The sequence below is a fragment of the Pseudomonas sp. R11F genome, from assembly GCF_050312575.1.
Classification (GTDB): domain Bacteria; phylum Pseudomonadota; class Gammaproteobacteria; order Pseudomonadales; family Pseudomonadaceae; genus Aquipseudomonas; species Aquipseudomonas palleroniana.
On sequence record NZ_JBNPJU010000078.1, the window covers coordinates 1 to 56228 of the forward strand.

A 56228-nucleotide genomic window follows, 5' to 3' on the forward strand; every position below is an offset into this window, starting at 1 on the left:
CATGTGAGAGTAGGTCATCGTCAAGATTAAATTCCGAAACCCCATTTGCGAAAGCAGATGGGGTTTTGTTTTGGGCGATCGAAAATGCGTAGGGGCCGATGAAGGCTAGAGTTCGGCCATTTCTATGCAATGGCTTTGCGCATGGCTATCATGCGTGCCTCATCGTGAGGCGATATGTGCATGTTGACGTTGTTAGAACTTCTAAAAGATGGCCGATTTCATTCTGGTGAGGCTCTGGGGGCCGCTCTGGGCGTAAGCCGCAGCGCTGTTTGGAAACAGCTTCAGCATCTTGAGGCTGAGTTGAATCTGCCCATCCATAAAGTCCGGGGCAGGGGCTATCAACTCGCGTCTCCGCTGGCGTTCCTGAATGCCGAAGAAATTGCGGCGAATTCAGGCTCCAGGGTATGGCCTGTCTATATTTCCGACTCTGTTGATTCCACTAATGCTGAAGCTTTGCGTCTTGTTGACGCCGGCTGCGCTGCGCCGTTCCTGGTGCTGGCCGAGCAGCAAACCGCAGGGCGCGGTAGGCGTGGTCGTAAATGGGTCAGTCCATACGCGCAGAATCTGTATTACAGCCTCGTGTTGCGCATTGAGGGCGGGCTGCGGCAGTTGGAGGGCCTCAGTCTGGTTGTGGGGTTGGCGGTCATGCAGGCCCTGCGTGAGGCGGGTGTGCAGCGTGCGGCCTTGAAATGGCCAAACGATGTTTTGGTTGAAGACAAAAAGATTGCCGGTATTTTGCTTGAGTTGGTGGGGGATCCTGCTGACATTTGTCACGTTGTGCTCGGTATCGGTATTAATGTGAATATGCAGAAGGCAGCTGATGTTGATCAGCAATGGACGTCGGTTCAGTTGGAGACTGGGTCTTCAGTCGATCGCAACCATTTGGTTGCAAGGCTGGGTTTGCATTTGAAGGGCTATCTGGACCGACATAAAAGCCTTGGCTTCTCTACTCTCCAGGAGGAATGGGAGCAAAATCATTTGTGGCAGGGTAGGGCTGTGTCTCTCATAGCGGGCGTCAACCAAATTGATGGGGTGGTGCTAGGTATCGATCGCCAGGGTGCATTGCGCCTGAGTGTTGATGGTGTCGAGAAAACATACAGCGGTGGTGAGTTAAGCCTGAGGTTGCGTGATGATTCTTGAGCTCGACTGTGGGAATAGCTTCATCAAGTGGCGTGTACTGGGGCCGGATAAAGCGGGAGTCTTGGCTGAGGGTGTGGTTGGCTCGGACGCTTCATTGGTTGAAAGTCTTCTCTCACTTCCAGGTCTGTCGCTAACGCGGTGCCGACTAGTGAGCGTTCGAGCTGTCGAGGAGACCGATAAGCTGGTGGAGGTGTTGGAGCGGGTGTTTGGCGTCAGCGTGTCGTGTGCGGCTTCTGCGCGGGAAATGGCAGGGGTGCGTAACGGCTATGAAGAATTTGAACGACTGGGGCTTGATCGTTGGCTGGCAATGCTTGGGGCATTCAAGTTGGGCTCAAGTGCTTGCCTGGTACTTGATTTCGGAACCGCAGCGACTGCGGACTTTATTGCGGCTGATGGTGAGCACCTGGGGGGCTTCATCTGCCCGGGCATGCCCCTTATGCGCAGTCAATTGCGCACGCATACGCGAAAGATTCGATACGACGATACCGCTGCTGAGCAGGCGCTGGAGCGGCTCTCTCCCGGCCGTACTACCGTGGAAGCGGTTGAGCGAGGCTGTACGCTGATGTTAAGGGGGTTTGTGCTGACTCAGCTTGAGCTTGCCCGAAGTTATTGGGGGGATGAGTTCTCGGTGTTCCTCACAGGGGGGGATGCGGACTTGGTTGCGGAAGTCGTTCCGCAGGGGCGGCTCGTTCCTGATCTGGTTTTCGTCGGCCTGGCTATGGCGTGCCCTTTGTCCTGAGGTGTTTATGCGTTGGCTGTTTTTGCTTTTGCTTGTGCTCAATGTCTTCTACTACGTCTGGCATCAGCAAGAGGCTCCGTTGCGTGCGAAAGATGTCACTCCATTGAGTCTTTATAAGGGGTCTCAGCAAGACATTCGTCTGCTGAGTGAGTCTTCCGATGGCGTTGCCCGCCGTGATCGAGCCAAGGCTCCAGAAGCTCAGAATACCTGCTTATACGTGGGTGGGTTCTCAGATATGCGGCAGGCGCAGTTGCTTGAGCAGCGCCTCATGAGCTTGGATATAAAGGCCAAGATCCAAACCTTGAACGTTCCTGATGCTTTCGGTTACTGGCTTCGCGTGTCTCCGGAAAGCAGGCGTCTGGCTGATGATCTGCCGTTTGAAAACCTTGCTAAGGAATTCAATGAGTTAAAACATAAAATAATGTTGTGCGAAGGCGTTGCAAGTCTCGAATAGTTTGCATAGAATGGCGCCCGCTTCGCAGTGAAGACCTTTACGGTCTACAGTGTGAAGCGAAGGTCAACGCAGCTAACCTCATATTTTTAAATGAGAAAATGCTTGACAGAAGGTCGGCGTAATGTAAAATGCCGGCTCGCTTAGGAGGGGTTCCCGAGCGGCCAAAGGGATCAGACTGTAAATCTGACGTCTACGACTTCGAAGGTTCGAATCCTTCCCCCTCCACCATTTTTAGCGTGAGCTGCAAGCTCCGCGGGTATAGTTTAGTGGTAGAACCTCAGCCTTCCAAGCTGATGATGCGGGTTCGATTCCCGCTACCCGCTCCAAGTTTGCAGGTTGTGCAAGGTGTTTCGCTCTTGTAGCTCAGTTGGTAGAGCACACCCTTGGTAAGGGTGAGGTCAGCGGTTCAAATCCGCTCAAGAGCTCCATATAACAAGGCAGATATGAAAATATCTGCCTTTGTTTTAACAGCTTATCTCGGCTTGATTGCGTTGTTTCTGGCTTGGTTGTCAGGGTGTTTTCAAGTCTCTTGGGGTTGGTTGTTGTAAAGTCTTTTTCAGGTCTGCATAATGGTCGGCCTGATTTTGTTTTAGGTCAGTAGCTCAATTGGCAGAGCGACGGTCTCCAAAACCGTAGGTTGGGGGTTCGATTCCCTCCTGACCTGCCAGATTCACGTGGTGTGTCTGGCTTTCTTTTCACAGGATCTTCATAGATGACTCCTAAGGCTGAAGCTCAAAGCTCTCGTTTCGATCTGGTCAAGTGGCTCGCTGTAGTCGCTTTGGTGGTCGTAGGCGTTGTTGGCAATCAGTACTATTCTGCTTCGCCGATCCTGTACCGCGTACTTGCTTTGCTTGCTCTTGCTGCTGTAGCTGCCTTTGTAGGCCTGCAGACTGCCAAAGGCAAGTCTTTCGCAGTCCTGGTAAAGGAAGCGCGCACCGAAATTCGTAAAGTCGTTTGGCCGACTCGCCAAGAAACCACGCAGACCACGTTGATCGTTGTGGCTGTTGTTCTGGTTATGGCGTTGCTGTTGTGGGGGCTTGATTCCCTGCTCGGCTGGCTTGTTTCCTTGATTGTTGGCTAAGGGTGTCCCGTGGCTAAGCGTTGGTACGTTGTGCATGCTTACTCGGGTTACGAGAAGCATGTTATGCGCTCTTTGCTGGAGCGCGTAAAGCTTGCAGGCATGGAAGATGGCTTCGGCGAAATTCTGGTTCCCACTGAAGAAGTGGTTGAAATGCGGAATGGCCAGAAGCGTAAGAGCGAACGCAAGTTCTTCCCTGGCTATGTGTTGGTTCAGATGGACATGAATGAAGGTACTTGGCACTTGGTCAAGGATACTCCTCGTGTCATGGGCTTCATTGGCGGTACTGCTGATAAGCCTGCTCCTATCACTGACAAAGAGGCGGAAGCGATTCTGCGTCGTGTTGCTGATGGTAGTGACAAGCCTAAGCCGAAGACTCTCTTCGAGCCGGGTGAGGTTGTTCGTGTCACAGACGGTCCGTTTGCTGATTTCAACGGTACGGTCGAAGAAGTTAACTACGAGAAGAGCCGGATCCAAGTGGCAGTGCTCATTTTCGGTCGCTCTACTCCGGTAGAGCTGGAGTTCAGCCAGGTCGAGAAGGTCTAGCTGAGCAAGCATCCCAACCCCGCAGCCTTAGGCTGTGGGGTTTTGTCGTCACTGGGATAAACGCGCAAGTAACCGGGGAGCCTTTCGAGGCGTTTGAACCCGTAATTGGAGTGCCTCATGGCCAAGAAGATTACCGCTTACATCAAGCTGCAAGTGAAGGCCGCTCAGGCCAACCCTAGCCCACCCGTCGGTCCAGCTCTGGGTCAACACGGCGTGAACATCATGGAATTCTGCAAGGCCTTCAACGCCCGTACTCAGGGTCTTGAGCCAGGTCTGCCGACTCCAGTGATCATCACTGTATACAGCGACCGTAGCTTCACTTTCGAAACCAAGTCGACCCCGGCTTCGGTTCTGTTGAAGAAAGCTGCTGGTCTGACTAGCGGTTCCGCTCGTCCTAACACCGTTAAAGTCGGCACTGTTACTCGTGCTCAGCTGGAAGAAATCGCGAAAACCAAAAACGCGGATCTGACTGCAGCTGATATGGATGCAGCCGTGCGTACCATCGCCGGTTCTGCTCGTAGCATGGGCCTTAACGTGGAGGGTGTGTAATGGCTAAGCTGACCAAGCGCCAAAAGGCTATCGCCGGCAAAATCGAAGCAGGCAAGGCCTACAGCTTTGTAGACGCCGCTGCCCTGCTGACCGAGCTGTCGACTGTCAAGTTCAGCGAGTCTGTTGACGTTGCTGTAAACCTGGGTGTTGACCCGCGTAAATCCGACCAGGTCGTTCGTAGCGCAACTGTGCTGCCACACGGTACTGGCAAGACTGTACGTGTTGCTGTGTTCACCCAGGGTCCGGCAGCTGAAGCTGCTCTGGCCGCTGGCGCTGATCGCGTTGGCATGGACGACCTGGCTGCCGAAATGAAAGGCGGCGACCTGAACTATGACGTAGTTATTGCTTCCCCGGATGCAATGCGCGTTGTAGGTCAGTTGGGTCAGATCCTCGGTCCACGCGGCCTGATGCCTAACCCTAAGGTTGGTACCGTAACTCCAGACGTAGCCACCGCGGTTAAAAACGCCAAGGCTGGTCAGGTTCGTTATCGCACCGACAAAAACGGCATCATTCACACCTCCGTTGGCAAAGTCGGCTTTGATGCCGTCAAGCTGAAGGAAAACGTTGAAGCCCTGATCGCTGATCTGAAGCGTATCAAGCCGGCTTCCTCGAAAGGTATCTACGTTAAGCGCGTAACCCTGAGCACCACTATGGGCCCAGGTCTGGTCATCGACCAAGGCTCGCTGGACGTATAAGACACAGATTGGCGCAGGAGACTGCGTCAATTGAAAAAATTGGGGTCCCTGCCTGGCGGGGGCTATCCAAGACCGTAGGCGGCGCAAGTCTTAAACCACAAGCCTACGCAGATGGTGCTCCCGGTTCCTTACCGAATCAGACACCAAAACGACATCCGGCTTCGGCCAGATGAAACGGTAACAAGCAGGAGTTAAACCCGTGGCAATTAATCTCGAAGACAAGAAGGCCATCGTCGCTGAAGTCAACGAGGCTGCCAAAGCTGCTCTGTCCGCTGTCGTGGCTGATGCCCGTGGTGTGACAGTAGGCGCTATGACCGGACTCCGTAAAGAGGCTCGTGAAGCTGGCGTATACGTACGTGTTGTACGTAACACCCTGCTCAAGCGCGCTGTTGCTGACACTGAATATAGTGTTCTCAACGACGTGTTCACCGGCCCGACTCTGATCGCTTTCTCCAAAGAGCATCCAGGCGCTGCTGCCCGTTTGTTCAAAGAGTTTGCCAAGAGTCAGGATAAGTTCGAGATCAAGGCAGCTGCGTTCGAGGGCAAGTTCCTCGCAGCTAACCAAATCGACGTACTGGCAACACTGCCGACCCGCGACGAAGCCATTTCGCAGCTGATGAGCGTGATTCAAGGCGCTACCAGCAAGCTGGCTCGTACTCTGGCTGCAGTTCGCGAGCAAAAAGAAGCTGCCGCAGCCTAAGGCTGAGCGACTTCTCTCGCGTATTTTTGTTTATTTCGATGGCCGCGTAGGCCGTCCCCCAATTCAGGAAATACAGTAATGTCTATCTCCCAAGAAGATATCCTCAACGCCGTAGCTGAAATGTCGGTTCTGCAGGTTGTTGAGCTGATCAAAGCTTTCGAAGAAAAATTCGGCGTTTCCGCTGCTGCTGCTTCCGCCGGCCCAGCCGCTGTTGCTGCTGTTGCTGAAGAGCAAACCGAATTCAACGTCATGCTGACCGAAGCTGGCGAGAAGAAAGTAAACGTGATCAAGGCAGTACGTGAACTGACCGGTCTGGGCCTGAAAGAAGCCAAGGCTGTAGTTGACGGCGCTCCTGCCATGGTTCTGGAAGCTGTTGCCAAAGACGCAGCTGACAAAGCCAAAGCAGTACTGGAAGAAGCAGGCGCTAAAGTCGAGCTGAAGTAAGCATCGACCTTGCGTCTCCAGCCCAAGCGTTAAGCTGAAGGCTGATGGCTGGTGGCTCTTGCCACCGGCCTTTTTCCGTTCTTGGCTGTCGACTCGGTCGCCGCCATTAACGCGCTGTAGCCACCCGATGCGGTGGTGCAAACCATGGGGTTTGCAAGATTTTCTGGCTGCTCCCGTCGGAGGGGCCAAACAAGCAGGTGACCAAGCTGGGGAACGCTGATGGCTTACTCATATACTGAGAAAAAACGTATCCGCAAGGACTTTAGCAAGTTGCCGGACGTCATGGATGTCCCGTACCTTCTGGCTATCCAGCTGGATTCGTATCGTGAATTCTTGCAGGCGGGAGCGACCAAAGATCAGTTCCGCGACGTGGGCCTGCATGCGGCCTTCAAATCCGTTTTCCCGATCATCAGCTACTCCGGCAATGCTGCGCTGGAGTACGTCGGTTATCGCCTGGGCGAACCGGCATTTGATGTCAAAGAATGCGTGTTGCGCGGTGTTACGTACGCCGTACCGTTGCGGGTAAAAGTCCGCCTGATCATTTTCGATAAAGAATCGTCGAACAAAGCGATCAAGGACATCAAAGAGCAAGAAGTCTACATGGGCGAAATCCCATTGATGACTGAAAACGGTACCTTCGTAATCAACGGTACCGAGCGTGTAATCGTTTCCCAGCTGCACCGTTCCCCGGGCGTGTTCTTTGACCACGACCGCGGCAAGACGCACAGCTCCGGTAAGCTCCTGTACTCCGCGCGGATCATTCCGTACCGCGGTTCGTGGTTGGACTTCGAGTTCGACCCGAAAGACTGCGTGTTCGTGCGTATCGACCGTCGTCGCAAGCTGCCGGCCTCGGTACTGCTGCGCGCACTCGGTTATACCACTGAGCAAGTGCTGGATGCCTTCTACACCACCAACGTATTCAGCCTGAAGGGTGAAACCCTCAGCCTGGAATTGGTGCCTTCGCGCCTGCGTGGTGAAATTGCCGTTCTGGATATCCAGGACGAGAAGGGCAAGGTTATTGTTGAGGCTGGTCGCCGTATCACTGCGCGCCACATCAACCAGATCGAAAAAGCCGGTATCAAAGAGCTGGAAGTGCCTCTGGACTACGTTCTGGGTCGCACCACCGCCAAGGTCATCGTTCACCCGGCTACAGGCGAAATCCTGGCTGAGTGCAACACCGAGCTGAACACCGAGATCCTGGCCAAGATCGCCAAGGCTCAGGTTGTTCGCATCGAGACTCTGTACACCAACGATATCGACTGCGGTCCGTTCATCTCCGATACTCTGAAGATCGACTCCACCAGCAACCAATTGGAAGCGCTGGTCGAGATCTATCGCATGATGCGTCCTGGTGAGCCACCGACCAAAGACGCTGCCGAAACCCTGTTCAACAACCTGTTCTTCAGCCCTGAGCGCTATGACCTGTCTGCGGTCGGCCGGATGAAGTTCAACCGTCGTATCGGTCGCACCGAGATCGAAGGTTCGGGCGTACTGTGCAAGGAAGACATTGTTGCGGTCCTGAAGACCCTGGTCGACATCCGTAACGGCAAAGGCATCGTCGACGACATCGACCACTTGGGTAACCGTCGCGTTCGCTGCGTAGGCGAAATGGCCGAGAACCAGTTCCGCGTTGGCCTGGTGCGTGTTGAGCGTGCGGTCAAAGAGCGTCTGTCGATGGCTGAAAGCGAAGGCCTGATGCCGCAAGACCTGATCAACGCCAAGCCAGTGGCTGCGGCGGTGAAAGAGTTCTTCGGTTCCAGCCAGCTCTCGCAGTTCATGGACCAGAACAACCCGCTCTCCGAGATCACCCACAAGCGCCGTGTATCCGCACTGGGCCCGGGTGGTCTGACCCGTGAGCGTGCAGGCTTTGAGGTTCGTGACGTACACCCGACGCACTACGGTCGTGTTTGCCCGATCGAAACGCCGGAAGGTCCGAACATCGGTCTGATCAACTCCTTGGCTGCGTACGCGCGCACCAACCAGTACGGCTTCCTCGAGAGCCCGTACCGTGTGGTTAAGGACGCTCTGGTCACCGACGAAATCGTTTTCCTGTCCGCCATTGAAGAAGCTGATCACGTGATCGCTCAGGCCTCGGCCACGATGAGTGACAAGAAAGTCCTGATCGATGAGCTGGTAGCTGTTCGTCACTTGAATGAGTTCACCGTCAAGGCGCCGGAAGACGTCACCTTGATGGACGTTTCGCCGAAGCAGGTAGTTTCGGTTGCAGCGTCGTTGATCCCGTTCCTGGAGCACGACGACGCCAACCGTGCGTTGATGGGTTCCAACATGCAGCGTCAAGCTGTACCCACCCTGCGTGCTGACAAGCCGCTGGTAGGTACCGGCATGGAGCGTAACGTAGCGCGTGACTCCGGCGTTTGCGTCGTGGCGCGTCGTGGTGGCGTGATCGACTCCGTTGATGCCAGCCGTATCGTGGTTCGTGTTGCTGATGACGAAGTTGAAACCGGCGAAGCTGGTGTCGACATCTACAACCTGACCAAGTACACCCGCTCGAACCAGAACACCTGCATCAACCAGCGTCCGCTGGTGAGCAAAGGTGATCGCGTTCAGCGTAGCGACATCATGGCTGACGGCCCGTCCACCGACATGGGTGAGCTGGCTCTGGGTCAGAACATGCGTATCGCGTTCATGGCGTGGAACGGCTTCAACTTCGAAGACTCCATCTGCCTGTCCGAGCGTGTTGTTCAAGAAGACCGCTTCACCACGATCCACATTCAGGAACTGACCTGTGTGGCTCGTGACACCAAGCTTGGGCCAGAAGAGATCACTGCGGACATCCCGAACGTGGGTGAAGCTGCACTGAACAAGCTGGACGAAGCCGGTATCGTTTACGTAGGTGCTGAAGTTGGCGCAGGCGACATCCTGGTTGGTAAGGTCACTCCGAAAGGCGAGACTCAGCTGACTCCGGAAGAGAAGCTGCTGCGTGCCATCTTCGGTGAAAAAGCCAGCGACGTTAAAGACACCTCCCTGCGTGTGCCTACCGGCACCAAAGGTACTGTCATCGACGTACAAGTCTTCACCCGTGACGGTGTTGAGCGTGATGCTCGTGCACTGTCCATCGAGAAGACTCAACTCGACGAGATCCGTAAGGACCTGAACGAAGAGTTCCGCATCGTTGAAGGCGCGACCTTCGAACGTCTGCGTTCCGCTCTGGTAGGCCACAAGGCCGAAGGTGGCGCAGGTCTGAAGAAAGGTCAGGACATCACCGATGAAGTTCTCGACGGTCTTGAGCACGGCCAGTGGTTCAAACTGCGCATGGCTGAAGATGCTCTGAACGAGCAGCTCGAGAAGGCTCAGGCCTACATCGTTGATCGTCGCCGTCTGCTGGACGACAAGTTCGAAGACAAGAAGCGCAAACTGCAGCAGGGCGATGACCTGGCTCCAGGCGTGCTGAAAATCGTCAAGGTTTACCTGGCAATCCGTCGTCGCATCCAGCCGGGCGACAAGATGGCCGGTCGTCACGGTAACAAGGGTGTGGTCTCTGTGATCATGCCGGTTGAAGACATGCCGCACGATGCCAATGGCACCCCGGTCGACGTCGTCCTCAACCCGTTGGGCGTACCTTCGCGTATGAACGTTGGTCAGATCCTCGAAACCCACCTGGGCCTCGCGGCCAAAGGTCTGGGCGAGAAGATCAATCGTATGATCGAAGAGCAACGCAAGGTCGCTGACCTGCGTAAGTTCCTGCACGAGATCTACAACGAGATCGGCGGTCGCAACGAAGAGCTGGACACCTTCTCCGACCAGGAAATCCTGGATCTGGCGAAGAATCTGCGCGGCGGCGTTCCAATGGCTACCCCGGTGTTCGACGGTGCCAAGGAAAGCGAAATCAAGGCCATGCTGAAACTGGCAGACCTGCCAGAAAGCGGCCAGATGCAGCTGTTCGACGGTCGTACCGGCAACAAGTTCGAGCGCCCGGTTACTGTTGGCTACATGTACATGCTGAAGCTGAACCACTTGGTAGACGACAAGATGCACGCTCGTTCTACCGGTTCCTACAGCCTGGTTACCCAGCAGCCGCTGGGTGGTAAGGCTCAGTTCGGTGGTCAGCGTTTCGGGGAGATGGAGGTCTGGGCACTGGAAGCATACGGTGCTGCTTACACTCTGCAAGAAATGCTCACAGTGAAGTCGGATGATGTGAACGGTCGGACCAAGATGTACAAAAACATCGTGGACGGCGATCACCGTATGGAGCCGGGCATGCCCGAGTCCTTCAACGTGTTGATCAAAGAAATTCGTTCCCTCGGCATCGATATCGATCTGGAAACCGAATAACACGTGACGCGAATCGAGAGCGGGGCTGTTTAGCCCGCTCTCTGCTCCGCCAGGAGGAAAGGCCTTGAAAGACCTACTGAATTTGCTGAAAAACCAGGGTCAAGTCGAAGAGTTCGACGCCATCCGTATTGGGTTGGCATCGCCTGAGATGATCCGTTCGTGGTCGTTCGGTGAAGTTAAAAAACCGGAAACCATCAACTACCGTACGTTCAAACCTGAGCGTGACGGCCTGTTCTGCGCCAAGATCTTTGGCCCGGTAAAGGATTACGAGTGCCTGTGCGGTAAGTACAAGCGCTTGAAGCACCGTGGTGTGATCTGCGAGAAGTGCGGCGTTGAAGTTGCGCTGGCCAAAGTTCGTCGTGAGCGCATGGCGCACATCGAACTGGCTTCGCCGGTTGCCCACATCTGGTTCCTGAAATCGCTGCCGTCCCGTATCGGCTTGCTGATGGACATGACCCTGCGTGATATCGAGCGCGTTCTCTACTTCGAGAGCTATGTCGTTATCGATCCAGGCATGACCACCCTTGAAAAAGGTCAGCTGCTGAACGACGAGCAGTACTTCGAAGCGCTGGAAGAGTTCGGCGACGATTTCGATGCCCGCATGGGTGCCGAAGCTGTCCGCGAACTGCTGCACGCTATCGACCTGGAACACGAGATTGGTCGCCTGCGTGAAGAAATTCCGCAAACCAACTCTGAAACCAAGATCAAGAAGCTGTCCAAGCGTCTGAAGTTGATGGAAGCCTTCCAAGGCTCCGGTAACTTGCCAGAGTGGATGGTGCTGACCGTTCTGCCGGTTCTGCCGCCAGACCTGCGTCCGCTGGTACCGTTGGATGGTGGCCGTTTCGCAACGTCCGACCTCAACGACCTGTACCGCCGCGTGATCAACCGTAACAACCGCTTGAAGCGCCTGCTTGATCTGTCCGCTCCGGACATCATCGTGCGCAACGAAAAGCGTATGTTGCAGGAAGCTGTCGATGCCCTGCTCGACAACGGTCGTCGTGGCCGCGCTATCACCGGTTCCAACAAGCGTCCTCTGAAATCCTTGGCTGACATGATCAAGGGTAAGCAAGGTCGTTTCCGTCAGAACTTGCTCGGTAAGCGTGTTGACTACTCCGGTCGTTCGGTAATTACCGTAGGCCCGACCCTGCGCCTGCACCAGTGCGGTCTGCCTAAGAAGATGGCTCTCGAGCTGTTCAAGCCGTTCATCTTCGGCAAGCTGGAAATGCGCGGTCTCGCGACCACCATCAAAGCGGCCAAGAAAATGGTCGAGCGCGAACTGCCAGAGGTTTGGGACGTTCTCGCTGAAGTGATTCGCGAACACCCGGTTCTCCTCAACCGTGCACCGACCCTTCACCGTCTGGGTATCCAGGCGTTTGAACCGGTACTGATCGAAGGCAAGGCTATCCAGCTGCACCCTCTGGTCTGTGCTGCGTACAACGCCGACTTCGACGGCGACCAAATGGCCGTGCACGTACCGCTGACACTGGAAGCCCAGTTGGAAGCGCGTGCGTTGATGATGTCGACCAACAACATTCTGTCGCCAGCCAACGGTGAGCCAATCATCGTTCCGTCGCAGGACGTTGTATTGGGTCTGTACTACATGACTCGTGAAGCGATCAACGCCAAGGGCGAAGGTCGTGTGTTCGCTGACCTGCAAGAAGTTGACCGTGTGTTCCGTGCCGGCGAAGCCGCGCTGCATGCCAAGGTCAAAGTGCGGATCAACGAAACCGTCAACGACCGTGACGGCGGCAGCGTGACCAACACCCGTATCGTCGACACCACTGTCGGCCGTGCGCTGTTGTATCAAGTTGTGCCAAAAGGTCTGTCTTACGACGTCGTCAACCTGCCGATGAAGAAAAAGGCGATCTCCAAGCTGATCAACCAGTGCTACCGCGTGGTTGGTTTGAAAGAGACCGTTATCTTCGCCGACCAGTTGATGTACACCGGTTTTGCTTATTCGACCATTTCCGGCGTTTCCATCGGTGTTAACGACTTCGTTATCCCGGATGAAAAAGCCCGCATCATCGGTGCCGCCACCGACGAAGTGAAAGAAATCGAGAGCCAGTATGCGTCCGGCCTGGTAACCCAGGGCGAGAAGTACAACAAGGTGATCGACCTTTGGTCCAAGGCGAACGACGAAGTTTCCAAGGCGATGATGGCCAACCTCTCGAAAGAGAAAGTCATCGACCGTCACGGCGACGAAGTTGAGCAAGAGTCCTTCAACTCGATGTACATGATGGCCGACTCGGGTGCACGGGGTTCTGCTGCGCAGATCCGTCAGCTCGCCGGTATGCGTGGCCTGATGGCCAAGCCGGACGGTTCCATCATTGAAACGCCGATTACTGCGAACTTCCGTGAAGGTTTGAGCGTACTTCAGTACTTCATCTCCACTCACGGTGCTCGTAAAGGTCTGGCGGATACCGCGTTGAAAACGGCTAACTCCGGTTACCTGACTCGTCGTCTGGTAGACGTTGCACAAGATCTGGTTGTAACCGAGATCGATTGCGGCACCGAGCATGGCCTGCTGATGACTCCGCACATTGAAGGCGGTGACGTTGTAGAGCCGCTGGGTGAGCGCGTATTGGGTCGTGTTATTGCCCGTGACGTATTCAAGCCGGGTACCGAGGAAGTTATCGTTCCTGCCGGCACTCTGGTTGATGAGAAGTGGGTCGAGTTCATCGAACTCAACAGCATCGACGAAGTGATCGTTCGTTCGCCGATCAGCTGCGAAACCCGCTACGGCATTTGCGCCAAGTGCTACGGCCGCGACCTGGCTCGTGGTCACCAGGTGAACATCGGTGAGTCGGTTGGCGTAATCGCTGCCCAGTCCATCGGTGAGCCGGGTACCCAGTTGACGATGCGTACGTTCCACATCGGTGGTGCGGCAAGCCGGACCTCCGCAGCTGACAGCGTTCAGGTGAAAAATGGCGGTACCGTCCGTCTGCACAACCTGAAACACGTTGAGCGAGTGGATGGCCACCTGGTTGCCGTTTCCCGTTCCGGTGAGCTGGCAATCGCTGATGACTTCGGTCGTGAGCGTGAGCGCTACAAGCTGCCGTACGGTGCTGTGATTTCGGTTAAAGAAGGTGACAAGGTCGACGCTGGCGCAATCGTGGCCAAGTGGGACCCGCACACTCACCCGATCGTTACCGAAATGAAAGGTACCGTGACCTACGTGGGCATGGAAGAAGGCATCACGATCAAGCGTCAGACTGACGAATTGACCGGTATGACCAACATTGAAGTTCTCGATCCGAAAGATCGTCCAGCTGCCGGTAAAGACATCCGTCCTGCCGTGAAGATGGTTGATGACAACGGCAAGGATCTGTTGCTGCCAGGCACTGACGTAATCGCTCAGTACTTCCTGCCAGCCAACGCCCTGGTCGGTGTAGCGGATGGTGCGAAGATCGCGATCGGTGATGTTATCGCGCGTATCCCGCAAGAAACTTCGAAGACCCGTGACATCACCGGTGGTCTGCCGCGTGTTGCCGACTTGTTCGAAGCTCGTCGTCCGAAGGAAGCGTCGATTCTGGCTGAAGTCAGCGGCACCATCGCGTTCGGTAAAGAGACCAAGGGCAAGCGCCGTCTGGTCATTACCCCGAACGACGGTAGCGATCCGTATGAAGAGCTGATTCCGAAGTGGCGTCACCTGAACGTGTTCGAAGGCGAGCAGGTAAACCGCGGCGAAGTTATCTCCGACGGTCCGAGCGATCCACACGACATCCTGCGTCTGCTGGGTGTGAGTGCGCTCGCCAAGTACATCGTCAACGAGATCCAGGACGTTTACCGCCTGCAAGGCGTGAAGATCAACGATAAGCACATCGAGACCATCCTGCGTCAGATGCTGCGTAAAGTTGAGATCTCCGAGTCCGGCGATTCCAGCTTCATCAAGGGCGACCAGATGGAACTGACTCACGTACTGGTAGAGAACGAGAAGCTGGCAACCGAAGACAAGTTCGTCGCCAAGTTCACTCGCGTGTTGCTGGGTATCACCAAGGCGTCGTTGTCCACTGAGTCGTTCATCTCGGCGGCCTCCTTCCAGGAGACCACTCGCGTACTGACCGAAGCAGCGGTAACCGGCAAGCGCGATTACCTGCGCGGCCTGAAAGAAAACGTGGTCGTGGGTCGTCTGATCCCGGCGGGTACCGGTTTGGCATACCACAGCGAGCGTAAGCGTCGCCGTGATGCTGACAAGCCGCTGCGCGTTAGCGCCAGTGAAGTGGAAGCTGCACTGACCGAAGCGCTGAACTCTAGCGGTAACTGAGTTCTGCGATAAATAAGTCTGGGCCCTGGCAGCCCCCATTCGTCGGATCGAGGCATTTTTGCCCCGGTTCGATGGAAGGGGAGGTCGGGGCCTTGCCTTGACTGGGGGCAAGATCCTCTTTAGACTCTTGTACCCCTAAATTTGGCGGGAATGCGTTCCTGCCATTTTGCTTTTCTTGCAAGACAATAGCGTCGCAAGACAACAGTGGAGCTAGTAGATGGCAACTATCAACCAGCTGGTACGTCAGCCGCGTAAGCGTATCGTCGAGAAATCCGACGTACCTGCGCTGCAGAACTGCCCGCAACGTCGTGGCGTATGCACCCGTGTGTATACCACCACGCCGAAAAAACCTAACTCGGCACTGCGTAAAGTATGCCGTGTGCGTCTGACCAACGGTTTCGAGGTTTCCTCGTACATCGGTGGTGAAGGCCACAACCTGCAAGAGCACAGCGTGGTACTGATCCGCGGCGGTCGTGTAAAAGACTTGCCAGGTGTTCGTTACCACACCGTACGCGGCTCCTTGGATACTTCCGGCGTTAAAGGTCGTAACCAGGGTCGTTCGAAGTACGGTACCAAGAAGCCTAAGTAGTAGCGGCTTTTTGTAAAACTGAATCATCTTATTTTCTGAGTCGATAAGAGTAAGGTCGGAGGCGTCCCGAAAGGGCACCGATTCCGAGCGAACCTGAAGACCGTTTGAGGGCTTATCCATGCCAAGAAGACGCGTAGCAGCCAAGCGCGAAGTGCTTGACGATCCAAAATACGGAAGCCAAATTCTGGCCAAGTTCATGAACCACGTGATGGAAAGCGGCAAGAAAGCCGTTGCCGAGCGTATCGTTTATGGCGCGCTGGAAAAGGTTAAAGAACGCAAGAACAGCGACCCCCTGGAAATCTTCGAGAAAGCTCTCGACGCCATCGCTCCGCTGGTCGAAGTGAAGTCGCGCCGTGTAGGCGGTGCTACTTACCAGGTTCCGGTTGAAGTTCGTCCGTCCCGTCGTAACGCTCTGGCAATGCGCTGGTTGGTAGACTTCGCCCGTAAGCGCGGCGAGAAGTCTATGGCTCTGCGTTTGGCTGGCGAACTGTTGGACGCTGCCGAAGGTAAAGGTGCTGCTGTTAAGAAGCGTGAAGACGTGCACCGTATGGCTGAAGCTAACAAAGCTTTCTCGCACTACCGCTTCTAATTTTAGCTTCACTAATTTTGCGAGGGCTTTATGGCTCGTACTACTCCGATTAGCCGCTACCGTAACATCGGTATCGTCGCTCACGTGGATGCTGGTAAAACCACCACCACCGAGCGCGTACTGTTTTACACCGGCAAAAGTCACAAAATGGGCGAGGTGCATGATGGCGCCGCGACCACAGACTGGATGGTTCAGGAGCAGGAGCGTGGTATTACCATTACTTCTGCTGCCATTACCGCCTTCTGGAAAGGTTCCGAGAAGCAGTACAAAGACGAGCACCGCTTCAACGTAATCGATACCCCAGGCCACGTAGACTTCACTATTGAAGTTGAACGTTCCCTGCGCGTACTCGACGGCGCTGTCGTTGTGTTCTGCGGTACCTCGGGTGTTGAGCCTCAGTCGGAAACCGTATGGCGTCAGGCCAACAAATACGGCGTTCCACGTCTTGTTTACGTAAACAAGATGGACCGTGCTGGCGCCAACTTCCTGCGCGTGATCGGTCAGATCAAGCAGCGTCTGGGTCACACTCCGGTGCCAATCCAATTGGCTATCGGTTCCGAAGACAACTTCCAGGGTCAGATCGATCTGATCAACATGGAAGCTGTTTACTGGAATGACGCTGACAAAGGCATGGTTCCTGTTCGCAAGCCTATCCCTGCCGAGCTTCAAGAGCTGGCTGACGAGTGGCGCAACAACATGGTTGAGGCTGCTGCCGAAGCCAGCGAAGAGCTGATGAATAAGTACCTCGAAGGTGAAGAGCTCACCAACGCGGAAATCAAGGCCGCTCTGCGTCAGCGTACTATCGCTGGCGAAATCGTCCTGGCTGTTTGCGGTTCTTCCTTCAAGAACAAGGGTGTTCCCCTGGTTCTCGACGCCGTTATCGACTTCCTGCCTGCTCCAACCGACATTCCTGCTATCAAGGGTTCCAACCCTGATAACGAGGAAGAAGAGATGGAGCGTCATGCTGACGACAGCGAGCCGTTCTCGGCTCTGGCGTTCAAGATCGCTACCGACCCATTCGTGGGTACCTTGACCTTCGTCCGCGTTTACTCGGGCGTGTTGGCATCCGGCGACGGCGTGATCAACTCGGTTAAAGGCAAGAAAGAGCGCGTGGGTCGTATGGTGCAGATGCACGCAAACGCCCGTGAAGAGATCAAGGAAGTTCGCGCTGGTGACATCGCGGCCCTGATCGGCATGAAGGACGTCACCACTGGTGAGACTTTGTGCGACGCTGCCAAGCCAATCATCCTGGTTCGCATGGACTTCCCGGAGCCGGTTATTTCGGTTGCCGTAGAGCCTAAGACCAAGGATGACCAGGAAAAAATGGGTATCGCTCTGGGCAAGCTTGCTCAGGAAGATCCATCTTTCCGTGTCAAGACTGATGAAGAGACTGGTCAAACGATCATCTCCGGCATGGGCGAGCTGCACCTGGACATCCTGGTTGACCGGATGCGCCGTGAGTTCAACGTCGAAGCCAACATCGGTAAGCCTCAGGTTTCCTATCGTGAGCGCATCACGAAGAACTGTGAAATCGAAGGCAAGTTCGTTCGTCAGTCCGGCGGTCGTGGTCAGTTCGGTCACTGCTGGATCCGTTTTGCTCCTGCTGACGAAGGTCAGGAAGGTCTGCAATTCTTGAACGAAGTAGTGGGTGGTGTTGTTCCTAAGGAATACATCCCTGCTATCCAGAAGGGTATCGAAGAGCAGATGAAGAACGGTGTTGTTGCCGGCTATCCGCTGATCGGCCTGAAAGCAACCGTTTTTGACGGTTCTTACCACGACGTCGACTCCAACGAGATGGCGTTTAAGGTGGCTGCTTCCATGGCAACCAAGCAACTGGCCCAGAAGGGCGGTGGTGAGTTGCTTGAGCCAATCATGGCGGTAGAAGTTGTTACACCTGAAGACTATATGGGTGATGTCATGGGCGATCTTAACCGTCGTCGCGGCATGATCTTGGGTATGGAAGACACGGTTTCCGGCAAAGTGATTCGCGCCGAGGTTCCGCTGGGTGAGATGTTCGGTTATGCGACCGACGTTCGCTCCATGTCCCAGGGTCGCGCAAGCTACTCTATGGAATTCAAAAAATACAACACAGCTCCGGCGCACATCGCTGAAACTGTATCCAAAAAACAAGGCTGATTCAGTCCTTTAGGCAAGGAGTTAATTGTCGTGGCTAAAGAAAAATTTGATCGTTCCCTACCGCACGTAAACGTTGGCACCATCGGCCACGTTGACCACGGTAAAACCACTCTGACCGCTGCTCTGACTCGCGTCTGCTCCGAAGTTTTCGGTTCGGCCGTAGTTGAATTCGACAAGATCGACAGCGCACCAGAAGAAAAAGCTCGTGGTATCACCATCAACACCGCGCACGTTGAGTACAACTCGAACATTCGTCACTACGCTCACGTTGACTGCCCAGGTCACGCTGACTATGTGAAGAACATGATCACCGGTGCTGCCCAGATGGACGGCGCGATCCTGGTTTGCTCGGCCGCTGATGGTCCGATGCCACAAACCCGTGAGCACATCCTGCTGTCCCGTCAGGTAGGCGTTCCGTACATCGTGGTTTTCCTGAACAAGGCTGACCTGGTAGACGACGCTGAGCTGCTGGAACTGGTTGAGATGGAAGTGCGCGATCTGCTGAGCACTTACGACTTCCCAGGCGACGACACTCCGATCATCATCGGTTCTGCTCGTATGGCTCTGGAAGGCAAAGACGACAACGAAATGGGTACTACCGCTGTTAAGAAGCTGGTAGAAACTCTGGACAGCTACATCCCAGAGCCAGTTCGTCTGACCGACAAGCCGTTCCTGATGCCAATCGAAGACGTGTTCTCGATCTCTGGTCGCGGTACTGTTGTGACTGGTCGTATCGAGCGCGGTATCGTTCGCGTTCAAGATCCGCTGGAAATCGTTGGTCTGCGTGACACCACCACCACCACCTGCACCGGTGTTGAGATGTTCCGCAAACTGCTCGACGAAGGTCGTGCTGGCGAGAACTGCGGCGTTCTGCTGCGTGGTACCAAGCGTGACGACGTTGAGCGTGGTCAGGTTCTGGTTAAGCCAGGTTCGGTTAAGCCGCACACCAAGTTCACCGCAGAAGTTTACGTTCTGAGCAAGGAAGAAGGCGGTCGTCACACTCCGTTCTTCAAAGGCTATCGTCCACAGTTCTACTTCCGTACTACTGACGTGACTGGTAACTGCCAGCTGCCAGAAGGCGTTGAAATGGTAATGCCAGGCGATAACATCCAGATGGAAGTTACCCTGATCAAGACCATCGCAATGGAAGACGGTCTGCGCTTCGCTATTCGTGAAGGCGGCCGTACCGTTGGTGCTGGTGTTGTAGCTAAAATCATCGAGTAAGCATCTCTCCTGAGATAGCTTCGATGCTTTGAAAAGCCCCCGCTCAGCGGGGGCTTTTTTATTGGGTTGACACCTATCTGGGGCGTCTATAGAATTGCGCCTCCTTTTAACGGGTGCATTGCGCCCGGTGGGAATAGCAGCCGGAGTCTGAAATCCAATGCAAAATCAGCAAATCCGTATCAGGTTGAAGGCTTTTGACCATCGCCTGATCGACCAATCCACCCAGGAAATCGTGGAAACCGCGAAACGTACTGGTGCTCAAGTGCGTGGTCCAATTCCACTGCCTACCCGTAAAGAGCGGTTCACCGTTCTGGTCTCCCCGCACGTCAACAAAGACGCGCGTGACCAGTACGAGATCCGTACTCATAAGCGCGTACTGGACATCGTCCAGCCAACGGATAAAACCGTTGATGCACTTATGAAGCTCGATCTGGCGGCCGGTGTGGAAGTACAGATCAGCCTCGGCTAAGACTTGGGTCTTAGTCGTGTAACGCTCTGAAATGGGCGGCCATAGCGGGTGAAAGCCCCGTACACTCATGAGGTTTACAACATGACTATTGGTGTAGTCGGTCGTAAATGCGGTATGACCCGTATTTTCACCGAAGAAGGTGTCTCCATTCCGGTCACGGTCATTGAGATCGAGCCGAATCGCGTCACCCAGTTCAAAACTGAAGAAACCGATGGCTATCGTGCAGTGCAAGTCACTGTCGGCGAGCGTCGTGCTTCGCGCGTGACTGCTGCTCAAGCAGGTCACTTCGCTAAAGCAAACGTTGCAGCTGGTCGTACTGTCATGGAGTTCCGTCTCGAAGACGGCGACTACCAGGCTGGCGATCTGATCAACGCTGAAATCTTCGCCGCTGGTCAGCTGGTTGATGTAACCGGTCAGTCCAAGGGTAAAGGCTTCCAGGGTACGATCAAGCGTTGGAATTTCCGTGGCCAAGACAACACTCACGGTAACTCCGTTTCCCACCGCGTCCCGGGCTCTATTGGCCAGTGCCAGACTCCTGGTCGTGTATTCAAGGGCAAGAAAATGTCCGGTCATATGGGCGCTGAGCGCGTGACCGTGCAGTCCCTCGAAGTAGTGCGCGTCGACGCTGAACGCAATCTGTTGTTGGTCAAGGGTGCTGTTCCTGGCGCTACTGGCGGCAACCTGGTTGTACGTCCAGCGGCCAAGGCTCGCGGTTAAGGGGAAGCTGACATGCAATTAAATGTAAATGACGCTCAAGCGATCGAAGTTTCCGAACTGACATTTGGCGGCGAATTCAACGAGACGCTGGTTCACCAAGCAGTCGTGGCCTACATGGCCGGCGGCCGTCAAGGTAGCAAGCAGCAAAAGACCCGTTCCGACGTTCGTGGTGGCGGTAAGCGCCCTTGGCGTCAGAAAGGTACTGGCCGTGCTCGTGCCGGTACTATCCGTAGCCCAATCTGGCGTGGCGGCGGTACCACTTTCGCAGCTCGTCCGCAGGATCACTCGCAGAAGCTCAACAAGAAGATGTACCGCGCAGCTCTGCGCTCCATCCTTGCTGAACTCGTGCGTACTGACCGTCTGGTCGTGGTTCAGGACTTCGCTGTTGAAAGCCCGAAAACCAAAGATCTGCTGGGCAAACTGAACAACATGAGCCTGACCGACGTTTTGATCGTGTCGGAAGCTGTTGATCAGAACCTGTACCTGGCTGCTCGTAACCTGCCACACGTTGATGTACGTGACGTGCAAGGTTCCGATCCAGTTAGTCTGATCGCATACGACAAGGTGTTGATCACCGTGTCGGCCGTGAAGAAATTCGAGGAGCTGCTGGGATGAACCAGGAACGCGTATTTAAAGTTCTGCTTGGCCCGCACGTTTCCGAAAAGGCTACGGTTCTGGCTGACAAGAAAGGCCAGTTCGTTTTCAAGGTTGCAACTGACGCAACCAAGCTGGAAATCAAGAAGGCCGTCGAAAGCCTGTTCAGCGTGAAAGTAGAGCGTGTTACTACCCTGAACGTTCTGGGTAAGAGCAAGCGCACTGCTCGCGGTCTGGGCAAGCGTAATGACTGGAAGAAGGCAGTTATCTCCCTTCAGCCAGGCCAAGATCTCGATTTCAGCAGCAGTGCTGAGTAAGGAAGGGGTGCATCATGGCAATCGTTAAATGCAAACCGACTTCCCCTGGCCGCCGTTTTGTGGTCAAGGTGGTCAACCAGGAGCTGCATAAAGGCGCTCCTCACGCACCGCTGCTCGAGAAGAAATCGAAGTCTGGTGGTCGTAACAACAATGGTCGTATTACCACTCGTCACATCGGTGGTGGCCATAAGCAGCATTATCGTCTGGTCGACTTCCGTCGCAACGACAAAGATGGCATCGCTGCCACTGTCGAGCGTATCGAATACGATCCAAACCGTACTGCTCACATCGCTCTGCTGCTTTACGCAGATGGCGAGCGTCGCTACATCATCGCCCCTAAAGGCGTGAGCGCTGGCGACCAGCTGATCGCAGGTGCTCTGGCACCGATCAAGCCGGGCAACGCTCTGCAACTGCGCAACATTCCAGTTGGTAGCACCGTACACGGCATCGAATTGAAGCCAGGTAAAGGCGCGCAAATCGCTCGTTCCGCTGGTGCTTCGGCTCAGCTGATCGCTCGTGAAGGTGTCTACGTGACCCTGCGTCTGCGTTCTGGTGAGATGCGTAAAGTGCTGGCTGAATGCCGTGCGACCCTGGGCGAAGTCTCGAACTCCGAGCACAGCCTGCGTTCGTTGGGTAAAGCTGGTGCCAAACGCTGGCGTGGCGTTCGCCCAACCGTTCGTGGTGTTGCCATGAACCCGGTTGACCACCCACACGGTGGTGGTGAAGGTCGTACCTCTGGTGGTCGTCATCCGGTATCGCCATGGGGCTTCCCGACTAAGGGCGCGAAGACTCGTGGTAATAAGCGTACCGACAAAATGATCGTCCGTCGTCGCAAGTAAATAGAGGGATACGACAGTGCCACGTTCTCTGAAAAAAGGTCCTTTTATTGATCTTCACCTACTGAAGAAGATCGAAGTGGCGGCGGAAAAGAACGATCGCAAACCAGTTAAGACCTGGTCGCGTCGTTCGATGATCCTGCCACAAATGGTCGGTCTGACCATCGCAGTACACAACGGTCGTCAACACGTCCCAGTTCTCGTTAACGAAGACATGGTCGGCCACAAACTGGGCGAGTTCGCCGGTACCCGCACTTATCGTGGGCACGTGGCAGACAAGAAAGCCAAGCGTTAAGGGGTTAGGAAATGGAAGTAGCCGCTAAGTTGTCGGGCGCTCGAATCTCCGCCCAGAAAGCCCGCTTGGTCGCCGACCAGATCCGCGGGAAGAAGGTGGGCGAAGCGCTCAACCTGTTGGCTTTCAGCAGTAAGAAAGCCGCCGAGATCATGAAGAAAGTGCTGGAGTCGGCCGTAGCCAACGCCGAGCATAACGAAGGCGCAGACGTTGATGACCTGAAAGTCAGCACCGTTTTCGTTAACGAAGGGCGTTCGCTGAAGCGCATCATGCCACGTGCCAAAGGCCGTGCTGATCGCATCGTCAAGCGGTCTTGCCATATCACTGTCAAGGTTGCTGACAAGTAACGGAGTCGAAGAGATGGGTCAGAAAGTACATCCCATTGGCATTCGCCTGGGAATCGTCAAGGAGCACACCTCCGTCTGGTACGCAGACGGTCGGACTTATGCGGACTACTTGTTCGCTGATCTGAAGGTGCGTGAGTATCTCCAAGACAAACTAAAAAGCGCGTCCGTAAGCCGTATCGATATCCATCGTCCGGCCCAAACTGCACGTATCACCATCCACACCGCTCGTCCAGGTATCGTTATCGGGAAGAAAGGTGAAGATGTTGAGAAACTGCGTCAGGACCTGACCAAGCAAATGGGTGTGCCTGTGCACATCAATATCGAAGAGATCCGCAAGCCGGAGCTCGACGGTATGCTGGTTGCGCAGAGCGTAGCTCAGCAGCTGGAGCGTCGCGTAATGTTCCGTCGCGCTATGAAGCGCGCCGTACAGAACGCAATGCGCATTGGTGCCAAAGGCATCAAAATCCAAGTGAGCGGTCGTCTCGGCGGTGCTGAAATCGCACGTACTGAATGGTATCGCGAAGGTCGTGTGCCACTGCACACCCTGCGTGCCGACATCGACTATGCCAACTACGAAGCTCACACCACTTACGGTGTGATCGGTGTAAAGGTTTGGATCTTCAAAGGCGAAGTAATTGGTGGTCGCCAAGAAGAACTGAAACCACAAGCACCAGCGCCTCGTAAAAAAGCTGCTAAGTAAGGGGTACGCCAAATGTTGCAACCTAAGCGTACGAAGTTCCGCAAGCAGATGACAGGCCACAACCGTGGTCTGGCTCAGCGCGGTAGCAAAGTCAGCTTCGGCGAGTTCGCGCTGAAGTCTGTAGCTCGTGGTCGTCTCACCGCTCGTCAGATCGAGTCAGCGCGTCGTGCTCTGACCCGTCACGTAAAACGTGGTGGCAAGATCTGGATCCGTGTATTCCCGGACAAGCCGATTTCCAAAAAACCTCTCGAGGTTCGGATGGGTAAAGGTAAGGGTAACGTGGAATACTGGGTTGCCCAGATTCAGCCAGGCAAAGTCCTGTATGAAATCGAGGGTGTTTCTGAAGAGCTGGCGCGTGAGGCTTTCGCCCTGGCTGCTGCAAAGCTGCCGCTCGCCACCTCCTTTGTTAAACGGACGGTGATGTGATGAAAGCGAATGAACTTCGTGAAAAATCCGCACAGCAGCTGAACGAGCAACTGCTCGGCCTGCTGCGCGACCAGTTCAATCTGCGTATGCAGAAAGCAACTGGCCAGTTGGGGCAGTCTCATCTGCTCTCGCAAGTTAAGCGTGACATCGCTCGCGTGAAGACTGTGCTCAACCAGCAGGCAGGTAAGTGATCATGGCTGAAGCCGAAAAGACTGTCCGTACGCTGACTGGCCGTGTTGTCAGCGACAAGATGGACAAAACCATCACCGTTCTGATCGAGCGTCGCGTTAAGCACCCGATCTACGGTAAATATGTTAAGCGTTCGACTAAGCTGCACGCGCACGACGAAACCAATCAGTGCCACATCGGCGACAAAGTCACTATTCGTGAAACTCGTCCGCTGGCCAAGACCAAGTCTTGGGCACTGGTTGATGTTCTCGAACGCGCTGTGGAAGTCTAAGGACTAGGGGTCGGAGAAATTATATGATTCAGACTCAATCCATGCTCGATGTGGCCGATAACAGCGGCGCTCGCCGCGTTATGTGCATCAAGGTGCTGGGTGGCTCCCATCGTCGTTACGCTGGTATCGGTGACATCATCAAAGTTACCGTGAAGGAAGCAATTCCTCGCGGTAAGGTGAAAAAAGGCCAAGTGATGACTGCTGTTGTAGTCCGCACTCGTCACGGCGTACGCCGTGCAGATGGCTCCATTATCCGCTTTGATGGCAACGCTGCTGTTCTTCTGAACAACAAGCAAGAGCCGATCGGCACCCGTATCTTTGGGCCAGTGACCCGTGAACTTCGTACTGAGAAGTTCATGAAGATCGTCTCGCTCGCCCCAGAAGTGCTGTAAGGAGATCCGACATGCAAAAGATTCGTCGTGACGACGAGATCATCGTGATCGCCGGCAAAGACAAAGGTAAGCGCGGTAAGGTGCTGAAGGTTCTCGCTGACGACCGTCTGGTCGTTGGTGGTCTGAACCTGGTCAAGCGTCATACCAAGCCTAACCCGATGTCGGGCGTACAGGGCGGTATCGTCGAGAAAGAAGCGCCACTGCACGCTTCTAACGTCGCCATCTTCAACGGCGAAACCAACAAGGCTGATCGCGTTGGTTTCAAAGTAGAAGACGGTAAGAAAATTCGTGTCTTCAAGTCGACCCAAAAAGCGGTTGATGCTTGAACACTGCTAGGTAGATAAGACCATGGCACGACTACAAGAGATTTACCGGAAGGAAATCGCCCCTAAGCTTAAGGAAGAACTTAAGCTTGGGAACGTGATGGAAGTTCCGCGCGTTACCAAAATCACCCTGAACATGGGTCTGGGCGAAGCGATCGGCGACAAAAAAGTCATCGAACACGCTGTTGCTGACCTGGAAAAGATCACCGGCCAAAAAGTCGTTGTGACCTACGCTCGGAAATCCATCGCTGGCTTTAAAGTCCGTGAAGGTTGGCCGATCGGCGTCAAGGTAACTCTGCGCCGTGAGCGTATGTACGAATTCCTGGATCGTCTGCTGTCGATCTCCCTGCCTCGGGTTCGCGACTTCCGCGGCCTGAATGCCAAGTCCTTCGATGGTCGTGGTAACTACAGCATGGGCGTGAAAGAGCAGATCATCTTCCCGGAAATCGACTACGACAAGATCGATGCTCTCCGCGGTCTGGACATCACCCTGACCACCACTGCCAAGAACGATGATGAAGGTCGCGCCCTGCTGCGTGCTTTCAAATTCCCGTTCCGCAACTGATTGGAGTAGGACCATGGCCAAGATGAGCATGAAAAACCGCGAGCTGAAGCGTCAGCTCACGGTTGCCAAGTACGCCAAGAAGCGTGCAGCACTGAAAGCAATCATCGTTGATCTGAACGCAAGTCCAGAAGCGCGTTGGGAAGCTACAGTTGCCCTGCAGAAGCAGCCACGTGACGCAAGCGCTTCGCGCATGCGTAACCGCTGCCGCCTGACCGGTCGTCCACACGGCGTTTACCGCAAGTTCGGCCTCGGCCGTAACAAACTGCGTGAAGCGGCAATGCGTGGTGACGTACCAGGTCTGGTTAAAGCCAGCTGGTAAGTACTTTCAAAGTCCAGGTGGTTGGCGTCGCAAGATAACGACCACCGGTGACCTTGAATCTGGAACAAGCCCCTTTTGGGGCTTGTTTCATTTCCGGAGTGTGTCTAGAATACCCGGCTCGCCTGAGCCCGTGTTTTCTATGCCCGGAGATTCTCGGCGACATATGTAGCCGCAAGGCTAATTTTTTTGTATTAGGAGCGTCTAGCCCATGAGTATGCAGGACCCGTTAGCGGACATGCTAACTCGTATCCGTAATGCCCAGATGGCTGAAAAGTCCGTCGTAAGCATGCCATCTTCCAAGTTGAAGGTAGCTGTTGCCAAAGTCCTGAAAGACGAAGGCTACATTGCGGGTTATCAGATCAGCAGCGATGTAAAAGCACTGCTGTCCATCGAGCTGAAGTACTTCGAAGGCCGTTCGGTCATCGAGGAAGTGAAGCGCGTTAGCCGTCCAGGCCTGCGTCAGTACAAGTCCGCTGAAGATCTGCCGAAAGTTCGTGGCGGTCTGGGCGTGTCTATCGTCTCCACCAACAAAGGTGTGATGACTGATCGTGCTGCGCGCGCTGCCGGTGTCGGCGGCGAAGTTCTTTGCACTGTGTTCTAAGGGGGGATAAGCATGTCTCGCGTCGCTAAGAACCCCGTTAAGCTGCCAGCCGGTGTCGAAGTCAAATTCGCAGGCCAACAGCTTTCGGTGAAGGGTGCCAAGGGTACTCTTGAACTGAACATCCATTCGTCCGTTGAGATCGTTGAAGAAGCCGGTGAGCTGCGTTTTGCCGCTCGCAATGGCGATCAGCAAACTCGCGCAATGGCCGGTACCACGCGTGCGTTGGTAAACAACATGGTCCAAGGCGTAAGCCAAGGCTTCGAGCGTAAGCTCCAGCTGGTCGGTGTTGGTTACAAAGCGCAAGCAAAAGGCACGGTTTTGAACCTGGCCCTTGGCTTCTCGCACCCAGTGGATTACGAACTGCCGGAAGGCATCACCGCTGAGACCCCTAGCCAGACCGATATCCTGATCAAGGGCATCGATAAGCAGCTGGTAGGTCAAGTGGCCGCTGAGATCCGCGACTTCCGTCCACCAGAGCCGTACAAAGGCAAAGGTGTGCGCTACGCGGACGAAGTCGTCCGTCGTAAAGAAGCCAAGAAGAAGTAGGGCATAGCAAATGACCGACAAAAAAGTTACTCGACTGCGTCGCGCTCGCAAAGCACGCCTGAAAATGCACGAACTCGAAGTCGTGCGTCTCTGCGTGTTCCGCTCGTCGCAGCACATCTACGCCCAGGTCATCTCGGCCGACGGCAACAAAGTCCTGGCAAGCGCCTCGACTTTGGATAAAGAACTGCGTGATGGTGCCACCGGCAACATCGACGCGGCCACAAAGGTTGGCCAGCTGGTCGCTACGCGTGCTAAGGCCGCTGGCGTCTCGCAAGTGGCTTTCGACCGCTCTGGCTTCAAGTACCACGGCCGCGTTAAAGCGCTGGCTGATGCTGCTCGTGAAGCTGGGCTGGAGTTCTAAGTTATGTCAAATAACGACCAAAAGCGCGACGAAGGCTACATTGAGAAGCTGGTTCAAGTTAACCGCGTAGCCAAAACCGTTAAAGGCGGCCGTATCTTCACTTTCACCGCGTTGACCGTGGTAGGTGATGGTAAAGGGCGTGTTGGCTTCGGCCGTGGCAAGTCGCGTGAAGTGCCTGCTGCGATCCAGAAGGCAATGGAAGCTGCTCGTCGCAACATGATCCAAGTTGATCTGAACGGCACCACTCTGCAATACGCAATGAAGTCCGCCCATGGCGCTTCGAAGGTGTACATGCAGCCTGCTTCTGAAGGTACCGGTATCATCGCTGGCGGCGCTATGCGTGCTGTCCTCGAAGTTGCTGGCGTTCAGAACGTTCTGGCCAAGTGCTATGGCTCGACTAACCCAGTAAACGTGGTTCACGCCACTTTCAAGGGTTTGAAAGCTATGCAATCTCCTGAGTCCATCGCTGCCAAGCGTGGCCTGACTGTCAAGGAGATCTTCTGATCATGGCTACCGTTAAAGTAACGCTGATCAAAAGCATGACCGGCCGCATCCCTAACCACAAACTGTGCGTTAAAGGTTTGGGTCTGCGTCGCATCGGTCACACTGTAGAAGTCCAGGATACTCCCGAGAATCGCGGGATGATCAACAAGGCTTACTACATGCTGCGTGTAGAGGGTTAATCGATGAAACTCAATGATCTGAGTCCAGCGCCGGGTTCCCGTCGCGAAAAGCATCGTCCGGGCCGTGGTATCGGTAGCGGTTTGGGTAAGACTGGTGGCCGTGGTCACAAAGGTCAGACCTCCCGTTCCGGTGGCACCATTGCTCCAGGCTTTGAAGGCGGTCAACAGCCGCTGCATCGTCGCCTGCCTAAGTTCGGTTTCGTATCCCTGAAAGCCATGGACCGCGCAGAAGTGCGTCTGTCCGAGCTGGCTAAAGTGGACGGCGACATCGTTACTCTGCAGACCCTGAAAGATGCCAACGTGATCAACGTCAACGTACAGCGTGTGAAAATCATGCTGTCCGGTGAAGTGGCTCGCGCTGTCACTATCGGCAAGGGAATCGGCGCCACCAAAGGTGCGCGTTCGGCTATCGAAGCAGCTGGCGGCAAGTTCGAGGAATAAATGGCTAAGCAAGGTGCTCTCTCTGCGCTCGGCAAAGGCGGTATGTCTGAACTTTGGGCACGTCTGCGTTTTCTGTTCCTGGCGATTATCGTCTACCGAATAGGCGCACACATCCCGGTTCCAGGTATCAACCCGGACCGACTCGCAGACCTGTTTCGACAGAATGAGGGGACCATTCTTAGCTTGTTCAACATGTTTTCCGGCGGCGCGCTGGAACGGATGAGCATCTTTGCATTGGGGATCATGCCGTACATTTCGGCATCGATCATCATGCAACTGATGACCGCCGTCAGCCCGCAGCTGGAGCAGTTGAAGAAGGAAGGTGAAGCTGGCCGTCGCAAGATTAGCCAGTACACCCGCTACGGCACTGTCGTCCTTGCCCTGGTTCAAGCTATCGGCATGTCCGTTGGCCTGGCAGGGCAGGGCGTTGCGTTCACTGGTGACTTTGGCTTCTATTTCGTCGCGGTATCCACTTTTGTGGCTGGTGCGATGTTCATGATGTGGCTGGGTGAGCAGATTACTGAGCGTGGTGTTGGTAACGGTATCTCGATGTTGATTTTCGCAGGTATCGTCGCCGGTCTTCCGAGGGCAATTGGGCAGTCTTTCGAGTCTGCGCGTCAGGGTGATATCAATATCTTCGCCTTGGTTGCCATCGGTTTGCTGGCAGTAGCGATTATCGGTTTTGTGGTGTTCATTGAGCGTGGCCAGCGTCGTATCGCTGTTCACTACGCCAAGCGTCAGCAGGGCCGTAAGGTTTTTGCTGCGCAGACCAGCCACTTGCCGCTGAAAGTGAATATGGCCGGTGTTATCCCGGCAATTTTCGCGAGCAGCATTTTGCTGTTTCCGGCTTCGTTGGGTACCTGGTTTGGTCAGTCTGAAAATATGGGCTGGCTGCAGGACCTTTCTCAGTCGATCGCTCCTGGTCAGCCGTTGAATATTCTGCTGTTTAGTGCAGGGATTATTTTCTTCTGCTTCTTCTATACGGCGTTGATGTTCAATCCGAAAGACGTAGCGGAAAACCTGAAGAAGTCCGGTGCCTTTATTCCGGGCATCCGTCCAGGTGAGCAGTCGGCACGCTACATTGATGGCGTTCTGACTCGTTTGACCCTGTTCGGTGCTCTATATATGACGGCCGTGTGCCTGTTGCCCCAGTTCCTTGTGGTCGCAGCAAACGTTCCGTTCTACCTTGGCGGGACCTCGTTGCTGATCGTGGTCGTGGTTGTGATGGACTTCATGTCCCAAGTACAATCGCACCTCGTTTCGCACCAGTACGAATCCCTGATGAAGAAAGCCAACCTGAAGGGTTACGGCAGCGGCATGTTGCGCTGAGTACCCATAAGGTTCGAGGAGTTGGTGATGAAAGTTCGTGCATCGGTGAAAAAGCTGTGCCGTAACTGCAAGATTATTCGCCGCGAAGGTGTTGTTCGAGTAATTTGCAGCGCGGAACCGCGTCACAAACAGCGCCAAGGCTGAGTGTGATCCGCTTGAAGCCCGGCAGCTAGTGCGCTGCCGGGTTGATTATTTGTTATTACAGCGATATTATCTCGCGCCCTATTTCTTGGCTTCCGGGGCGTAGGTAGCTGTCAATTGGAGTCCCACTGAATGGCCCGTATTGCAGGCGTTAACATTCCAGATAACAAGCACACTGTTATCTCGCTGACCTACATCTATGGTGTTGGTCGCACTACTGCGCAGAAGATTTGCGCAGTTGCTGGGGTAAACCCAGCCGCTAAGATCAAGGATCTGAGCGACGAGCAGATTGAACAGCTGCGTGGCGAAGTGGCGAAGTTCACCACTGAAGGTGACCTGCGTCGCGAAATCAACATGAAAATCAAGCGTTTGATGGACCTCGGTTGCTATCGCGGTCTGCGTCATCGTCGTGGTCTTCCAGTACGCGGTCAGCGTACCAAGACTAACGCGCGTACCCGTAAAGGTCCGCGTAAGCCGATCCGCAAGTAATCGCCCCAGCGAATCGACAGGAAAATTATCATGGCAAAACCTGCTGCTCGTCCTCGTAAAAAAGTTAAAAAGACAGTGGTTGATGGCATCGCCCACATCCATGCTTCTTTTAACAACACCATCGTGACCATCACCGACCGTCAAGGTAATGCGCTTTCTTGGGCTACCTCTGGTGGTTCGGGTTTCCGCGGTTCCCGCAAGTCCACTCCGTTCGCTGCTCAAGTAGCTGCTGAACGTGCTGGTCAAGCTGCGCTGGAATATGGCCTGAAAAACCTCGACGTTAACGTCAAGGGTCCAGGTCCAGGTCGTGAGTCCGCTGTCCGTGCTTTGAACGGCTGTGGCTATAAGATCGCCAGCATCACCGACGTGACGCCAATCCCGCACAACGGGTGCCGTCCGCCGAAGAAGCGCCGCGTGTAATCCAGGAGATTGTAAAGAATGGCTCGTTACATTGGTCCAAAATGCAAACTCGCTCGTCGCGAGGGCACCGATCTCTTCCTGAAGAGCGGCGTGCGCGCGATCGAATCGAAGTGCAACATTGAAGCAGCACCTGGTATCCACGGCCAACGCCGCGGTCGCCAGTCCGACTACGGCACCCAACTGCGTGAAAAGCAGAAGGTCCGTCGTATCTACGGCGTTCTCGAGCGTCAGTTCAGCGGCTACTACAAAGAAGCTGCTGGCAAGAAAGGTGCAACCGGTGAAAACCTGCTGCAACTGCTCGAATGCCGTCTGGACAACGTTGTATACCGTATGGGCTTTGGTTCGACTCGTGCCGAATCCCGTCAGCTGGTATCGCACAAGTCGATCAGCGTTAACGGTCAGACCGTAAACGTTCCGTCCTACCAGGTTCGTGCTGGTGACGTGGTCGCAGTTCGCGAGAAAGCAAAAAACCAGCTTCGCATTGTCCAAGCTCTCGATCTGTGTGCCCAACGTGGCCGCGTAGAATGGGTAGAAGTAGACACTGAGAAGAAGTCGGGCGTTTTCAAGAACGTTCCTGCTCGCAGTGATCTGTCCGCCGACATCAACGAAAGCCTGATTGTCGAGCTCTACTCCAAGTAAGGGCTAGAAAATAGGTGCATCCATGCAGATTTCGGTAAATGAGTTCCTGACACCCCGCCACATTGATGTGCAGGTTGTCAGTCCAACCCGCGCCAAGATCACTCTCGAGCCTCTCGAGCGTGGTTTTGGCCACACCCTGGGCAACGCGCTGCGCCGCATCCTGTTGTCCTCAATGCCCGGCTGTGCAGTAGTCGAGGCCGAGATTGACGGTGTGCTCCACGAGTACAGCGCCATCGAAGGTGTACAGGAAGACGTAATTGAAATCCTGTTGAACCTTAAAGGTCTGGCTATCAAGCTGCACGGCCGTGACGAAGTTACGCTGACCTTGTCGAAGAAGGGTTCGGGGGTGGTTACCGCTGCCGATATTCAGCTGGATCATGATGTCGAGATCGTTAACCCCGATCACGTAATCGCTAACCTGGCGTCTAACGGCGCCCTGAACATGAAGCTCACCGTAGCTCGTGGTCGTGGTTATGAACCGGCCGACTCGCGTCAGAGCGATGAAGATGAAAGCCGCAGCATTGGTCGCTTGCAGCTTGACTCTTCGTTCAGCCCGGTTCGCCGTATCGCATACGTGGTGGAAAACGCCCGTGTCGAACAGCGTACCAACCTGGACAAGCTGGTTATTGATCTGGAAACCAACGGTACTCTGGACCCGGAAGAGGCTATCCGCCGCGCTGCAACCATTCTGCAACAGCAGTTGGCTGCGTTCGTCGACCTCAAAGGTGACAGCGAACCAGTGGTAATCGAGCAGGAAGACGAGATCGATCCGATCCTGCTTCGCCCGGTTGACGATCTGGAACTGACTGTACGTTCGGCTAACTGCCTTAAGGCGGAAAACATTTACTACATCGGCGACCTGATTCAGCGTACCGAAGTAGAACTGTTGAAGACTCCGAACCTGGGCAAGAAATCCTTGACTGAAATCAAGGACGTTCTGGCCTCCCGCGGTCTGTCCCTCGGCATGCGCCTCGACAACTGGCCGCCTGCAAGTCTTAAGAAGGACGACAAGGCGACTGCCTGATCGTCGTAATCACCGAACGTGAGTTTGGTAAGGAATGAACCATGCGTCATCGTAAAAGTGGTCGTCACCTGAGCCGTACCAGCTCGCACCGCAAGGCCATGTTCCAAAACATGGCGGTGTCGCTGTTCGAGCACGAGCTGATCAAAACTACACTGCCGAAAGCTAAAGAACTGCGTCGCGTTGCTGAGCCGCTGATCACTTTGGCCAAGACAGACAGCCTGGCTAACCGCCGTCTGGCTTTCGACCGTACTCGTTCGAAAGCTATCGTTGGTAAGCTCTTCAACGACCTGGGCAAGCGTTACGCTACCCGTGAGGGTGGCTACCTGCGCATCCTCAAGTGCGGTTTCCGCGCTGGCGACAACGCGCCTATGGCGTACGTCGAGTTGGTTGATCGTGCTACTGCTGGCGAAGCTGTAAGCGCCGAGTAAGACGACAAGCTGTAATAAAAAACCGGGCCTAGTGCCCGGTTTTTTTGTGCGTGTAAAAAGCGCGCTGGATACAAGTTTCCACAGGTAGCTCTTGGCACTATAGGGTTGGGGAGGTTGTTAGTAATTTTCTATTGATGCTTACGATTTAATGAATTTGTAGACGTCATATTGATGGTCAATACTTCCTCCAAGCCGATTAGCCAGCAGTTCCAAGTCCGACCTGAGGAAATTGAATATGAGCCAGAACAAAATCCTTACTACCGCCAGCGGGGCCCCCGTCGCGGATAACCAGAATTCCCGCTCCGCAGGCCCGCGTGGGCCGTTGCTGCTTGATGATTTTCATCTGATCGAGAAGCTCGCTCACTTCAACCGCGAAAACATTCCTGAGCGTCGTGTGCATGCCAAGGGCTCGGGCGCTTATGGCACCTTCACCGTTACCAAAGACATCACCCAATACACCAGTGCCAAACTGTTCGAGTCCGTGGGCAAGCAGACTCCGACCTTCCTGCGGTTTTCCACCGTAGGGGGTGAGCGTGGTTCGGCTGATACCGAGCGCGATCCACGGGGCTTCGCCCTGAAGTTCTACACCGAAGAAGGCAATTGGGACATTGTGGGTAACAACACTCCGGTGTTCTTCATCCGTGACCCACTGAAGTTCCCGGACTTCATCCATACCCAAAAGCGTTTGCCGCAAAGCAACTTGAAAAGCGCGCAAATGATGTGGGACTTCTGGTCGCACTCTCCTGAGGCGCTGCACCAGGTCACCATCCTGTTTTCGGATCGTGGTATCCCTGATGGCTACCGTCACATGCACGGTTTTGGTAGCCACACCTACAGTCTGATCAATGCCAAGGGCGAGCGTCACTGGGTCAAATGGCATTACAAGACCCGGCAGGGCATCAAGAACCTGGCGCCGGCAGAGGCTGCTCGCCTGGCAGGTACCGACCCTGATTACGCCCAGCGTGATCTGTTCGGTGCGATCGAGCGTGGAGACTTCCCAAAATGGCGTGTCTGCATCCAGATCATGACCGAGGCCCAGGCCAACGCTCACTACGAGAACCCGTTCGATGTGACTAAAACCTGGTCGCAGAAGGAATTCCCGCTGATCGAAGTCGGCGAACTGGAACTGAATCGCAACCCGCAAAACTACTTCGCTGAAGTGGAACAAGCCGCATTTGGTCCAAGCAATATGGTGCCAGGTGTTGGTTTGTCGCCAGACCGTATGCTGCAAGGTCGCGTGTTTGCCTACGCTGATGCCCACCGCTACCGCGTTGGCACCAACCACCAGCAATTGCCGGTGAATGCTCCACGCAGCCCGGTTAATAGCTACCAGCGCGATGGCTCAATGGCTTTTGGCAGCAACGGCGGCGCAACGCCCAACTACGAGCCAAACAGCTACGCCGATGCGCCGAAACAAGCCCCTCAGTACGCGGAGCCGGCTTTGGCGTTGAGTGGTGCGGCTGACCGTTACGATCACCGTGAAGACACGGATTACTACAGCCACGCCGGTGCGCTGTTCCGCCTGATGAACGATGAGCAGAAAGCATTGCTCACCAACAATATCGCCGGTGCGATGGGTGGCGTTTCCAGTGATGTGGTCCAGCGTCAACTGCAGCACTTCTATAAAGCAGATCCTGCTTATGGAGAAGCAATCGCAAAGGCACTGGGTGTATCGCTTAACTGACTCTAAACGATAAGCAGAACCGCCCTCATTTGGGCGGTTTTTGCGTTATTTCAGCTACTTTTCTCGGAATATCTTCACTTTTCTGCCGTTAGTCCCGTGACCTTCGAGTCATCATGGTTCAAACTACAAACTTTCAAGCAGGGAGATGTAGGGCGATGCAAGGTCACCCCGACGTAATCGATTACCTCAACACGTTGCTGACGGGCGAACTGGCAGCTCGTGACCAATATTTCATCCATTCGCGCATGTACGAAGACTGGGGCTTTACCGAGCTCTATGAGCGTATCAACCACGAAATGGAAGAAGAGGCACAGCACGCCGACGCACTGATGCGCCGTATCCTGATGCTCGAAGGCACGCCGCGCATGCGTCCCGACGATCTGGATGTGGGTACCACGGTGCCGGATATGCTCGCCGCCGACCTTCGTCTCGAATACAAGGTACGTGCTGCGCTATGCAAGGGCATCGAGCTCTGTGAGCAGCACAACGACTATGTCACCCGCGAGATCCTGCGGGTGCAGTTGAATGACACCGAAGAAGACCACACCTACTGGCTGGAAAAGCAGTTGGGCCTGATCAAGTTGGTAGGCCTGGAGAATTACCTGCAATCGCAGTTCTGATTCACCGGCCATGAAAAAGCCCCTGTCACGTTGCCGTGGCAGGGGCTTTTTCATGGTACCGATAAATCAGGCCTTGTCGCGCGTCAGCAACGGCTTCAAGTAGTAGCCCGTATGTGACTGCGGCATTTCGGAAACCTGCTCCGGTGTGCCCACTGCAATGATCTGGCCGCCCTTGGAGCCGCCTTCCGGCCCTAGGTCTACCAGCCAGTCGGCTGTCTTGATCACGTCGAGGTTGTGTTCGATTACTACAACGGTATTGCCGTGGTCGCGTAGACGGTGCAACACATCGAGCAGTTGTTGGATATCCGCGAAGTGCAGACCCGTGGTCGGCTCATCGAGGATATACAGGGTTTTGCCCGTATCGCGCTTGGACAGCTCGCGAGACAACTTCACCCGCTGCGCTTCACCGCCGGACAAGGTAGTCGCCGATTGCCCCAGCTTGATGTACGACAGGCCCACATCCATCAGCGTCTGAAGCTTGCGCGCCAATGCCGGAACCGCGTCAAAGAACTCCCGCGCCTCCTCGATCGTCATCTCCAGGGTTTCATGAATGCTCTTGCCCTTGTACTTGATCTCCAGGGTTTCGCGGTTATAGCGCTTGCTCTTGCACACGTCGCACGGCACATAGATGTCCGGCAGGAAGTGCATTTCGACCTTGATCAAGCCATCGCCCTGGCACGCTTCACAGCGCCCGCCCTTGACGTTGAACGAGAATCGGCCAGGCCCGTAGCCGCGTGAGCGGGATTCCGGGACGCCCGCAAACAGCTCGCGAATGGGCGTGAACAACCCGGTGTAGGTCGCTGGGTTGGAGCGCGGCGTGCGGCCAATCGGGCTTTGGTCGATATCGACCACCTTGTCCAGGTGCTCAAGGCCCTTGATGCTGTCGTGCGCGGCCGCTTCCAGGGTGGTCGCGCCGTTCAGGGCGGTGGCACTCAAGGGGAACAGCGTATTGTTGATCAGGGTCGATTTACCCGAGCCGGAAACACCAGTCACGCAGGTCAGCAGGCCCAGCGGAATCTCCAGGTCGACGTTGCGCAGGTTATTACCCCGTGCGCCTTTGAGGTGCAGCGCCAGCTTCTTGTTGCGCGGTGTGCGCTTGGCCGGGACCTCGATCTTCACGCGGCCGGACAGGTACTTGCCGGTCAACGAGTCCGGGTGGTCCATGACTTCGGCAGGCGTGCCCTCGGCGACAATATGCCCACCGTGCACACCTGCGCCCGGGCCAATGTCGACGACGTAGTCCGCCAGGCGGATTGCATCTTCATCGTGCTCGACCACAATCACCGTGTTGCCGATATCGCGCAGGTGTTTCAACGTGCCCAGCAAGCGATCGTTGTCGCGCTGGTGCAAGCCGATCGACGGCTCATCGAGGATGTACAGCACGCCCACCAAGCCGGCACCAATCTGGCTGGCGAGGCGAATCCGCTGGGCTTCACCGCCAGACAAGGTATCGGCACTGCGGTCCAGCGAGAGGTAGTCCAGGCCAACGTTGACCAGGAACTGCAAGCGTTCGCGAATTTCCTTGAGGATCTTGTCGGCAATTTCCCCACGACGCCCCGTCAGCTTAAGCACACCAAAGTACTCACAGGCGTCACCGATCGGCAGGTTGGTCACCGCCGGCAAGGTCTTCTCACCGACCCACACATGCCGCGCCTCACGACGCAGGCGAGTACCCCGGCAATCCGGGCAGGGTTGAGTGCTGAGGAATTTCGCCAGTTCTTCGCGCACGCTGGCCGACTCGGTCTCGCGGTAACGACGCTCCAGGTTCGGCACGATGCCTTCGAACGGGTGAGAACGTTTGACGATATCGCCGCGGTCGTTCAGGTACTTGAAGTCGACGTTCTGTGAGCCGCTGCCATGGAGGATGACTTTCTGCTGGTCGGCCGGCAGTTGGTTGAACGGCACTTCCAGGCTGAATTTATAGTGCGACGCCAGCGACCCCAGCATCTGGAAGTAATAGACGTTACGCCTGTCCCAGCCGCGTATCGCCCCTTCCGCCAAGGTCAGTTCGCCGTTGACCAGACGCTTTATATCGAAGAATTGCTTCACCCCCAGGCCATCACAGGTCGGGCAGGCACCGGCGGGGTTGTTGAAGGAAAACAGCTTGGGTTCCAGTTCGCTGATGGCATGGCCACAGATCGGGCAGGCGAAGCGCGCAGAAAAGATGATCTCTTCACCCGGCTCGTCGTCCATCGGCGCCACCAGGGCAATGCCATCCGCCAGCTTCAATGCCGTTTCGAATGATTCCGCCAGGCGCTGCTGCAGATCCGCGCGCACCTTGAAGCGGTCGACCACTACATCAATGGAGTGCTTCTTCTGCTTGTCGAGCTTCGGCGCTTCGTCCAGTTCATAAAGCTTGCCGTTGATGCGCGCACGCACGAAACCCTGGGCACGCAGTTCCTCGAAGACGGAAAGGTGTTCACCCTTGCGCTCACGAATCACCGGCGCCAGCAGCATCAGCTTTGCGCCTTCCGGCTGGGCCAATACCAGGTCGACCATCTGGCTGACGGTCTGGGCTTCCAGGGGAATATCGTGGTCCGGGCAACGCGGGATGCCCACCCGTGCGTAAAGCAAGCGCAGGTAGTCGTAGATTTCGGTGATGGTGCCCACGGTGGAGCGCGGGTTGTGGGAGGTCGACTTCTGCTCGATGGAAATCGCCGGCGACAGGCCTTCAATGGTGTCGACGTCGGGTTTTTCCATCATGGACAGGAACTGCCGGGCATACGCCGAAAGCGATTCCACATAACGCCGCTGGCCTTCGGCATACAGCGTGTCGAACGCCAGGGACGATTTGCCGGACCCGGACAAGCCGGTGATGACGATCAGTTTGTCCCGCGGCAGGGTCAGGTCGATGTTCTTCAGGTTGTGGGTTCTAGCCCCACGAATCAGGATCTTGTCCAAGATGGCCTCGCACGGCGGGCGTAAATTATGCAGGAGTATACGGCTAAAGACTGGATGAATATACACTGTCAAAGTGCCGGGTGCAGTCTTACATGAAAGCTGCGCGGCAAAGCGCCGCATATACCCTCTCAATCGATGGGACTGGTAGAATCGCCGCCGGTTCACACGAGGTTTTTCCATGCACGATCCCCACAGCGAACGCATGAGTAGCGGCGAGACCCGAGCGGCAAGCGGTCTGGCCCTAGTGTTCGCCTTCCGTATGCTTGGCATGTTTATGGTGTTGCCGGTGCTGGCGACCTATGGAATGGATCTCGCAGGAGCGACCCCGGCCTTGATCGGCCTGGCAATTGGCGCCTATGGCTTGACCCAGGCGATTTTCCAGATTCCATTCGGGATCATTTCCGACCGCATTGGCCGCCGCCCGGTGATCTACCTCGGGCTGATCGTATTCGCCCTCGGCAGTGTGCTCGCGGCCCAGTCCGATTCCATCTGGGGCGTGATCGCCGGACGCATCCTGCAAGGCGCCGGAGCCATTTCCGCTGCCGTCATGGCCTTGCTCTCGGACCTGACCCGCGAACAACATCGCACCAAAGCCATGGCCATGATCGGCATGACCATCGGCCTGTCGTTTGCGGTGGCCATGGTGGTCGGCCCGCTGCTGACCCGCGCGTTCGGCCTGCACGGGTTGTTCCTCGCCACCGGCGGCATGGCGTTGTTCGGGATCGTGATCGTGGCGTTCATGGTGCCGCGGTCCACCGGCACGTTGCAGCACCGTGAATCGGGTGTCGCACGCAAGGCGCTGTTGCCGACGCTCAAGCATCCGGACCTGCTGCGCCTCGATTTAGGTATCTTCGTATTACACGCCATGCTGATGTGCAGCTTCGTCGCGCTGCCCCTGGCCCTGGTCGAAAAAGCCGGCTTGCCCAAGGAGCAGCATTGGTGGGTCTACCTCACCGCGCTGTTGATTTCGTTCTTCGCCATGATCCCGTTCATCATCTACGGCGAGAAGAAACGCAAAATGAAACGAGTTTTACTCGGCGCCGTCACGACCCTGATGCTCACTGAGCTATTCTTCTGGGAGTTCGGCGACAGCCTGCGGGCGCTGGTGATCGGCACGGTGGTGTTCTTCACCGCGTTCAACCTGCTGGAAGCCTCGTTGCCTTCGCTGATCAGTAAAGTTTCACCGGCCGGCGGCAAGGGCACGGCGATGGGGGTGTATTCCACCAGCCAATTCCTTGGCTCTGCGCTGGGCGGCATCATGGGTGGCTGGATGTTCCAGCATGGCGGTTTGTCGGTTGTGTTCCTGGGATGCGCAGGTCTGGCTGCCCTCTGGCTGGCCTTTGCTGTTACCATGCGCGAACCTCCCTATGTGACGAGCCTGCGTTTGCCGTTATCGCCAGAAGCGATCCGCGAAGCCGGTCTGGTTGAGCGCCTCAAGGCCGTCACCGGGGTTACCGATGCCGTGGTTGTTGCTGAAGAAGCCGCCATCTACATCAAATTGGACACCGAATTATTGGATCGCGCGACGCTCGAGCAACTGGTCAACCCAGTGCCGACAGCGCGCCCAGCCTAGGAGAACGTTATGGCCCGTGGGGTTAACAAAGTCATATTGGTCGGTACATGCGGCCAGGATCCCGAAGTTCGCTACTTGCCTAACGGTAATGCCGTGACCAACCTGAGTCTGGCGACCAGCGAACAGTGGACCGACAAGCAGACCGGCCAGAAGGTCGAGAAAACCGAATGGCACCGTGTGTCGATGTTCGGCAAGGTGGCAGAGATCGCCGGTGAGTACCTGCGCAAAGGTTCGCAGGTCTACATCGAAGGCAAACTGCAAACCCGCGAGTGGGAAAAAGACGGCATCAAGCGTTACACCACCGAAATCGTGGTCGACATGCAAGGCACCATGCAACTGCTGGGCGGCCGTCCACAGGGCGACCAACAGGGCCAGGGCGGCATGTCCAACTCGGCGCCGCGCCCACAGCAGTCGCGTCCGCAGCCAAGCCAGCAGCCACAGCGTGAGTCGCGCCCTGCGCCACAACAGGCCGCACCGCAGCCGGCTCCGGATTTCGACAGCTTTGATGACGATATCCCGTTCTAAGGTCTGAAGACCCCAAGCACACAAAACCCCCGATGGCTAAACCTCCCGGGGGTTTTTTATTGCCGTTGATCACGCTTCCGTCGACGCCGCTGTCACCACCATCTCCTTGAACCGGCCCAAGACCGCCGAACCGTCACCGATCCGCGTTGCCAAGTGCAACGGCGCCACCAGGCTCTGGCACTCCGTCAACTCCCGATAGACGATGCCGTCGCCCCGCAGTCGCTGCATCGACGCCGGTACAATCGACACTCCGAGTCCCGCCGCCACCAGGCTCAAGGTCGCGGTCATGCGCGGTGCTTCCTGGACCACCTGCGGGCTGAACCCCGCTTCACGGCAGGCCACCAGGATCGCGTCATACAACCCCAACCCCACGCGACGGCGATACAGCACGAAGGACTCGGTCGCCAATGCCGCCAATGGCAGGGGCGAGGCTGGAGCGATTGCCAAGGGGTGGTCTGTCGGCAGCGCCAGCAGCATGGGCTCTACCAGAATCGGTTCGTCCTGCAGCGACTGCGTCCCGCTGAGCGGCGAGCGGATAAACGCCGCGTCGAGTTTCTCGTGCACCAACGCATCCAGTAGTTCGCCGGTGCCCGCTTCCTCCAGCACCACCGAGACGCCGACAAAGGTTTCGCGAAACAGCCGCAATACACTGGGTACAAACGGGTGCAGGGCTGCAGAACTGGTAAATCCGATCGCCAGGCGGCCACGTTCACCACGCGCGGCTCGGCGCACGACGTCGGCCAGCCCCTCTGCCTGAGCCAGTATTTCCCGCGCCTCATCCAACAAGGCCAGGCCGGCAGTGGTGGGGCGCACGCCACGCGGTAAACGCTCCATCAAGCTCACCCCCAGCTGGGCCTCAAGGCTTTGCAGCATCCGCGTCAAGGGTGGCTGTTGCATGCCCAGGCGTTCGGCGGCGCGGGTGATATAGCCTTCTTCAGCGATAGCGACGAAGGCTTTGAGCTGGCGCAGTTCCAACATTGGGATACTTTCAAGGTATGGGAGAGCTTCAATCCTGGCATTTGTTATCATGGCTCACAAGATTTAGGCTGTGGCCAACCTCAAAAAGAAGGAAAGCCGCGATGACCTGGTCAGCCAAGCAATACACGATGTTCGAACAACAGCGCACACGTCCGGTGCGCGATCTCGTCGCGGCTATTCCCAATACCCAAGTGCGCAATGCCGTCGACCTGGGCTGTGGCCCTGGCAACTCCACTGAAGTGTTGGCCGAGCGCTACCCGCAGGCTCGCATTACCGGTATGGACAACTCCGATGACATGCTGAAGGACGCCCGTCAACGGCTGCCCGCGCTGAACTTCGAACGGGCGGATATCGGTGATTGGAAACCTGCGCAAACCTTCGATGTGATTTTGGCTAACGCGTCCCTGCAATGGCTGCCCGACCACGCCACGCTTTACCCGCATCTGGTCCGGCAACTGACGCCCGGTGGCACGCTGGCGGTGCAAACACCGGACAACCTCGATGAACCCGCCCACCGGCTTGCCCGCGAAGTGGCGGCAGATGGCCCGTGGTCCGCCAAGATCGGCGCGGTCAAACACAATGAACGCCACACCGCGAGCTACTACTACGAACTGCTGAGTAAATATTGCAGCACCGTGGATGTATGGCGCACCACCTACCAGCATCCATTGGCGGATCACGCCGCGGTGGTGGAATGGTTCAAGGGCTCTGCCCTCAGGCCGTTCCTCGCGCCTTTGAGCGAGGATGAAAGGGCTGACTTCCTCCAGCAATACGCGGCGCGGATTACCCAGGCTTACCCAGCCCTGGGCGATGGCACCGTGCTGCTGCCGTTTCCGCGCCTGTTCATTATCGCAACCCGCTGACGCAACCACGCCAAGTGGTGGTCAAACTGCCGCCACCTGCGCCTCCAGGTACTCATCCGCCGACATCACGGCGGCATAACCAAATGCCAGCGACGCCATGTAGGCCCCATGCACCTGCGCCGCTGGAATCAGCTGGCCGTTGAACTCCAGGTCGCGTGTCGCACAGGCATCATGAATCACCGTGACCTTGTACCCCAGGTCTGCGGCAGCCCGTACCACGCCGTCGATGCACATATGGCTCATGCTGCCGACCACCACCAGTTCGGTGATGCTGCGCTGTTCCAGCAGGGTGCGCAGGTCAGTCTGGCGAAAGGCGTTCACAAAGTGTTTGAGTACCACCGGCTCGTTGCCCTCATTCAGCACTTTGCTGTGCAGGTGGGCACCCTCGGAGCCCTGCGTGAAGAACGGAGCGTCGTCGGAGGTGAACTCATGACGTACATGGATCACCGCATCGCCTTTCTGGCGAAACGCCTGCAGTACCTGTGCGGCCTTGTCCGCCGCACTCTCCACGCCGTCAAGCGGCCACTTACCCTGGGGGAAATAGTCATTCTGGATATCGATCAGGATGAGTGCTTGCTTGACCATGTGTGTTGCCTCGCGATAGATGATGGGCTGCGCAGAATCGTGCAGAACGCCACCACCTTAAAGCGGCGTCGTGCAGAATAAAACAGGCTAACTGCCATCGCTTTCTTTGCAACTGCTTGATTTCACAAACGTCCTTTTTCAGCGCGCCTTGGCGTGATCCCTGCAACCTTATCCCCACATACATGGCGGGATGGCCAAGGGGGACGCATGACCCCGATTCAACGCAAGAGGCTGGTAGTCGCTCACTCCACACGCGAGGGCGCGCCGTTGCACGAGGTGGAAACCAACCGTGCCCTGGCACGCTGGCTGGCGCAGATTCTGGGGCTCAGATTCGGTGGCAGCTACGACCGCGAGTTGCATGCCGGTCGAGCCTTGTACCTTTTACCCACACAAACCCTGGTGGGCCAGGCCCAGGCATGCGCACTCAATGTCCATGGCCCGGAAGACCTGTGGGGCGGCTACGTCGATCACGATTTCATCTGCACCAAAGCCATCAGTCATGGTGTGCTCAGCCCGCAAGCCAAAACCCCCGAAGGTTGGTCAGTGCTGTTCTGCGAGCGTGTGCGAACCGTCGTATTGGACGGTTTGAGTGTCTTTGCCCTGGAAGACGCACGACCTGCGGCCACTCGTCTGCTCTACAGCGGGCCCATTCGCATGAAACCCGTGCATGCCTGCGCGGGGCGTGGCCAGGAAGTTATCCACAGCGTGGATGAATTCGACGCGGTGCTGGCACGGCCTGACGCCGCGCAACGTTTCAGTGAAGGCATGGTGCTGGAGCAGGACCTGCACGATGTGGTCACCCATAGCGTGGGGCAGAGTTTTATCGCCGGTCACGTGTTGAGCTACTGCGGCGAGCAATACCTGACCACAGACGGACAGGGCGAAGACGTCTACGGCGGCTCCAACCTGTTGGTGGTACCCGGAGGCTACGACGATTTGTTGCAGCTCGAACTGTCCGATGACGTGCGCGAAGCCATCATACAAGCCAGGGTTTTCGACACGGCGGCCGATGAAGCGTACCCCGGTTTTTATGCTTCACGGCGCAACTACGACATCGCCCAGGGCCTGGACAACGATGGCCAGCGTCGCAGTGGTGTGCTTGAACAATCCTGGCGCATGGGCGGGGCCAGCAGTGCGGAAGTCGCCGCCCTGCAAACGTTTATCAACGATCCCGGCCTGCGTGCGATCCGTGTGTCCTCAGTGGAAACCTACGAGGACCAACCGCTGCCCGCCGACGCCATCGAGGTGTATCGCGGCCCGGCGCAAAACAGCGAATTTCTTCTCAAGTATGTGACGGTTAAAACTTATGACGGCTAGAAGCGAAAGCATTGCGATCGATATTGACGACGAACAGATGAGCGCTACGTTCCTGAGCCCCAAGTCCAAAGTACCCGGGGTATTGTTTGTGCACGGCTGGGGCGGTAGCCAGGAGCGCGACCTTGAACGCGCCAAAGGCATTGCCGGCCTGGGGTGCGTGTGCCTGACCTTCGACCTGCGCGGCCACGCCGGTAGTGGCATTCCATTGGCGCGAGTGACCCGTGAGGACAATCTGCGCGACCTGCTGGCGGCTTACGATCGGTTACTGGCGCACCCGGCAATCGATACCTCGGCCGTGGCCGTGGTGGGCACCAGCTACGGCGGCTACCTCGCGGCGATACTCACCTCGTTGCGCCCCGTGCGCTGGCTGGCACTGCGCGTGCCCGCGCTGTACCGCGACCAAGAATGGCTCAAGCCCAAACGCGATCTGGATAAGGCCGACTTGATGGATTACCGCAGTACGCTGGTTCACGCCGAGACCAATCGCGCCTTGCACGCGTGTTCCGTGTTTACCGGGGATGTACTGATTGTCGAATCGGAAACCGATGACCATGTGCCCCACGCGACGATCATGAGCTACCGCGCGGCGTGCCAGCACACGCATTCCCTGACACATCGCATCATCGATGGAGCCGACCATTCCCTCAGCGATCCGGTGTCCCAGCAGGCCTACACCTCAATCCTGGTGGACTGGGTCACCGAGATGGTGGTGGGCGAACGGTTGAGTATCATCCAGTCCCGGTAGAGCGTTCATGCGGGTGTCTTCTTGACCCTGAGCGCCTTGGCCTTGGCTTCCACGCCGAGGTACATCATCAGCGCGATCAACAGCGGCACAATAAAGTAGATGGCCCGATAGGCGATCAACCCCGCCAGCAAGCTGCCCCGCGACGCTTCATGCTGCATCAGCGCAATGAACACCGCTTCCAGTACGCCAAGCCCGGCCGGTATATGGGTGAGCACCCCGGCAATCGCGCTGATCAGCAGCACGCCCAGCACCAGTGGGTAGTCCAGTTTGGCCGGTAGCAGGGTGAAGATCACCGCAGCCATCAGCGACCAGTTCAGCGCCCCCAACATCAACTGCAAGCACGCCATGCGCAGGGACGGCAGGTTGATTTCCATGCCGCGAATCGTCCAGGCGCGCTTTTTCGAATACTGGCAGGCCAGCAGATAACCGAGGCTGACCAGTACCAACACAGCGCCGATGCCCTGCAACGCACTGCTGCTGACTTTCCAGCCGGGCGGCATGCTGACCAGTCCGCTGCTGAAAATAACCCCGGCTATCGCCATGTAGCCGAACCAGTTGGTCGCCAGGCTGAGGCCGAGGATTTTGGCGATATTGGCGGTGCTGACCCCCAGCCGCGAATACAGCCGGTAACGCATGGCGATACCGCCAACCCAGGCGCTCAGGTTGAGGTTGAACGCGTAGCTGATGATGCCCACCGGCAAAATCTGCTTCCACACCAGGGGCTGGCGAATATAGGTGCGACCGATCAGGTCGAAGCTGGCGTACACGAGGAAACTGCACAGCGTCAGCGCGCTGGCGATCACCAGTGTGCGCACCTTGAAGTCGCCCAGGGTCTGGATCACTTCGCTCCAATCGATACGCCGTGCGAGCAAGGTGAACAGCACGATCAGCAACAGGAAAAAGGCGATGGTCAGCGGTTTTTTCCAGCGCTTGAACCGCGAACCTTGGGCATCAGATGTCATGGTGCTGGACCTCAAAAGGTTCGAGTCGAGGCTTGTGTTTCGGCAACCGGCCTGCCAGCGCCGGGAAATGCCGCATCACATGAAAGACCAGGAACCCGACGGTCAAACGCCAGAGCCACAGGCGCTGCTTGCGGTTCTCCGGCAGGGTGCGGCAATGGTTGTTGGCCAGGTTCTCCAGGCGCTCATACAGGTGCTGATTGAATGCACGATCACGAATCAGCACATTGGCTTCCAGGTTCAACGCCAGGCTCAGCGGGTCCAGATTGCTTGAGCCCACGGTGCTCCAGTCGTCATCCACCAGCGCCACCTTGCCGTGCAGCGGGCGCTCGCAGTACTCGTGAATCACCACGCCGTCCTTGAGCAGGTAACCATAGAGCGTGCGCGCCGCCAGTTTGGCCAACAGCACGTCAGGCTGGCCCTGCATGATCAGTTGCACGTGCACGCCCCGGCGCGCGGCATTGCGGATTTCGCGCAACAGGCGATAGCCGGGGAAAAAGTAGGCGTTGGCGATCACCACGCGTTGTTGTGCCTGGCTCAAGGCGTGGATGTAGGCTTCTTCGATGTCATCGCGGTGCTGCACGTTATCGCGGTAAATCAGGCGCACTTGGCCATCGCCGTTTTCGGTGCGCCACAGCGACGGCCTCTGCTGGCGCCGCCGCCAGCCGCGGCGCGTGCGTACCTGGCGGCCACTTTGCGCAAGCGCGAAATGATGCAGATCCGCCACCGCTGGCCCGATAATGCGCAGCGCATAATCCTGCTTGGCCTCGGGGCCATAATCACCCAAGTGATCGGCAGAGAAATTGATGCCGCCGATGAACGCGACTTCGGCATCCACCACCACAATCTTGCGGTGCAGGCGACGAAACCAATTGGTGCGAATGCCCAGCGTCTTGGCCGCCGGGTCGAACATCTGCACCACCACTCCGGCCTCGGCCAGTTCCCCCAGGAACGCCGGGCTCAGCTCGCCGCAACCAAATCCATCCAGGCTGGCCACTACCTTCACTCCGCGTTTCGCGGCCTCGATCAGCACGGCCTTGAGCTCATGGCCGACCTTGTCTTCGAAGAGGATGAAGGTCTCCAGCAGGATCTCCCGTCGCGCGTTACGCAAGGCATCGAAGACCCGTGGAAAGTACGCCTCGCCGTTCTCCAGCAACTCGACCTGGTTGCCGCTCTGCCAGCCGTAATCCAGGTCGCGGGCCTTGGCTTCGTCTGGCGGCTGATCAGTGGAAATATGCTCTACGGCAACGGTCATAGTTCGATCTCCACCGACAGCGGTACATGGTCCGAGAGGTGAGACCACGGCCGTGTCGTCAGTACCCTGGGGTTATGCACCTTCAAATTGCGCACGTAAATTCGGTCCAATGGCAGCAAAGGCAGGCGTGCAGGGAATGTACGCGCCGGCTTGCCCAGGGCTTGCACGAAGACTTCCTGAAGGCCGCTCTGGCTCAGGTCGGCCTTCTGGCGCCAGTCGTTGAAATCGCCGGCCACCACCAACGGCGCCGTGGCGGGAATCTCGCTGATGCGCTGCTCCAGCAAGCGCAATTGCTGCTGGCGATGCACCTCACGCAAACCTAAATGAATGCAGATCGCGTGCACTTCCTGCCCGGTGCCCGGCAAGCGCAGCACGCAATGCAGCAGGCCACGGTTTTCATGCCCGCTTTGCGAGATATCGAGGTTGTCGTAGCGCACGATCTGGAATTTCGACAACAGCGCGTTGCCGTGATCGCCATGGGGGTAGACCGCATTGCGCCCGTAAGCGAACTGCGGCCAGATGCTGTCGGCGAGGAACTCGTACTGCGGCATATTCGGCCAGTCGCTGTAGCGCTGGGGGTGGCGTTCGTGCGTGCCGTGGATTTCCTGCAGGAACACCATATCGGCGCCGACGCTGCGCACCGCTTCACGCAGCTCGGGCAGGATGAAGCGTCGATTCAGCGCGGTGAAGCCCTTGTGGATATTCACCGTCAGCACCGTGAAATGCGTGATGGCCGTGGTGGGTGGGGTAGGGACCAGCTCCACTTGGGTCATGGCAACACCCCCGGCTCCGGCAACGTGCCAGGCGTTGTCATCAGGTGTTTGTCCAGCCCGAAACGCTGCAGCAATTGGCGTGCATCAAAGGGCGCGCGCACCTTGATGTCATTGTCGAAAAAGCAGAACACCTCGCGCTGTTTGAGGGCGCGGGGCTTGCGTTGTGGGGCGACCAGATGCGCATCCGCCGGTTGCTTGCCCTGCGCCCAGCACTCGATGCGATCGCCCCAACGCTTGAGGGCTTCGTCGCTGTAGCCGCTGGCGTACAGCTTTTTGTCGCCATGCAAGCGCAGGTAAAGGAAATTGGCGGTGACGTCTTCGAGATAGGGCCACTTGCCGGCGGTGTCTGCGACCACCAGCGCCACGCCGTGTGTTGCCAGCATCTGCACGAACTCCGGTACCGCAAAGCTTTTATGGCGAATCTCCACGGCATGGCGCAACGCTCGCTTGCCATGGGGTTGCATGCTCGCCTTGCCATTCAGGCGCGGCTCATGCTGGCGGGCGAGGGCGGCGGCTTGTTGGGTATTGGTGGGTAATTCGGCCAGGAAGGCTTCGAACAGTGGCGGGTCGAACTGGAAGCTGGGCGGGAACTGCCAGAGGATCGGCCCAAGCTTTTCTTTCAGCTCCAGTACCCCTGAGGCGAAGAAATTGGCTATCGCCTTGTGCACCTCGCGCAGGCGCAGGATATGCGTGATATAGCGCGGCGCCTTGACGCTGAACTGGAAGTCGTCAGGCGTCTGCGCGTACCACTCGGCGTAGCGCTTGGGAGTTTGCAGCGCGTAGAACGAGCCGTTGATTTCGATGCTGTTGACGGCGCGTGACGCGAACTGCAACTCACGTTTCTGGGTCAGCCCCTCGGGGTAGAAATCCCCGCGCCAAGGCTTGTAGCGCCAGCCGGAAATGCCGATGTGTATCGCCGCCATGGTTGCTCCCGTGAATGATGGGTCGGTTGACCGCTATTCAGGGATGACTGAGAGACTCGGCGGAAAGTTTCCCCGTTCCTACAGACGGCACATACCCAGGAGGGAGCGAGCAAGCCCGCTCCCTCCTGGCGTTTGCGCTGCGACGGGTTCAGTGCCCGGCGACGACAGGGTTCGACGACTCGGCATACACCGGCCCCAATCGGTCCAGCCGGCCACTCCATGCCGTCAGCGCCAATGCCACCAGCACCACCAGGCCGCCGATCCAGGCCGTGTGGATCAGCCCCATATGCGCCACGATCAAACCACCGCCCCAGGCGCCACCGGCGATACCCAGGTTAAACGCCGCGATATTCAGCCCCGATGCCACATCCACCGCTTGCGGGGTGTGATGCTCAGCCTGGCGCACCACATACACCTGCAGGCCAGGCACGTTACCGAAGGCGACCGCGCCCCACACCAGTACGGTGGCCAGGGCCAGCCACGGGCTCGCTGCGGTGAACGTCAGCATGAACAACACCGCCGCGAGCAGGGCGAAGATGATTTTCAAGGCACTGATGGGGCCGCGTTTATCGGCAAGCTTGCCGCCCCAGATATTCCCGGCGGCCACCGAAACGCCGTACACCAGCAGCACTAGGCTCACCGTGCTGGCGCTGAAGCCCGAGATATCCTGAAGGATCGGCGCCAGGAAGGTGAAGGCGATAAACGAGCCGCCGTAGCCGATGGCGGTCATGGCATACACCAGCAGCAGGCGCGGTTGCTGGAGCACTTGCAGTTGTTGCAGCAGTGACGCGGGTTTGCTGTGGCTGATGTTTTTCGGCACATAGATCAGGCTGCCGATAAACGCGATGACGCCCAGGGCCGAGACGGCCAGGAAGGTTTCACGCCAGCCGAAATGCTGGCCGATGAAGGTGCCCAGTGGTACGCCGGTGACCAGGGCGACGGTCAAGCCGGTAAACATGATGGCGATTGCGCTGGCGGCTTTTTCCTTGGGCACAAGGCTGGTGGCGATGGTCGAGCCGATCGAGAAAAACACGCCATGGGCCAGGCCGGTGACGATCCGCGCCAGCACCAGGGACTCATAACTCGGTGCCTGCCAGGCCAGCAGGTTGCCGAGGGTGAACAGCACCATCAACGACAGCAGCAGCAATTTGCGCGGCACTTTGCCGGTGAGGGCAGTGAGCACCGGCGCGCCGATGGCGACGCCCAGGGCGTAGAGGCTGACCAGCAGGCCGGCGGACGGCAGGTCGACACCCAGGTCGGTGCCGATGGTGGGTAACAGGCCAACGATGACGAACTCGGTCGTCCCGATGGCGAAAGCGCTGAGGGTCAGCGCGAGCAAGGCAATGGGCATGGCTGCAACTCCGGTGGGTTTGATTCAGGAGCGCAGTGTCTGGGTTTGGCTTATGCGGAAAAAGCCAAGGATTGGCATTTGATATTTGCCTCGTGCGCAAAAGTAAGGCGAGGGGAACGATCAGGGCGCAAACCCGTCAGTTCCTTACAGACCCTGCTGAAGGAGCCGCTGTTTTGCCCAATCTCAAGACCGCATTACTGCTCGGTGCGCTGCTGTTGTTTGGCAACGGCGTGCTGCAAGCTGCCACGACTGCGCCGGCTCCGGCGGCGGCGCCTGCCGAACCGGCCAAGCCGGAGCTGTTGGTGGAAGGTGGCTTGCTCGGCGCCATCAGCTCGAGCATCGACGACGTGCAAGACAAACTCGACCTCAATCAAAACCTCATCGACGCCTGGCGCCTTCGCGCCGACCGTGCGGCGGATGAGGTCGGGCGCCTGGTCGACCAGACCGACCAGCGCTCGCCGTGGAGCGTCGCCGGGGATTTCCTGCTGCTGTCCGGGGTATGGGGCGGCGCCTTTGCGCTGTTGATGCTGCTGGGACGTTTGATCGTGCGGCGCTTGAGTCGCCGGCGCTTCATTGAGCGGCGTGGGCGCCTGCAAGCGCTGCTGGGGTACGTGCTGCCCTACACCCTGCCGGCATTGGTGTGCCTGCCACTGACGCTGTATGTCAGCCACTTTCTACCCTCGTCCGTGGGGCGTGCGCTGGCGCTGTGTTTCGCCTATGCCACCAGCAGCGGCATTTTTTCCACCTCGATGTTGTTGTGCGTCATCGTCATGTTCAACGTCGGGCATAAGCGTGCGGCCGTGCGGATTATTCGCGGTTACTCGCCCAGGCCGTTGTTCCTGATCGGCTTTCTGGCCGCCCTCAGCGATGCCTTGACCAGCCCGCAGATCGCCCGGCAACTGGGCGGCAATATCACCAGCAGCATTGCCGTGTTCACTGGGCTGTTTGCCACGGTGATCTTTGGCGTACTGGTGATACGTCTACGGCGTCCGGTGGCCCATTTGATTCGCAATCGACCATTGGCCCAGCGCCTGAAACACCCGGCGCTGCAACAATCGCTGCGGGTGTTTTCCGGCTTGTGGTACTGGCCGATCCTGTTGATGGTGCTGGTCTCGGCGATCAACCTGATCGGCGCCGGCGACGATAGTCAGAAGGCCCTGCGTTGCGCCTTGTTCACCACGATCTTGCTGATTGGCACGGTGTTCCTCAGTACGGTGCTGCAACACCTGTTCAAGTCTCGCAGCCAAGTGGCGGTCCAGCGCAGCAGCGCCTACAAGGAGCGCTTCCTCAGCCTGTTGCACGCGATCCTGCGCATTGTCATGGCCATTGCGTTTATCGAAATTCTCGGGCGTATCTGGGGCGTGTCGTTGTTTGAATTTGCCCAGCGCAACTCGGTCGGCCGGGCGATCAGTGACTCCTTGAGCAGTATCGGCCTGATCCTGCTGGTGACCTGGCTGTTCTGGGTGGTCCTCGATACGGCGATCCAGGAAGCGTTGAAGCCACCGGTGAACAAGCGCTCCGGCCGCCAGCCGAGCACGCGGGTCAAAACCATCCTGCCGCTGCTGCGCAATGCGGTGAAAATCATCCTGGTGGTGATCTGCGCGATCACCACGATGGCCAATCTGGGGATCAACGTCGCGCCGCTGTTGGCGGGTGCCGGTGTGGTCGGCCTGGCCATCGGTTTTGGCTCCCAACAATTGGTGCAGGACGTGATCACCGGCCTGTTCATCATCATCGAAGACACCCTGTCGATTGGCGATTGGGTGGTGCTGGACTCCGGCCACGCCGGTACGGTCGAGGGGCTGACCATTCGTACCCTGCGCCTGCGCGACGGCAAAGGCTTTGTGCACTCGGTGCCGTTCGGGCAGATCAAGGCGGTCACCAACCAGTCGCGGCAATTTGCCTATGCGTTCTTCTCGGTGCAGTTCACCTACGACACCGACGTGGATAAAGCCGTGGAGTTGATCCGCGAGGCCGGGCAGTCGATCCGTGATGACGTGTTCCTCAAGTACAACCTGCAAGGGCCGCTGGAGGTCTTCGGCGTCGACAAGATGGACCTCAATGGCGTGGTGCTCACTGCGCAGTTCCGCACGGTGTCGGGCGGCCAATATGCTGTCAGCCGTGCGTTCAACCAGCGCCTGAAAAAGCTTGTGGATAACTGTGCGCAGGTGCACTTCGCGCAAACTTATCCACAGCAGGTCCTGTTGCCCAAGCGCAACGCCCAGGTGGATGAACCGGATGAAGAGGTACCGGCGTCGGTGGTGCTGACCGAACAACCGCGCCCTCAATAACCGGATTGTCTTGGTCTGCATCTCAAGGGTGGGAGGGGGCTTGCTCCCGATGAAGTCCCCCCACTTCAATGCCTGATCAACTTCTCCTGCACCGCCTGCTGATCCGTATCCACCAGCAGTTGCTGCTTGCCGCTCACCAGCACCGCTGCGGGCAACCCGTCGCGGTACACGATCCGGTTCCCACTCAGTGCCGGCACCTTGCTCCCCGGCAACAGGGTACCGACCAGGTTCAACGGGTCCGCGCCACATACGGCAACCAGGCTGCCGTCGTGTGGCCTGCGGCGTACTTCGCGCAGTAACGGGATCGCCTCCGGCAACGCAAACTGTTCTCCCGCCAAGCCACTGACAAAGCGTCCGCCACGGATTTCCCCACGCGCCTCCAGCCGGTGAAAGGTGCGCAGCAACTCCCGCCAGCTCGGCAGCCACTCCGCCTCGCGCTCCAGCAAACGCCAGAACACCACGCCATAACGGCGCAGCAGCGTCATCGCCACATGCTCCAGCGTTTCGGCCGAATGCGCGCCGGCGGCGCTGGTTGAACGGCGCACCAAGGCCCAACGGCCGGCATCGTCCATCCCACCGACAAAGGCGCCACGCCCACGCCGGCTGCTGCGCGCCTGGCGTTTGCTGGCGGGTGTGGTCAGCGCACGCAGCCCGGCAAAGCTGTCGGCATTCACCAACCCGGCACCCACCAGTTCCTGCAATGCGGTTTCCAGTTCACTGCGCAGCAGGTGAGCTTCATGCACCAGTTCATCAAAAAACAGCGCGCCCTGTTCACGCAGGGCTTGGTGGACTTTCTGCGCCTTGGGCGACAACGTCGCGCTGTCGGTCAGCTCGGTCAGCCCACTCCACAATGGCGCCTGGCTGCGGGGCAACAGCACGACCGGGGTACTGCGCAATGCGCTGGCGCTGGCCTTGTTACTCAAACGCATCCACACCAGCTTGCCGCTGCGGCACAGCTCATCGAGCCAGGTGCAGGTGTAGTCCTTGAGTCGCGCGCTGAGCAAGTCGGTGTCCCAGGCGGATGCGGCTGCGGCATAGCCTTCGAACTGGGCCATGATCTGCGCCAACATGGCGCTGCCCTGGCCGCGTGTGGCGGTGGACAGGTGCTGCCAATCAAACAGAAAACGCATGAAGTCCTGCAACGCCACCGGTTCGATTTCGCGGCGCAGGCGCTTGACCGTGTAGCGATGAATGCGCGCGAGCAAATGCCGTTCGCACCATTGTTCTGCGTTGGCGCCGGGGCTGAAGCGACCGCGCAGCACATAGCCTTCCTGCTCCAGACGCGCCAGTGCCTGGGTGACATCGCTCACCGGCAGTTCCAGGGGCGTGGCGATTTCGCTCAGGCTCAATGGGCCGAACCCGCCCAGGCGTGCGCGCAGCACTTCTACCACCGCTTCATCATAGCTCCAGGGTTCATCGAAGCCCGGCAGCAGCGGCCAGTTGCCGGGATAGATCGCCTGCAAGCAACTCAAGCGTTCCACGGCCACCCACAGGCCGTTGGGCAACGGATAGGCGCGCCCAGCCTGGGCCAAGGCCTGCAGCCACGCGGCCCATTGCGGCGTGACTTCACGGGCGGCGATACACGCCAGGCTCATCAGTGCCTCATGCATTTCATCCGGGCCGTTGGGCGCCGGCCAGGCTTCTTCACGCACGCCGGCGATAGCGTCGGCGTCCAGCGCACCGAGGTCGTCGGTACTCTGCGGGTCGCTCCAGCGCCGGTTGAGCACGGCCTGGGTGCGGCGTTCTTCCAGCGGGGCGTCGTCGAGAAAGGTGTAGGGGCGGGCGCTGAGGATTTCGGCGGCCATAGGCGAGGGCGCCGGCAGGTCGCGGCTGATCAGGCGCACCTCGCCGCGCTCCATGCGTCGCAGCAGGGCCAGCCAGGCATCGCTGTCCATGGCTTCGTGCAGACAGTCGTCGAGGGTTTGCTCGACCAGTGGGTGGTCGGGGACTTCGCGCTCCCCGGCCAGGTTTTCCAGGCAGGCGATCTGGTCGGGGAACACGCTGGCGATCAGGTCTTCGCTTTTCATGCGCTGGATCTGCGGCGCCACCTTGCGCCCACCGGTAAACCTCGGCAACGCCAGGGCCACGCCGGCGTTCCAGCGCCAGCGCACGCCGAACAACGGCGCATCCAGCACGGCCTGGATCAGGATGTGCTCGGCGCTGTGGCTGTTGAGATACCGCCACACCTCATCCAGCGCAAAGCTGTGGCTGGTGGACAGCGACAGCACGATGGCATTTTCACTGGCGGCGGCCTGCAACTCGAAATTGAACGTGCGACAAAACCGCTTGCGCAGGGCCAGGCCCCAGGCGCGGTTGAGGCGGCTGCCGAACGGTGTGTGGATGATCAGTTGAGTGCCGCCGGACTCGTCGAAAAAGCGCTCCATGATCAACGTGTCCTGGGACGGCAAGGCGCTCAGGGCCAGGCGCGCGCGGGCCAGGTAATCGAGAATCTGCTCGGCGCTGGCGCGGTTCAGGCCGAGCGTGTCGGTGAGCCAGCCCAGCGCAGGTTGCAAGTCGCCCGGGCTGGCGCCGAGCAGGGCGTCCAGTTGCCCCTGCAAGCGCGCCACCGCCGCCGACAGCTCGTTGCTGCGCCCAGGCGCTTCGCCGAGCCAGAAAGGAATGGTCGGTGGCTGGCCGTGGGCATCCTCGACGCGCACCTTGCCGGCGTCTACGCGCACAATTCGGTAGGACGTATTGCCGAGCTGAAAGATATCCCCGGCGATGCTTTCCACCGCGAAGTCCTCATTGACGCTGCCGATATTCAAGCCCTGGGGTTCGAGCAGCACGCTGTAGTCGGCGTTATCGGGGATGGTGCCGCCGCTGGTGACGGCCGTCAGCCGGGCGCCCCGGCGGCCGCGCAGGGTATGGATAACCGCGTCGCGGTGCAGGTAGGCGCTGCGGATGCCTTGGCGCCCGTTATAGCCGTCGCTGAGCATATGCAGCAGCGCCTGATAATGGCGCTCATCCAGCGCGGCGTAGGGTGAGGCACGCCGAACCAGCTCGAGCAGCGCCTGTTCCGGCCATTCCTGGGCGCTGACTTCGGCGATGATCTGCTGAGCCAGTACGTCCAGCGGCGCGACGGGGATCTGCAGCGTATCCAGCTCGCCCCGCCTGACGCAGTCGAGCAGGGCGGCGCATTCGATCAAGTCATCGCGGGTAGTGGCAAACAGACGGCCCTTGGGCGTGCCGCCGACCTGATGCCCGGAACGGCCAACCCGTTGCAGAAAGCCGTTGATCGAACCGGGTGAGCCGATCTGGCACACCAGGTCCACGTCGCCGATATCAATGCCCAGTTCCAGCGACGCCGTGGCAATCAGTACTTGCAACTCGCCGGCCTTGAGCCGCTGCTCGGCGTCCAGGCGCAGCTCCTTGGCCAGGCTGCCATGGTGCGCGGCCACGGCAGCCTTGCCCAGGCGCTCGCTCAAATGCCGCGCCAGGCGTTCGGCCAGGCGCCGGGTATTGACGAATATCAGGGTGGTGCGGTGTTCGCGGGCCAGTGTGGCGAGGCGGTCGTAGACCAATTCCCACACATCGTTGGCCATCACCGCCGAAAGCGGCACTGGCGGCACTTCGATATCCAGGTCGC

At 57.5% G+C, this 56228-nt stretch carries 60 protein-coding genes and 4 tRNA genes (1 of these 64 running past the window's edge); 55 read left to right on the top strand and 9 right to left on the bottom strand.

What is annotated here, in order from left to right; translation table 11 throughout:
- Positions 1-180: 180 nt before the first annotated feature.
- The 49 genes from birA (at position 181) to bfr (ending at position 35603) form a co-directional block, all read left to right on the top strand.
- Positions 181-1140 carry a bifunctional biotin--[acetyl-CoA-carboxylase] ligase/biotin operon repressor BirA gene (birA, locus tag ACQRBV_RS25915; protein WP_411985447.1) on the top strand — a complete coding sequence of 320 codons (960 nt, stop codon included), beginning with the start codon at positions 181-183 and terminating at the stop codon, positions 1138-1140.
- Positions 1130-1879 carry a pantothenate kinase gene (locus ACQRBV_RS25920; RefSeq protein WP_060755292.1) on the top strand — a complete coding sequence of 250 codons (750 nt, stop codon included), beginning with the start codon at positions 1130-1132 and terminating at the stop codon, positions 1877-1879. Before birA ends, ACQRBV_RS25920 begins: the two co-directional genes overlap by 11 nt.
- Before the next feature lie 7 nt (positions 1880-1886).
- Positions 1887-2333, top strand: coding sequence for a hypothetical protein (locus ACQRBV_RS25925; protein WP_060755291.1), 447 nt, complete (start codon positions 1887-1889; stop codon positions 2331-2333).
- 143 nt (positions 2334-2476) lie between these two features.
- A tRNA-Tyr gene (locus ACQRBV_RS25930) sits at positions 2477-2561 on the top strand.
- A gap of 24 nt (positions 2562-2585) precedes the next feature.
- Positions 2586-2659, top strand: a tRNA-Gly gene (locus tag ACQRBV_RS25935).
- A gap of 26 nt (positions 2660-2685) precedes the next feature.
- Positions 2686-2761: transfer RNA gene (locus ACQRBV_RS25940), tRNA-Thr, on the top strand.
- A 163-nt stretch (positions 2762-2924) separates the two neighbouring features.
- Positions 2925-3000, top strand: a tRNA-Trp gene (locus ACQRBV_RS25945).
- A gap of 45 nt (positions 3001-3045) precedes the next feature.
- Entirely contained in the window at positions 3046-3414 is a 369-nt protein-coding gene (gene secE, locus ACQRBV_RS25950) for a preprotein translocase subunit SecE (protein WP_003194658.1), read from the top strand.
- A 9-nt stretch (positions 3415-3423) separates the two neighbouring features.
- Positions 3424-3957 carry a transcription termination/antitermination protein NusG gene (gene nusG / locus ACQRBV_RS25955; RefSeq protein ID WP_003176436.1) on the top strand — a complete coding sequence of 178 codons (534 nt, stop codon included), beginning with the start codon at positions 3424-3426 and terminating at the stop codon, positions 3955-3957.
- Between the two features lie 117 nt (positions 3958-4074).
- Complete coding sequence (gene rplK, locus ACQRBV_RS25960) at positions 4075-4506, top strand: 50S ribosomal protein L11 (protein WP_003176435.1); 432 nt, start codon at positions 4075-4077, stop codon at positions 4504-4506.
- Positions 4506-5201 carry a 50S ribosomal protein L1 gene (gene rplA / locus ACQRBV_RS25965; RefSeq protein ID WP_032884532.1) on the top strand — a complete coding sequence of 232 codons (696 nt, stop codon included), beginning with the start codon at positions 4506-4508 and terminating at the stop codon, positions 5199-5201. Before rplK ends, rplA begins: the two co-directional genes overlap by 1 nt.
- Positions 5202-5400: 199 nt before the next feature.
- On the top strand, positions 5401-5901 hold the full coding sequence (rplJ, locus tag ACQRBV_RS25970) for a 50S ribosomal protein L10 (RefSeq protein ID WP_016969477.1): 501 nt from the start codon (positions 5401-5403) through the stop codon (positions 5899-5901).
- A gap of 78 nt (positions 5902-5979) precedes the next feature.
- A complete protein-coding gene (gene rplL, locus ACQRBV_RS25975) occupies positions 5980-6345 on the top strand; it encodes a 50S ribosomal protein L7/L12 (protein ID WP_060755290.1) in 366 nt (121 codons plus the stop codon).
- A 219-nt stretch (positions 6346-6564) separates the two neighbouring features.
- On the top strand, positions 6565-10638 hold the full coding sequence (gene rpoB / locus ACQRBV_RS25980) for a DNA-directed RNA polymerase subunit beta (protein WP_060755289.1): 4074 nt from the start codon (positions 6565-6567) through the stop codon (positions 10636-10638).
- Positions 10639-10702: 64 nt separating this feature from the next.
- Positions 10703-14902, top strand: coding sequence for a DNA-directed RNA polymerase subunit beta' (gene rpoC, locus ACQRBV_RS25985; RefSeq protein WP_060755288.1), 4200 nt, complete (start codon positions 10703-10705; stop codon positions 14900-14902).
- 217 nt (positions 14903-15119) lie between these two features.
- Complete coding sequence (rpsL, locus tag ACQRBV_RS25990) at positions 15120-15491, top strand: 30S ribosomal protein S12 (protein WP_002555494.1); 372 nt, start codon at positions 15120-15122, stop codon at positions 15489-15491.
- A 118-nt stretch (positions 15492-15609) separates the two neighbouring features.
- Positions 15610-16080: a 30S ribosomal protein S7 gene (gene rpsG / locus ACQRBV_RS25995; RefSeq protein ID WP_002555493.1), complete on the top strand. Its 471-nt coding sequence runs from the start codon at positions 15610-15612 to the stop codon at positions 16078-16080.
- Between the two features lie 30 nt (positions 16081-16110).
- On the top strand, positions 16111-18216 hold the full coding sequence (fusA, locus tag ACQRBV_RS26000; protein WP_060755287.1) for an elongation factor G: 2106 nt from the start codon (positions 16111-16113) through the stop codon (positions 18214-18216).
- A 30-nt stretch (positions 18217-18246) separates the two neighbouring features.
- A complete protein-coding gene (gene tuf / locus ACQRBV_RS26005) occupies positions 18247-19440 on the top strand; it encodes an elongation factor Tu (RefSeq protein WP_090365561.1) in 1194 nt (397 codons plus the stop codon).
- Positions 19441-19597: 157 nt separating this feature from the next.
- A complete protein-coding gene (gene rpsJ / locus ACQRBV_RS26010) occupies positions 19598-19909 on the top strand; it encodes a 30S ribosomal protein S10 (protein ID WP_003186070.1) in 312 nt (103 codons plus the stop codon).
- An 81-nt stretch (positions 19910-19990) separates the two neighbouring features.
- Positions 19991-20626, top strand: coding sequence for a 50S ribosomal protein L3 (rplC, locus tag ACQRBV_RS26015; protein WP_003194649.1), 636 nt, complete (start codon positions 19991-19993; stop codon positions 20624-20626).
- A gap of 12 nt (positions 20627-20638) precedes the next feature.
- Complete coding sequence (gene rplD / locus ACQRBV_RS26020; RefSeq protein WP_003176424.1) at positions 20639-21241, top strand: 50S ribosomal protein L4; 603 nt, start codon at positions 20639-20641, stop codon at positions 21239-21241.
- Positions 21238-21537, top strand: a complete 300-nt coding sequence (gene rplW / locus ACQRBV_RS26025; protein ID WP_002555488.1) for a 50S ribosomal protein L23 — start codon at positions 21238-21240, stop codon at positions 21535-21537. Before rplD ends, rplW begins: the two co-directional genes overlap by 4 nt.
- Before the next feature lie 14 nt (positions 21538-21551).
- Positions 21552-22376, top strand: coding sequence for a 50S ribosomal protein L2 (rplB, locus tag ACQRBV_RS26030; RefSeq protein WP_003186055.1), 825 nt, complete (start codon positions 21552-21554; stop codon positions 22374-22376).
- A 16-nt stretch (positions 22377-22392) separates the two neighbouring features.
- Positions 22393-22668: a 30S ribosomal protein S19 gene (gene rpsS, locus ACQRBV_RS26035; RefSeq protein WP_002555486.1), complete on the top strand. Its 276-nt coding sequence runs from the start codon at positions 22393-22395 to the stop codon at positions 22666-22668.
- Positions 22669-22679: 11 nt separating this feature from the next.
- A complete protein-coding gene (rplV, locus tag ACQRBV_RS26040) occupies positions 22680-23012 on the top strand; it encodes a 50S ribosomal protein L22 (RefSeq protein WP_003103908.1) in 333 nt (110 codons plus the stop codon).
- Positions 23013-23025: 13 nt separating this feature from the next.
- A complete protein-coding gene (gene rpsC, locus ACQRBV_RS26045) occupies positions 23026-23712 on the top strand; it encodes a 30S ribosomal protein S3 (protein ID WP_003176422.1) in 687 nt (228 codons plus the stop codon).
- A 12-nt stretch (positions 23713-23724) separates the two neighbouring features.
- The gene (rplP, locus tag ACQRBV_RS26050; RefSeq protein ID WP_003176421.1) at positions 23725-24138 is read left to right on the top strand and encodes a 50S ribosomal protein L16; all 414 of its coding nucleotides are present in this window, start codon (positions 23725-23727) and stop codon (positions 24136-24138) included.
- Entirely contained in the window at positions 24138-24329 is a 192-nt protein-coding gene (gene rpmC / locus ACQRBV_RS26055) for a 50S ribosomal protein L29 (protein ID WP_002555481.1), read from the top strand. The genes rplP and rpmC overlap by 1 nt, the downstream gene beginning before the upstream one ends.
- Before the next feature lie 2 nt (positions 24330-24331).
- Positions 24332-24598 carry a 30S ribosomal protein S17 gene (rpsQ, locus tag ACQRBV_RS26060; protein ID WP_003176419.1) on the top strand — a complete coding sequence of 89 codons (267 nt, stop codon included), beginning with the start codon at positions 24332-24334 and terminating at the stop codon, positions 24596-24598.
- A gap of 23 nt (positions 24599-24621) precedes the next feature.
- Positions 24622-24990, top strand: coding sequence for a 50S ribosomal protein L14 (rplN, locus tag ACQRBV_RS26065; protein ID WP_002555479.1), 369 nt, complete (start codon positions 24622-24624; stop codon positions 24988-24990).
- Positions 24991-25001: 11 nt separating this feature from the next.
- Positions 25002-25316 (top strand): 50S ribosomal protein L24, encoded by a 315-nt coding sequence (rplX, locus tag ACQRBV_RS26070; RefSeq protein WP_007896770.1) that lies wholly within the window; start codon positions 25002-25004, stop codon positions 25314-25316.
- A 22-nt stretch (positions 25317-25338) separates the two neighbouring features.
- Positions 25339-25878 carry a 50S ribosomal protein L5 gene (gene rplE, locus ACQRBV_RS26075; protein ID WP_003194642.1) on the top strand — a complete coding sequence of 180 codons (540 nt, stop codon included), beginning with the start codon at positions 25339-25341 and terminating at the stop codon, positions 25876-25878.
- Positions 25879-25891: 13 nt separating this feature from the next.
- The gene (gene rpsN / locus ACQRBV_RS26080; protein WP_003176414.1) at positions 25892-26197 is read left to right on the top strand and encodes a 30S ribosomal protein S14; all 306 of its coding nucleotides are present in this window, start codon (positions 25892-25894) and stop codon (positions 26195-26197) included.
- A 208-nt stretch (positions 26198-26405) separates the two neighbouring features.
- On the top strand, positions 26406-26798 hold the full coding sequence (gene rpsH / locus ACQRBV_RS26085) for a 30S ribosomal protein S8 (protein WP_010206883.1): 393 nt from the start codon (positions 26406-26408) through the stop codon (positions 26796-26798).
- A 12-nt stretch (positions 26799-26810) separates the two neighbouring features.
- Positions 26811-27344 carry a 50S ribosomal protein L6 gene (gene rplF, locus ACQRBV_RS26090; protein ID WP_003176412.1) on the top strand — a complete coding sequence of 178 codons (534 nt, stop codon included), beginning with the start codon at positions 26811-26813 and terminating at the stop codon, positions 27342-27344.
- Positions 27345-27354: 10 nt separating this feature from the next.
- Complete coding sequence (rplR, locus tag ACQRBV_RS26095; protein ID WP_003186037.1) at positions 27355-27705, top strand: 50S ribosomal protein L18; 351 nt, start codon at positions 27355-27357, stop codon at positions 27703-27705.
- 3 nt (positions 27706-27708) lie between these two features.
- Entirely contained in the window at positions 27709-28209 is a 501-nt protein-coding gene (gene rpsE / locus ACQRBV_RS26100) for a 30S ribosomal protein S5 (RefSeq protein WP_003176409.1), read from the top strand.
- A gap of 2 nt (positions 28210-28211) precedes the next feature.
- On the top strand, positions 28212-28388 hold the full coding sequence (gene rpmD, locus ACQRBV_RS26105) for a 50S ribosomal protein L30 (RefSeq protein ID WP_003176408.1): 177 nt from the start codon (positions 28212-28214) through the stop codon (positions 28386-28388).
- Between the two features lie 3 nt (positions 28389-28391).
- Positions 28392-28829, top strand: a complete 438-nt coding sequence (rplO, locus tag ACQRBV_RS26110) for a 50S ribosomal protein L15 (RefSeq protein ID WP_060755285.1) — start codon at positions 28392-28394, stop codon at positions 28827-28829.
- Positions 28830-30158 (top strand): preprotein translocase subunit SecY, encoded by a 1329-nt coding sequence (gene secY, locus ACQRBV_RS26115; RefSeq protein ID WP_016969470.1) that lies wholly within the window; start codon positions 28830-28832, stop codon positions 30156-30158.
- Between the two features lie 27 nt (positions 30159-30185).
- On the top strand, positions 30186-30302 hold the full coding sequence (gene rpmJ / locus ACQRBV_RS26120) for a 50S ribosomal protein L36 (protein WP_002555468.1): 117 nt from the start codon (positions 30186-30188) through the stop codon (positions 30300-30302).
- A 129-nt stretch (positions 30303-30431) separates the two neighbouring features.
- Positions 30432-30788, top strand: coding sequence for a 30S ribosomal protein S13 (gene rpsM, locus ACQRBV_RS26125; protein ID WP_003194635.1), 357 nt, complete (start codon positions 30432-30434; stop codon positions 30786-30788).
- A 30-nt stretch (positions 30789-30818) separates the two neighbouring features.
- Positions 30819-31208 carry a 30S ribosomal protein S11 gene (gene rpsK, locus ACQRBV_RS26130; protein WP_002555466.1) on the top strand — a complete coding sequence of 130 codons (390 nt, stop codon included), beginning with the start codon at positions 30819-30821 and terminating at the stop codon, positions 31206-31208.
- Positions 31209-31226: 18 nt separating this feature from the next.
- Complete coding sequence (gene rpsD / locus ACQRBV_RS26135; protein WP_003176404.1) at positions 31227-31847, top strand: 30S ribosomal protein S4; 621 nt, start codon at positions 31227-31229, stop codon at positions 31845-31847.
- 22 nt (positions 31848-31869) lie between these two features.
- Complete coding sequence (locus ACQRBV_RS26140) at positions 31870-32871, top strand: DNA-directed RNA polymerase subunit alpha (protein ID WP_003176403.1); 1002 nt, start codon at positions 31870-31872, stop codon at positions 32869-32871.
- A 41-nt stretch (positions 32872-32912) separates the two neighbouring features.
- Entirely contained in the window at positions 32913-33299 is a 387-nt protein-coding gene (gene rplQ / locus ACQRBV_RS26145) for a 50S ribosomal protein L17 (RefSeq protein ID WP_003176402.1), read from the top strand.
- A 235-nt stretch (positions 33300-33534) separates the two neighbouring features.
- Complete coding sequence (locus tag ACQRBV_RS26150; RefSeq protein ID WP_060755284.1) at positions 33535-34983, top strand: catalase; 1449 nt, start codon at positions 33535-33537, stop codon at positions 34981-34983.
- Between the two features lie 155 nt (positions 34984-35138).
- Positions 35139-35603: a bacterioferritin gene (gene bfr, locus ACQRBV_RS26155; protein WP_015886133.1), complete on the top strand. Its 465-nt coding sequence runs from the start codon at positions 35139-35141 to the stop codon at positions 35601-35603.
- 66 nt (positions 35604-35669) lie between these two features.
- On the opposite strand, the gene uvrA is transcribed toward bfr, so the two are convergent.
- Positions 35670-38504, bottom strand: a complete 2835-nt coding sequence (gene uvrA, locus ACQRBV_RS26160; RefSeq protein ID WP_411985448.1) for an excinuclease ABC subunit UvrA — start codon at positions 38502-38504, stop codon at positions 35670-35672.
- A gap of 178 nt (positions 38505-38682) precedes the next feature.
- On the opposite strand from uvrA, the gene ACQRBV_RS26165 reads away from it, so the two are divergent.
- Positions 38683-40077 carry an MFS transporter gene (locus ACQRBV_RS26165; protein ID WP_060755282.1) on the top strand — a complete coding sequence of 465 codons (1395 nt, stop codon included), beginning with the start codon at positions 38683-38685 and terminating at the stop codon, positions 40075-40077.
- Between the two features lie 9 nt (positions 40078-40086).
- On the top strand, positions 40087-40602 hold the full coding sequence (locus ACQRBV_RS26170) for a single-stranded DNA-binding protein (protein WP_003232445.1): 516 nt from the start codon (positions 40087-40089) through the stop codon (positions 40600-40602).
- A gap of 69 nt (positions 40603-40671) precedes the next feature.
- Here ACQRBV_RS26170 and ACQRBV_RS26175 read toward each other — a convergent pair whose 3' ends face one another.
- A complete protein-coding gene (locus ACQRBV_RS26175) occupies positions 40672-41580 on the bottom strand; it encodes a LysR family transcriptional regulator (RefSeq protein WP_411985449.1) in 909 nt (302 codons plus the stop codon).
- 101 nt (positions 41581-41681) lie between these two features.
- Here ACQRBV_RS26175 and tam point away from each other — a divergent pair, with 101 nt between their 5' ends.
- Positions 41682-42443 carry a trans-aconitate 2-methyltransferase gene (gene tam, locus ACQRBV_RS26180; protein ID WP_411985450.1) on the top strand — a complete coding sequence of 254 codons (762 nt, stop codon included), beginning with the start codon at positions 41682-41684 and terminating at the stop codon, positions 42441-42443.
- A 21-nt stretch (positions 42444-42464) separates the two neighbouring features.
- Here the strand turns inward: tam and ACQRBV_RS26185 are convergent, their stop codons facing one another.
- Complete coding sequence (locus tag ACQRBV_RS26185) at positions 42465-43028, bottom strand: cysteine hydrolase family protein (RefSeq protein ID WP_411985451.1); 564 nt, start codon at positions 43026-43028, stop codon at positions 42465-42467.
- A gap of 207 nt (positions 43029-43235) precedes the next feature.
- On the opposite strand from ACQRBV_RS26185, the gene ACQRBV_RS26190 reads away from it, so the two are divergent.
- Entirely contained in the window at positions 43236-44345 is a 1110-nt protein-coding gene (locus ACQRBV_RS26190; protein WP_411985452.1) for a DUF3182 family protein, read from the top strand.
- Positions 44335-45090 (top strand): alpha/beta hydrolase family protein, encoded by a 756-nt coding sequence (locus ACQRBV_RS26195; RefSeq protein ID WP_104996098.1) that lies wholly within the window; start codon positions 44335-44337, stop codon positions 45088-45090. The genes ACQRBV_RS26190 and ACQRBV_RS26195 overlap by 11 nt, the downstream gene beginning before the upstream one ends.
- A gap of 5 nt (positions 45091-45095) precedes the next feature.
- Here the strand turns inward: ACQRBV_RS26195 and ACQRBV_RS26200 are convergent, their stop codons facing one another.
- The 5 genes from ACQRBV_RS26200 to ACQRBV_RS26220 all read right to left on the bottom strand — a co-directional run bounded on the left by ACQRBV_RS26200 (position 45096) and on the right by ACQRBV_RS26220 (position 50351).
- Positions 45096-46052, bottom strand: coding sequence for a lysylphosphatidylglycerol synthase domain-containing protein (locus ACQRBV_RS26200; RefSeq protein WP_161548475.1), 957 nt, complete (start codon positions 46050-46052; stop codon positions 45096-45098).
- Positions 46042-47304, bottom strand: coding sequence for a cardiolipin synthase ClsB (gene clsB, locus ACQRBV_RS26205; RefSeq protein WP_411985453.1), 1263 nt, complete (start codon positions 47302-47304; stop codon positions 46042-46044). Before clsB ends, ACQRBV_RS26200 begins: the two co-directional genes overlap by 11 nt.
- Complete coding sequence (locus tag ACQRBV_RS26210; RefSeq protein ID WP_060755274.1) at positions 47301-48077, bottom strand: endonuclease/exonuclease/phosphatase family protein; 777 nt, start codon at positions 48075-48077, stop codon at positions 47301-47303. Before ACQRBV_RS26210 ends, clsB begins: the two co-directional genes overlap by 4 nt.
- Complete coding sequence (locus ACQRBV_RS26215; protein WP_411985454.1) at positions 48074-49000, bottom strand: DUF72 domain-containing protein; 927 nt, start codon at positions 48998-49000, stop codon at positions 48074-48076. Before ACQRBV_RS26215 ends, ACQRBV_RS26210 begins: the two co-directional genes overlap by 4 nt.
- Before the next feature lie 148 nt (positions 49001-49148).
- Positions 49149-50351 (bottom strand): MFS transporter, encoded by a 1203-nt coding sequence (locus ACQRBV_RS26220; RefSeq protein ID WP_090365582.1) that lies wholly within the window; start codon positions 50349-50351, stop codon positions 49149-49151.
- Positions 50352-50524: 173 nt separating this feature from the next.
- Between ACQRBV_RS26220 and ACQRBV_RS26225 the strand changes: the two genes are divergently transcribed.
- Positions 50525-52642 (top strand): mechanosensitive ion channel family protein, encoded by a 2118-nt coding sequence (locus ACQRBV_RS26225; protein ID WP_411985455.1) that lies wholly within the window; start codon positions 50525-50527, stop codon positions 52640-52642.
- 65 nt (positions 52643-52707) lie between these two features.
- On the opposite strand, the gene ACQRBV_RS26230 is transcribed toward ACQRBV_RS26225, so the two are convergent.
- A protein-coding gene (locus tag ACQRBV_RS26230; protein ID WP_411985456.1) for a DEAD/DEAH box helicase crosses the window boundary here: on the bottom strand, positions 52708-56228 show its 3' portion. 727 nt of this gene lie beyond the right edge of the window; only the last 3521 of its 4248 coding nucleotides appear in the window; the start codon falls outside the window, past its right edge; the stop codon is at positions 52708-52710.

Bases quoted from the DNA above. Each gene is read 5' to 3' on its own strand.
- birA (WP_411985447.1), top strand. From the start codon at position 181: ATGTTGACGTTGTTAGAACTTCTAAAAGATGGCCGATTTCATTCTGGT.
- ACQRBV_RS25920 (WP_060755292.1), top strand. From the start codon at position 1,130: ATGATTCTTGAGCTCGACTGTGGGAATAGCTTCATCAAGTGGCGTGTA.
- ACQRBV_RS25925 (WP_060755291.1), top strand. From the start codon at position 1,887: ATGCGTTGGCTGTTTTTGCTTTTGCTTGTGCTCAATGTCTTCTACTAC.
- secE (WP_003194658.1), top strand. From the start codon at position 3,046: ATGACTCCTAAGGCTGAAGCTCAAAGCTCTCGTTTCGATCTGGTCAAG.
- rplK (WP_003176435.1), top strand. From the start codon at position 4,075: ATGGCCAAGAAGATTACCGCTTACATCAAGCTGCAAGTGAAGGCCGCT.
- rplA (WP_032884532.1), top strand. From the start codon at position 4,506: ATGGCTAAGCTGACCAAGCGCCAAAAGGCTATCGCCGGCAAAATCGAA.
- rplL (WP_060755290.1), top strand. From the start codon at position 5,980: ATGTCTATCTCCCAAGAAGATATCCTCAACGCCGTAGCTGAAATGTCG.
- rpoB (WP_060755289.1), top strand. From the start codon at position 6,565: ATGGCTTACTCATATACTGAGAAAAAACGTATCCGCAAGGACTTTAGC.
- rpsL (WP_002555494.1), top strand. From the start codon at position 15,120: ATGGCAACTATCAACCAGCTGGTACGTCAGCCGCGTAAGCGTATCGTC.
- rpsG (WP_002555493.1), top strand. From the start codon at position 15,610: ATGCCAAGAAGACGCGTAGCAGCCAAGCGCGAAGTGCTTGACGATCCA.
- fusA (WP_060755287.1), top strand. From the start codon at position 16,111: ATGGCTCGTACTACTCCGATTAGCCGCTACCGTAACATCGGTATCGTC.
- rpsJ (WP_003186070.1), top strand. From the start codon at position 19,598: ATGCAAAATCAGCAAATCCGTATCAGGTTGAAGGCTTTTGACCATCGC.
- rplC (WP_003194649.1), top strand. From the start codon at position 19,991: ATGACTATTGGTGTAGTCGGTCGTAAATGCGGTATGACCCGTATTTTC.
- rplD (WP_003176424.1), top strand. From the start codon at position 20,639: ATGCAATTAAATGTAAATGACGCTCAAGCGATCGAAGTTTCCGAACTG.
- rplW (WP_002555488.1), top strand. From the start codon at position 21,238: ATGAACCAGGAACGCGTATTTAAAGTTCTGCTTGGCCCGCACGTTTCC.
- rplB (WP_003186055.1), top strand. From the start codon at position 21,552: ATGGCAATCGTTAAATGCAAACCGACTTCCCCTGGCCGCCGTTTTGTG.
- rplV (WP_003103908.1), top strand. From the start codon at position 22,680: ATGGAAGTAGCCGCTAAGTTGTCGGGCGCTCGAATCTCCGCCCAGAAA.
- rpsC (WP_003176422.1), top strand. From the start codon at position 23,026: ATGGGTCAGAAAGTACATCCCATTGGCATTCGCCTGGGAATCGTCAAG.
- rplP (WP_003176421.1), top strand. From the start codon at position 23,725: ATGTTGCAACCTAAGCGTACGAAGTTCCGCAAGCAGATGACAGGCCAC.
- rpmC (WP_002555481.1), top strand. From the start codon at position 24,138: ATGAAAGCGAATGAACTTCGTGAAAAATCCGCACAGCAGCTGAACGAG.
- rpsQ (WP_003176419.1), top strand. From the start codon at position 24,332: ATGGCTGAAGCCGAAAAGACTGTCCGTACGCTGACTGGCCGTGTTGTC.
- rplN (WP_002555479.1), top strand. From the start codon at position 24,622: ATGATTCAGACTCAATCCATGCTCGATGTGGCCGATAACAGCGGCGCT.
- rplX (WP_007896770.1), top strand. From the start codon at position 25,002: ATGCAAAAGATTCGTCGTGACGACGAGATCATCGTGATCGCCGGCAAA.
- rplE (WP_003194642.1), top strand. From the start codon at position 25,339: ATGGCACGACTACAAGAGATTTACCGGAAGGAAATCGCCCCTAAGCTT.
- rpsN (WP_003176414.1), top strand. From the start codon at position 25,892: ATGGCCAAGATGAGCATGAAAAACCGCGAGCTGAAGCGTCAGCTCACG.
- rpsH (WP_010206883.1), top strand. From the start codon at position 26,406: ATGAGTATGCAGGACCCGTTAGCGGACATGCTAACTCGTATCCGTAAT.
- rplF (WP_003176412.1), top strand. From the start codon at position 26,811: ATGTCTCGCGTCGCTAAGAACCCCGTTAAGCTGCCAGCCGGTGTCGAA.
- rplR (WP_003186037.1), top strand. From the start codon at position 27,355: ATGACCGACAAAAAAGTTACTCGACTGCGTCGCGCTCGCAAAGCACGC.
- rpsE (WP_003176409.1), top strand. From the start codon at position 27,709: ATGTCAAATAACGACCAAAAGCGCGACGAAGGCTACATTGAGAAGCTG.
- rpmD (WP_003176408.1), top strand. From the start codon at position 28,212: ATGGCTACCGTTAAAGTAACGCTGATCAAAAGCATGACCGGCCGCATC.
- rplO (WP_060755285.1), top strand. From the start codon at position 28,392: ATGAAACTCAATGATCTGAGTCCAGCGCCGGGTTCCCGTCGCGAAAAG.
- secY (WP_016969470.1), top strand. From the start codon at position 28,830: ATGGCTAAGCAAGGTGCTCTCTCTGCGCTCGGCAAAGGCGGTATGTCT.
- rpmJ (WP_002555468.1), top strand. From the start codon at position 30,186: ATGAAAGTTCGTGCATCGGTGAAAAAGCTGTGCCGTAACTGCAAGATT.
- rpsM (WP_003194635.1), top strand. From the start codon at position 30,432: ATGGCCCGTATTGCAGGCGTTAACATTCCAGATAACAAGCACACTGTT.
- rpsK (WP_002555466.1), top strand. From the start codon at position 30,819: ATGGCAAAACCTGCTGCTCGTCCTCGTAAAAAAGTTAAAAAGACAGTG.
- rpsD (WP_003176404.1), top strand. From the start codon at position 31,227: ATGGCTCGTTACATTGGTCCAAAATGCAAACTCGCTCGTCGCGAGGGC.
- ACQRBV_RS26140 (WP_003176403.1), top strand. From the start codon at position 31,870: ATGCAGATTTCGGTAAATGAGTTCCTGACACCCCGCCACATTGATGTG.
- rplQ (WP_003176402.1), top strand. From the start codon at position 32,913: ATGCGTCATCGTAAAAGTGGTCGTCACCTGAGCCGTACCAGCTCGCAC.
- ACQRBV_RS26150 (WP_060755284.1), top strand. From the start codon at position 33,535: ATGAGCCAGAACAAAATCCTTACTACCGCCAGCGGGGCCCCCGTCGCG.
- bfr (WP_015886133.1), top strand. From the start codon at position 35,139: ATGCAAGGTCACCCCGACGTAATCGATTACCTCAACACGTTGCTGACG.
- ACQRBV_RS26165 (WP_060755282.1), top strand. From the start codon at position 38,683: ATGCACGATCCCCACAGCGAACGCATGAGTAGCGGCGAGACCCGAGCG.
- ACQRBV_RS26170 (WP_003232445.1), top strand. From the start codon at position 40,087: ATGGCCCGTGGGGTTAACAAAGTCATATTGGTCGGTACATGCGGCCAG.
- ACQRBV_RS26175 (WP_411985449.1), bottom strand. From the start codon at position 41,580: ATGTTGGAACTGCGCCAGCTCAAAGCCTTCGTCGCTATCGCTGAAGAA.
- tam (WP_411985450.1), top strand. From the start codon at position 41,682: ATGACCTGGTCAGCCAAGCAATACACGATGTTCGAACAACAGCGCACA.
- ACQRBV_RS26185 (WP_411985451.1), bottom strand. From the start codon at position 43,028: ATGGTCAAGCAAGCACTCATCCTGATCGATATCCAGAATGACTATTTC.
- ACQRBV_RS26190 (WP_411985452.1), top strand. From the start codon at position 43,236: ATGACCCCGATTCAACGCAAGAGGCTGGTAGTCGCTCACTCCACACGC.
- ACQRBV_RS26195 (WP_104996098.1), top strand. From the start codon at position 44,335: ATGACGGCTAGAAGCGAAAGCATTGCGATCGATATTGACGACGAACAG.
- ACQRBV_RS26200 (WP_161548475.1), bottom strand. From the start codon at position 46,052: ATGACATCTGATGCCCAAGGTTCGCGGTTCAAGCGCTGGAAAAAACCG.
- clsB (WP_411985453.1), bottom strand. From the start codon at position 47,304: ATGACCGTTGCCGTAGAGCATATTTCCACTGATCAGCCGCCAGACGAA.
- ACQRBV_RS26210 (WP_060755274.1), bottom strand. From the start codon at position 48,077: ATGACCCAAGTGGAGCTGGTCCCTACCCCACCCACCACGGCCATCACG.
- ACQRBV_RS26215 (WP_411985454.1), bottom strand. From the start codon at position 49,000: ATGGCGGCGATACACATCGGCATTTCCGGCTGGCGCTACAAGCCTTGG.
- ACQRBV_RS26220 (WP_090365582.1), bottom strand. From the start codon at position 50,351: ATGCCCATTGCCTTGCTCGCGCTGACCCTCAGCGCTTTCGCCATCGGG.